The organism is Vibrio tapetis subsp. quintayensis (assembly GCF_030409945.1).
GTDB classification, from domain to species: domain Bacteria; phylum Pseudomonadota; class Gammaproteobacteria; order Enterobacterales; family Vibrionaceae; genus Vibrio; species Vibrio quintayensis.
Map to the genome: position 1 here is coordinate 57,672 of NZ_JAUFQV010000001.1, position 46,631 is coordinate 104,302.

Annotated in this window: 50 protein-coding genes and 2 pseudogenes (1 of these 52 only partly in view); 14 read left to right on the top strand and 38 right to left on the bottom strand. The window is 42.5% G+C overall.

The window, feature by feature from the left end:
* From QWZ04_RS00270 to QWZ04_RS00290, 5 genes are all read right to left on the bottom strand, one after another.
* Positions 1-110, bottom strand: partial view of a chalcone isomerase family protein gene (locus QWZ04_RS00270; protein WP_290323873.1) — the 5' portion only. It extends 472 nt beyond the left edge of the window; only the first 110 of its 582 coding nucleotides appear in the window; it begins with the start codon at positions 108-110; the stop codon falls past the left edge of the window.
* A gap of 123 nt (positions 111-233) precedes the next feature.
* On the bottom strand, positions 234-1,106 hold the full coding sequence (locus QWZ04_RS00275) for a hypothetical protein (RefSeq protein WP_290323875.1): 873 nt from the start codon (positions 1,104-1,106) through the stop codon (positions 234-236).
* Positions 1,107-1,224: 118 nt separating this feature from the next.
* Positions 1,225-2,397: a DUF5692 family protein gene (locus tag QWZ04_RS00280; RefSeq protein WP_290323877.1), complete on the bottom strand. Its 1,173-nt coding sequence runs from the start codon at positions 2,395-2,397 to the stop codon at positions 1,225-1,227.
* A gap of 62 nt (positions 2,398-2,459) precedes the next feature.
* Positions 2,460-3,353 (bottom strand): hypothetical protein, encoded by an 894-nt coding sequence (locus QWZ04_RS00285; protein WP_290323879.1) that lies wholly within the window; start codon positions 3,351-3,353, stop codon positions 2,460-2,462.
* Between the two features lie 467 nt (positions 3,354-3,820).
* A complete protein-coding gene (locus tag QWZ04_RS00290; RefSeq protein WP_290323881.1) occupies positions 3,821-4,306 on the bottom strand; it encodes a MarR family winged helix-turn-helix transcriptional regulator in 486 nt (161 codons plus the stop codon).
* Positions 4,307-4,465: 159 nt separating this feature from the next.
* On the opposite strand from QWZ04_RS00290, the gene QWZ04_RS00295 reads away from it, so the two are divergent.
* Together QWZ04_RS00295 and QWZ04_RS00300 are read left to right on the top strand one after the other, a co-directional pair.
* On the top strand, positions 4,466-5,380 hold the full coding sequence (locus tag QWZ04_RS00295; RefSeq protein ID WP_290323883.1) for a DMT family transporter: 915 nt from the start codon (positions 4,466-4,468) through the stop codon (positions 5,378-5,380).
* Between the two features lie 206 nt (positions 5,381-5,586).
* On the top strand, positions 5,587-6,864 hold the full coding sequence (locus tag QWZ04_RS00300; RefSeq protein ID WP_290323885.1) for a hydroxymethylglutaryl-CoA reductase: 1,278 nt from the start codon (positions 5,587-5,589) through the stop codon (positions 6,862-6,864).
* Positions 6,865-7,014: 150 nt separating this feature from the next.
* On the opposite strand, the gene QWZ04_RS00305 is transcribed toward QWZ04_RS00300, so the two are convergent.
* The 4 genes from QWZ04_RS00305 to narQ form a co-directional block, all read right to left on the bottom strand.
* Entirely contained in the window at positions 7,015-9,582 is a 2,568-nt protein-coding gene (locus QWZ04_RS00305; RefSeq protein ID WP_290323887.1) for a LuxQ periplasmic sensor domain-containing protein, read from the bottom strand.
* 9 nt (positions 9,583-9,591) lie between these two features.
* The gene (locus QWZ04_RS00310) at positions 9,592-10,692 is read right to left on the bottom strand and encodes an autoinducer 2-binding periplasmic protein LuxP (RefSeq protein ID WP_290323889.1); all 1,101 of its coding nucleotides are present in this window, start codon (positions 10,690-10,692) and stop codon (positions 9,592-9,594) included.
* Between the two features lie 153 nt (positions 10,693-10,845).
* Complete coding sequence (locus tag QWZ04_RS00315) at positions 10,846-11,481, bottom strand: response regulator (RefSeq protein WP_290323891.1); 636 nt, start codon at positions 11,479-11,481, stop codon at positions 10,846-10,848.
* A complete protein-coding gene (gene narQ / locus QWZ04_RS00320) occupies positions 11,468-13,192 on the bottom strand; it encodes a nitrate/nitrite two-component system sensor histidine kinase NarQ (protein ID WP_290323893.1) in 1,725 nt (574 codons plus the stop codon). The genes QWZ04_RS00315 and narQ overlap by 14 nt, the downstream gene beginning before the upstream one ends.
* A 433-nt stretch (positions 13,193-13,625) precedes the next feature.
* Here narQ and napF point away from each other — a divergent pair, with 433 nt between their 5' ends.
* The 6 genes from napF to QWZ04_RS00350 all read left to right on the top strand — a co-directional run bounded on the left by napF (position 13,626) and on the right by QWZ04_RS00350 (position 18,187).
* The gene (napF, locus tag QWZ04_RS00325; protein WP_290323895.1) at positions 13,626-14,117 is read left to right on the top strand and encodes a ferredoxin-type protein NapF; all 492 of its coding nucleotides are present in this window, start codon (positions 13,626-13,628) and stop codon (positions 14,115-14,117) included.
* A 12-nt stretch (positions 14,118-14,129) separates the two neighbouring features.
* Positions 14,130-14,384: a chaperone NapD gene (locus QWZ04_RS00330; protein WP_290323898.1), complete on the top strand. Its 255-nt coding sequence runs from the start codon at positions 14,130-14,132 to the stop codon at positions 14,382-14,384.
* Between the two features lie 33 nt (positions 14,385-14,417).
* Entirely contained in the window at positions 14,418-16,907 is a 2,490-nt protein-coding gene (napA, locus tag QWZ04_RS00335) for a periplasmic nitrate reductase subunit alpha (RefSeq protein WP_290323900.1), read from the top strand.
* Positions 16,908-16,981: 74 nt separating this feature from the next.
* Positions 16,982-17,440, top strand: coding sequence for a nitrate reductase cytochrome c-type subunit (locus QWZ04_RS00340; RefSeq protein ID WP_290323902.1), 459 nt, complete (start codon positions 16,982-16,984; stop codon positions 17,438-17,440).
* 30 nt (positions 17,441-17,470) lie between these two features.
* On the top strand, positions 17,471-18,043 hold the full coding sequence (locus QWZ04_RS00345) for a NapC/NirT family cytochrome c (protein ID WP_102524140.1): 573 nt from the start codon (positions 17,471-17,473) through the stop codon (positions 18,041-18,043).
* Between the two features lie 15 nt (positions 18,044-18,058).
* The gene (locus QWZ04_RS00350) at positions 18,059-18,187 is read left to right on the top strand and encodes a TIGR02808 family protein (RefSeq protein ID WP_102524141.1); all 129 of its coding nucleotides are present in this window, start codon (positions 18,059-18,061) and stop codon (positions 18,185-18,187) included.
* Between the two features lie 179 nt (positions 18,188-18,366).
* Here QWZ04_RS00350 and secF read toward each other — a convergent pair whose 3' ends face one another.
* The 4 genes from secF to QWZ04_RS00370 all read right to left on the bottom strand — a co-directional run bounded on the left by secF (position 18,367) and on the right by QWZ04_RS00370 (position 24,315).
* The gene (secF, locus tag QWZ04_RS00355) at positions 18,367-19,266 is read right to left on the bottom strand and encodes a protein translocase subunit SecF (protein WP_290323974.1); all 900 of its coding nucleotides are present in this window, start codon (positions 19,264-19,266) and stop codon (positions 18,367-18,369) included.
* 14 nt (positions 19,267-19,280) lie between these two features.
* Positions 19,281-21,071, bottom strand: a complete 1,791-nt coding sequence (secD, locus tag QWZ04_RS00360; RefSeq protein WP_290323976.1) for a protein translocase subunit SecD — start codon at positions 21,069-21,071, stop codon at positions 19,281-19,283.
* Between the two features lie 208 nt (positions 21,072-21,279).
* Positions 21,280-21,828, bottom strand: a complete 549-nt coding sequence (locus tag QWZ04_RS00365) for a hypothetical protein (RefSeq protein ID WP_290323910.1) — start codon at positions 21,826-21,828, stop codon at positions 21,280-21,282.
* Between the two features lie 231 nt (positions 21,829-22,059).
* Positions 22,060-24,315: a peptidase U32 family protein gene (locus QWZ04_RS00370; protein WP_290323912.1), complete on the bottom strand. Its 2,256-nt coding sequence runs from the start codon at positions 24,313-24,315 to the stop codon at positions 22,060-22,062.
* A 202-nt stretch (positions 24,316-24,517) separates the two neighbouring features.
* On the opposite strand from QWZ04_RS00370, the gene QWZ04_RS00375 reads away from it, so the two are divergent.
* Entirely contained in the window at positions 24,518-25,186 is a 669-nt protein-coding gene (locus QWZ04_RS00375) for a glutathione S-transferase (RefSeq protein WP_290323914.1), read from the top strand.
* Between the two features lie 31 nt (positions 25,187-25,217).
* Here QWZ04_RS00375 and QWZ04_RS00380 read toward each other — a convergent pair whose 3' ends face one another.
* The 4 genes from QWZ04_RS00380 to QWZ04_RS00395 form a co-directional block, all read right to left on the bottom strand.
* On the bottom strand, positions 25,218-25,622 hold the full coding sequence (locus QWZ04_RS00380; protein WP_290323915.1) for a DUF1801 domain-containing protein: 405 nt from the start codon (positions 25,620-25,622) through the stop codon (positions 25,218-25,220).
* A gap of 57 nt (positions 25,623-25,679) precedes the next feature.
* Positions 25,680-26,105 (bottom strand): N-acetyltransferase, encoded by a 426-nt coding sequence (locus tag QWZ04_RS00385; protein ID WP_290323917.1) that lies wholly within the window; start codon positions 26,103-26,105, stop codon positions 25,680-25,682.
* Between the two features lie 121 nt (positions 26,106-26,226).
* On the bottom strand, positions 26,227-26,844 hold the full coding sequence (locus QWZ04_RS00390) for a LysE family translocator (RefSeq protein ID WP_290323919.1): 618 nt from the start codon (positions 26,842-26,844) through the stop codon (positions 26,227-26,229).
* Positions 26,845-26,854: 10 nt separating this feature from the next.
* Entirely contained in the window at positions 26,855-27,667 is an 813-nt protein-coding gene (locus tag QWZ04_RS00395) for a sulfite exporter TauE/SafE family protein (RefSeq protein WP_290323921.1), read from the bottom strand.
* A gap of 359 nt (positions 27,668-28,026) precedes the next feature.
* Between QWZ04_RS00395 and QWZ04_RS00400 the strand changes: the two genes are divergently transcribed.
* Complete coding sequence (locus QWZ04_RS00400; RefSeq protein ID WP_290323923.1) at positions 28,027-29,001, top strand: DUF1852 domain-containing protein; 975 nt, start codon at positions 28,027-28,029, stop codon at positions 28,999-29,001.
* A 31-nt stretch (positions 29,002-29,032) separates the two neighbouring features.
* A complete protein-coding gene (locus tag QWZ04_RS00405) occupies positions 29,033-30,064 on the top strand; it encodes a methionine synthase (RefSeq protein ID WP_290323924.1) in 1,032 nt (343 codons plus the stop codon).
* Between the two features lie 195 nt (positions 30,065-30,259).
* Here the strand turns inward: QWZ04_RS00405 and QWZ04_RS00410 are convergent, their stop codons facing one another.
* From QWZ04_RS00410 to QWZ04_RS00450, 9 genes are all read right to left on the bottom strand, one after another.
* Complete coding sequence (locus QWZ04_RS00410) at positions 30,260-30,475, bottom strand: TIGR02450 family Trp-rich protein (protein WP_290323926.1); 216 nt, start codon at positions 30,473-30,475, stop codon at positions 30,260-30,262.
* A gap of 107 nt (positions 30,476-30,582) precedes the next feature.
* Positions 30,583-31,113, bottom strand: a complete 531-nt coding sequence (locus tag QWZ04_RS00415; RefSeq protein WP_290323928.1) for a GNAT family N-acetyltransferase — start codon at positions 31,111-31,113, stop codon at positions 30,583-30,585.
* Positions 31,114-31,184: 71 nt separating this feature from the next.
* Complete coding sequence (locus QWZ04_RS00420; RefSeq protein ID WP_290323930.1) at positions 31,185-31,766, bottom strand: MepB family protein; 582 nt, start codon at positions 31,764-31,766, stop codon at positions 31,185-31,187.
* Positions 31,767-31,777: 11 nt separating this feature from the next.
* A complete protein-coding gene (locus QWZ04_RS00425) occupies positions 31,778-32,236 on the bottom strand; it encodes a nucleotide triphosphate diphosphatase NUDT15 (RefSeq protein ID WP_290323932.1) in 459 nt (152 codons plus the stop codon).
* An 81-nt stretch (positions 32,237-32,317) separates the two neighbouring features.
* Positions 32,318-32,785 (bottom strand): OsmC family protein, encoded by a 468-nt coding sequence (locus QWZ04_RS00430; RefSeq protein ID WP_290323934.1) that lies wholly within the window; start codon positions 32,783-32,785, stop codon positions 32,318-32,320.
* A gap of 71 nt (positions 32,786-32,856) precedes the next feature.
* Positions 32,857-33,333, bottom strand: coding sequence for a GNAT family N-acetyltransferase (locus tag QWZ04_RS00435; protein ID WP_290323936.1), 477 nt, complete (start codon positions 33,331-33,333; stop codon positions 32,857-32,859).
* Positions 33,334-33,600: 267 nt separating this feature from the next.
* On the bottom strand, positions 33,601-34,245 hold the full coding sequence (locus tag QWZ04_RS00440) for a DUF4386 family protein (protein WP_290323938.1): 645 nt from the start codon (positions 34,243-34,245) through the stop codon (positions 33,601-33,603).
* 150 nt (positions 34,246-34,395) lie between these two features.
* On the bottom strand, positions 34,396-34,674 hold the full coding sequence (locus QWZ04_RS00445; protein WP_290323940.1) for a hypothetical protein: 279 nt from the start codon (positions 34,672-34,674) through the stop codon (positions 34,396-34,398).
* 96 nt (positions 34,675-34,770) lie between these two features.
* Positions 34,771-35,268, bottom strand: a complete 498-nt coding sequence (locus tag QWZ04_RS00450) for a PhzF family phenazine biosynthesis protein (protein ID WP_290323942.1) — start codon at positions 35,266-35,268, stop codon at positions 34,771-34,773.
* A 174-nt stretch (positions 35,269-35,442) separates the two neighbouring features.
* Here QWZ04_RS00450 and QWZ04_RS00455 point away from each other — a divergent pair, with 174 nt between their 5' ends.
* Positions 35,443-35,718: a 2TM domain-containing protein gene (locus QWZ04_RS00455; RefSeq protein WP_290323943.1), complete on the top strand. Its 276-nt coding sequence runs from the start codon at positions 35,443-35,445 to the stop codon at positions 35,716-35,718.
* Positions 35,719-35,779: 61 nt separating this feature from the next.
* Here the strand turns inward: QWZ04_RS00455 and QWZ04_RS00460 are convergent, their stop codons facing one another.
* The 7 genes from QWZ04_RS00460 to QWZ04_RS00490 all read right to left on the bottom strand — a co-directional run bounded on the left by QWZ04_RS00460 (position 35,780) and on the right by QWZ04_RS00490 (position 40,555).
* Complete coding sequence (locus tag QWZ04_RS00460) at positions 35,780-36,262, bottom strand: HXXEE domain-containing protein (RefSeq protein WP_290323945.1); 483 nt, start codon at positions 36,260-36,262, stop codon at positions 35,780-35,782.
* Between the two features lie 123 nt (positions 36,263-36,385).
* Complete coding sequence (locus tag QWZ04_RS00465; RefSeq protein WP_290323947.1) at positions 36,386-37,204, bottom strand: alpha/beta fold hydrolase; 819 nt, start codon at positions 37,202-37,204, stop codon at positions 36,386-36,388.
* Positions 37,205-37,516: 312 nt separating this feature from the next.
* Positions 37,517-38,158 carry a T3SS effector IpaJ family cysteine protease gene (locus QWZ04_RS00470; RefSeq protein WP_290323948.1) on the bottom strand — a complete coding sequence of 214 codons (642 nt, stop codon included), beginning with the start codon at positions 38,156-38,158 and terminating at the stop codon, positions 37,517-37,519.
* Positions 38,159-38,296: 138 nt separating this feature from the next.
* Entirely contained in the window at positions 38,297-38,767 is a 471-nt protein-coding gene (locus tag QWZ04_RS00475) for a GNAT family N-acetyltransferase (protein WP_290323950.1), read from the bottom strand.
* A 133-nt stretch (positions 38,768-38,900) separates the two neighbouring features.
* Positions 38,901-39,230: a DHCW motif cupin fold protein gene (locus QWZ04_RS00480; RefSeq protein ID WP_290323952.1), complete on the bottom strand. Its 330-nt coding sequence runs from the start codon at positions 39,228-39,230 to the stop codon at positions 38,901-38,903.
* A 393-nt stretch (positions 39,231-39,623) separates the two neighbouring features.
* On the bottom strand, positions 39,624-40,118 hold the full coding sequence (locus QWZ04_RS00485; RefSeq protein WP_290323955.1) for a hypothetical protein: 495 nt from the start codon (positions 40,116-40,118) through the stop codon (positions 39,624-39,626).
* A complete protein-coding gene (locus QWZ04_RS00490) occupies positions 40,115-40,555 on the bottom strand; it encodes a DUF5675 family protein (protein WP_290323957.1) in 441 nt (146 codons plus the stop codon). The genes QWZ04_RS00485 and QWZ04_RS00490 overlap by 4 nt, the downstream gene beginning before the upstream one ends.
* Before the next feature lie 443 nt (positions 40,556-40,998).
* On the opposite strand from QWZ04_RS00490, the pseudogene QWZ04_RS00500 reads away from it, so the two are divergent.
* A pseudogene (locus tag QWZ04_RS00500) lies at positions 40,999-41,288 on the top strand (transposase); the annotation flags it as partial.
* Between the two features lie 364 nt (positions 41,289-41,652).
* On the opposite strand, the gene QWZ04_RS00505 reads toward QWZ04_RS00500, so the two are convergent.
* The 5 genes from QWZ04_RS00505 to QWZ04_RS00530 all read right to left on the bottom strand — a co-directional run bounded on the left by QWZ04_RS00505 (position 41,653) and on the right by QWZ04_RS00530 (position 45,340).
* Positions 41,653-42,141 carry a GNAT family N-acetyltransferase gene (locus tag QWZ04_RS00505; protein ID WP_290323959.1) on the bottom strand — a complete coding sequence of 163 codons (489 nt, stop codon included), beginning with the start codon at positions 42,139-42,141 and terminating at the stop codon, positions 41,653-41,655.
* 18 nt (positions 42,142-42,159) lie between these two features.
* A complete protein-coding gene (locus QWZ04_RS00510; RefSeq protein WP_435433574.1) occupies positions 42,160-42,330 on the bottom strand; it encodes a hypothetical protein in 171 nt (56 codons plus the stop codon).
* 82 nt (positions 42,331-42,412) lie between these two features.
* A complete protein-coding gene (locus tag QWZ04_RS00515) occupies positions 42,413-42,742 on the bottom strand; it encodes a hypothetical protein (protein WP_290323961.1) in 330 nt (109 codons plus the stop codon).
* 896 nt (positions 42,743-43,638) lie between these two features.
* Entirely contained in the window at positions 43,639-44,277 is a 639-nt protein-coding gene (locus tag QWZ04_RS00525) for a hypothetical protein (RefSeq protein ID WP_290323963.1), read from the bottom strand.
* Between the two features lie 337 nt (positions 44,278-44,614).
* On the bottom strand, positions 44,615-45,340 hold the full coding sequence (locus QWZ04_RS00530) for an HNH endonuclease (protein WP_290323965.1): 726 nt from the start codon (positions 45,338-45,340) through the stop codon (positions 44,615-44,617).
* Between the two features lie 129 nt (positions 45,341-45,469).
* Here QWZ04_RS00530 and QWZ04_RS00535 point away from each other — a divergent pair.
* Positions 45,470-46,624 (top strand): annotated as a pseudogene (locus QWZ04_RS00535) (IS110 family RNA-guided transposase).
* The last annotated feature ends 7 nt before the right edge of the window (positions 46,625-46,631 follow it).

Here is a 46,631-nt window from a genome sequence, read left to right on the forward strand (position 1 = left end):
GTGTCTGGAATGCTAACGCCCGATACTTTGGTTTCAGCGATAGCAGTGGATGTCATCGCGGCAGACGCCATCAAACACATTGCACTTACGAGTAGAGTTTTCTTTTTCATCCCACTGTCCTGTCTTGTTCTTGATAATTGAAATAGGAGGTTGGCGCCAATACATTCCATCCGAGGGAGAGCAGTGGATAGGTTCAAATGCATTAGCGCCGAACACGGTATTAATGAAATATCCTAAAATGCGTAGTTGTATTCCAACCAGTAGCTATCATCCGTATCATCACTATCATCGGTTTTGTAGTTCATACGAAGATTCTGGTGGCTGTTAATTTGGTACGCGACAGAAATCTCGCCTTCAACATTCGCCATTTGCATGCCGCCTTTTAGTACATCATCACTCCAGTTTTTGCCTTGTATTGCACCGGTATAACGTGCGCTACCCAACACCCACCAGTTATCATTAATCGTATAACGTGCATACGCCATACCCGTCATGATCAAAGAGGCAACGTCAACGCCGCTACTTCTTAGCCCGAGCGCTCCCGCATTAGAACCAAGTGACGAACTTGCCAACATGTCTAAGTTGTCTTCAACAATTACGCCACCCACATACAAAACCGGGAAAATGTAGAAATTATCAGTAACCGGAATGGTCATGACCGGGCCCGCTTGAACGGCGGTCATCGTGCCGTAGAATGGGTGGTCACCAATGGATGCATCTATCGACCAACCAGTGCCGTTAGTGGTATTGATGGTACCAAAGCGTAAACGGTAAGAGCGCTCACTTTTTTCATCATTGAAAGTCGGTACTAATCCAGCAACTGGGTGGTTGACTGTGCCTGAAAACTTCGCTGACTTATCACCCTCATTGAATACATTTTTTGCTTCAAAGATGATCCCTGTTTTTTGCCCAGAATCTCCCTTTGTTTCAGACAACATTAATTGCCCTTTTAAGTTCATTCCTTCATTGCCATAAGAAACACCAACTGACGTATATACATCAGTAGGGTTTGACATATCGATATCGCTTTTCTTTTCTTCTGCTGCATTAACAAGTGCAGGAGCCATAGACAAAGTAATTGCCATTGCAAGAGTGCTATTTTTCATATTACTACCTATTTAATTCGTTAAAATTTGGACTAAAAATATTGTTATTAGCATTGATACTGAAGTTGATTTTTAAATTATATTTATTGCCGAATTGAATTGTTCGGATTATTCAATACTAAGCAGGTGATTTAATTCTGCTCATTTTCCATTTACCACTGAAGAATACATATGCGTAGGCCGCGTTAATAATAAAGCTCGCAAGACCTGCCAATAACATTAATTCATCATTACGAGGCATCATCACGACATTACTTTCGTACATAAACGGACAGCTGAAGTAATACATAAACGAACCAGCCAGAGTAAATGCTCGTGCTTGTAGCCATGTGCCTTTCTTAATAAACATTGCAGGTAGCGTTGCTGCAATTAACACCATCATTTGCGCGGTTGCTGACCCTGGAAAGTTAAGGTAAACAAAAACGATATTCCAAACATCGTAAGCGATGATCCAGAAAGCCGTCATTGCGGGCCACACCATGTCACGCTCTTTACTCTTATCTGCTGCGATTTTCGCCCATCCAGTTAAGGTTATGATGGATAACACCCCACCAATTGCGTTCAATATGTTAGCCATATTGCCCATGCTGAAATCTTGCATAACAGCTTCAGAAATATTAATGGCTAGGAAGGCCGCTGCACCGAACTTAGCCCATTTCATATCCCCGACTTTGGTAAATCGTATAAGGGTAAATAACGCAGCAGCACCAACAACTGAGTATAACTTTATCCATTTAAACCAGTATGTTACTCCATAGCTTGACCACAGTGGAATCAACACGATAGGCAACACGAACCAGAACAGATAGTTAAGGTTTTTATTGCGACGACACACTTCGTTCAATAACATCAGACCAAACAACACAAACAATACGTGCATGATTGCACGGTATTGATACCACTTGTGAATATTGAACCCATCGTCTTCAAGAGTGAAACGAAATTGCTCTGAATCCAGTACTTTGATTGTGGCACCATCAAAGTCCGTAATTTCATCTCCCGGAATACTTGAGATGGTGATCACGTCACCTTGTTGCGCCCAACGTTGGGTCTCGGTTTTATTAAAACCGCCAGATTGCTTGGTGACCAACACACTGTCATCCACACCAAACTCTAAGCGATAAAACAAGCTACCTTCGCCTGGTTTTCCATCCCGTGTTCCTTGCCAAATTTCTCCGGCAGGGGTGATTGCACTGGATTGTTCATTGGCAGAAACACTGCCAACAAAACCCACGCACATAAGCACAACGGCCATCAGCATGCTTACGAATTTTTGATTTATGAGCTTCATAATCGATACTCTCGTTGGTTATCTATGGGTGCCCAATTAAAGAGCACCACTAATTTTCGCTTCTATGCGTTAACCGGTTTGGCTAAGTGCATAGGACTTTGATCGGTTTCTGGTGGTGCATTTTTGCCAAATGGTGGCTCGCCGGTTTCGCTTTTTTGTTTCTTGTAGAAATACCAAATAACAAACGGAACGTGCATAGCTAAGTTCGCCACACCCCAGTAATAAAGGACGTTGTCATTTGCCCAACTTGAGGAATCCATTATTGGCGTAAAGATATCGCCATTTGCGCGAATTAATATATGGAAAGCCAGTGTATAAACTCGTGCTATTACGTATAGCTCTGGTCTTCCTTTAATTAGTGGGTAAAGTTCCGCAGCCATTAGAATACAGAATGAAGATGCGAAGTAACCAGGGTTCTCTCCAAATACGAATGCCAAATTCCATGTGGTGTATAGGAAGTTCCATGCCGCTGTTGAGTAGAACAATAAGTCATGTGGTGAATCTTTACTTATTATCCAGTAATTTCTTTTCCCATTTTTATATCTAGGGAACGGAATGGTAATACACAAAATAACACCGCAAATTGCATTCATATAATTTGCTGTGGCGAAATCTTTTGCCGTCGCTTCGGCAATATTCAAGAACAATACAGCGTAAAGTACTTTTAGAACCCAATCGCCTCTAAAAAACTTTAACACTCTATTTGGGTTATCGTGATAGAGCCACGCTAACCTCGCTCCCCCAACCACAATTGCAGTTGGAATTAAAACACTGACCGTTTTGACCCAACGGAACCAACCATCCAAATGTTCAGCCCACATCGGTGCGGTAAGTAGTGAAAGTAACCAAAAGGCTGCGGTCAGCCTCGGCGTTCGTCGCATTGCTTCAACCAAAACGAGTAGAATTAAAATGTAACCACTCATCGAAACAACATATTGCATCATGGGAATTTCCATAGCCCCTCCAAAGTTTATCAACATGTAAAATTCGTTTATCTCCGCTATCGCAGAGTTAGAGTAATAACTTTAAATTAGACCAATTACTCTAAACTAGAGCTATTACTCTAGATCTGAACTGTGATCTTTTATGTGCTCCAGCTCATAAAACAATCCCATTAAAATTGTGGGTATTGGTTTTGTTTATAAATCGTGAACTTTGTCTCATTACGGTGGGCATAGCGGTCAGATAAACCACATTTTGTAATACTTAATGCTTATCTGATTGAATCTGACATGATGTTAGGCTAATTATTGACGTTTATTTAGGTAAATAGACTTAACAACTAACTATGCTGTGATTAGCGTAAGGCTATAGAATCGAGATGAAGTCGCACTTCACGAAGCGGAATAAGTGAAGTGCTGAGGCATGGGGTAAAAAGTGACACTACGGGAAGTTAAGAGATCCCCGTCAATGTATTTGTTGATTACTTTTCAAATTGGTTTAGCCATAGCTTTAAATATTGATCTAGTTCCCTAGACGATTCTAAAGACAAATCGGACACCAACTCTTGCTGAATTTGAACATAGTTCTTCATCATATCATCGATCAATTCGTATCCATCTTTCGATAATTCAACCGAGACACTACGGCGATCTTCTTTGCTGTGACTGCGAATGATCAACCCTTTAGATTCTAGTTTGTCTAAGCGATTGGTCATGGCACCAGAGGTTAGCATCATAGTATTCATTAAGGCTGATGGTGTTAAGCGGTAAGGAGACCCACTTCTTCTCAGTGTTGCCAATACATCGAACTCACCCATTTTTAAATCATAACTTTTATGAAATTCGCTCAACTTCGTTTCAATGTGTTTGGACAGACGAAGTAAACGCCCAATTAACGCCATCGGTTTTGTTTCAAGCTCTGGTTTTTCAATTGCCCATTGCCCAATAATTTTATCTACTGCATCCATGAGTTTTGACCTAGAAGTTAGTGCTTTCTTATTAGTACTTTAGCATAAACTCACTTCAGATAAAGTGTATTAACCAAAAGTATCTCGACATAAAGATACTTTACTTGTGTTTTTTTTAAGCGTACAGTTCAGACATAACTTCACGTAAAGATAATTAATATGAATATACTGCTCGCGATGATCCCGGCCTTTTTTTGGGGCACGACTTATTCTGTCACACAATATACGTTACATGATTGGCCTCCTTTATTGCTCGGGGCACTGCGCGCTCTGCCCGCTGGTCTTATATTGTTAGTCATAAAACCATCACTACCAAATAGACAGTACCTACCTACGCTTGCAAAACTTGGTCTCGTTAATATAGCCTTATTTTTTAGTCTCATTTTTGTCATGGCACTGACGTTACCATCGGCTATTTCTGGTGTTGGTATGATTTCAGTGCCAGTCTTTGCCATGTTGTACCTATGGATAGTCAAGAAAATAAGACCCAACCTAATTCAAGCTGTATGCGGCTTTGGCATCATTAGCCTAGCATGGCTGCTATTCGATCCTAGTTCTATTTCACTTGATCCCATAGGCCTAATTGCCATGCTGTTAGCCATAATGTGCATTGTTGTAGGCAGCAGCATCACGAAGTCTCTCGGCACCAAAATCCATTGGTGGACGGTACTGACATGGCAACTAATTTTAGGTGGCATCTTTTTAAGCATCGCGGCCCTGGTTCACAGCCTCTTCGCACCTGATTCCTATCGCGAAGCCCTCAGTTCGTTTGATAGTCGAAACTTCATCGGCCTACTCTGGGTTATTGGGTTCAATACTGCCCTTGGCTATGGTATGTACGTATGGCTGCTACAACGTATGTCCGTTGTGGATTTTACGTTTGGCGGCATCGCTAACCCAATAGCCGGTATTCTTGGTGGCATGTTACTGATGGGGAATGCATTTTCAGTGTCGCAGTACGCATTAATGTTGGGAATGATTTTGCTATCGCTTGCCCCACAAAGCATCATGATTATCCGAAAGCGTTATATAGCTTCTTCACGCAACCTAAAAAGCGAACCCAGTAAAACGTAATATCATGATTAGAGTATCAACCAGAAAGTACATTGATAACCATGTTAAACACATAACGAAAACGAATGATAAGTGATTGAAGCGGAGCCAACTCAATCACTTACACCATAAGCTCCTCGGATTAGTGTAACGGTGTTTGTCTAGCGCTTGTTTTCTGTAGGCTGAACGGTAAAATCGAGCACCCTGATCTCCTTATATATGACGTTATGCCTAAACTGAACCTTAACTTGAGCCATCAACCCTCTGAGCTCACCTGTGAGCAATCATCAAGTACGCTTGAACAAAAGCTCGCGCCGGTTCATGAATCTGTAGCAAACAAACTACCGCGGTCTCCATTTCTCAGCGCCAAAACGGTAGAAAAACGCTGGCAAATCCTTGGTAACATCAGCGTTCAGGATACCAATAACGCTAAGTCGGAGCTATTAGACGCTCATACGCTAAACAATATGGATGTGTTTAGTAAGAACATCGAGAACTTCATCGGAACAGTTAAATTGCCGGTTGGCGTTGCTGGCCCTTTACGAGTGAATGGATTGCACGCTAGAGGCGATTATCACATTCCCCTTGCGACAACCGAAGCAGCGCTTGTCGCCTCGTACCATAGAGGATCACAACTAATTACAGCCGCTGGTGGTGCTAGCGCTATGCTACTAAACGAAGGGGTAACCCGAACACCTGGGTTTGCTTTCAATGGCCTCGCCCAAGCAGGGCAATTTGTGGCATGGGTTGTCACTCAATACGACACGTTTAAGCAACTCGCTGAATCCACCACCCGTCATGGCAAGCTCAAAGACATCAACGTCAACATTGAGGGCAATTACGTTTATCTGGTATTTGAATACACCACTGGCGACGCGAGTGGTCAAAATATGGTGACCATAGCAACCAGCACAGTGTTTGAGTTCATTTTAGAACACAGCCCGATCGACCCAGTATTCGCGGTATTAGACGGTAACTTATCTGGCGATAAAAAAGCCAATGCCCACACTATGCGCGGTGTAAGAGGAAAAAAGGTCTCAGCCGAAGTCACTTTGTCTGCTGAGCTAGTGAAAAAGTACTTACACACAACCCCAGAAGAAATGGTTCGATTTGGCAAGATGACAACTTCTGGTGGGTTGTTAAGTGGGACCATCGGCATCAATGCGCATTATGCCAATGCATTGGCCGCTTTCTATATCGCCACAGGTCAAGATGCCGCATGCGTGGCTGAGTCTGCCATTGGCTTAACACGTATGGAATTAACACCCCAAAACGAATTGTATACCAGCGTCACCATGCCAAACCTGATGGTTGGAACCGTCGGCGGCGGTACTGGTTTACCAAGCCAAAAAGCAAGTTTGGATTTAATGGGGCTATCAGGTTCTGGGAAATCTCAAGCGCTGGCTGAGGTGTGTGCTGCTATCTGTCTAGCTGGAGAGCTGTCGATTGTAGGGGCTTTTTGTGCGGGTCATTTTTCTAAGGCGCATCACAAGCTAGCTCGATAATGCCCTCGTTCGGTAATGCAATAACTCGATGCAACACTAATTCGATAAAGCTCAAGTTCGATAAAGCTTTAGTTCGATAAAGTAATAGCATCAAGCTTGTCACTTTAGTTAGCTATACAACTGTAATAGCTAACTAATTCATCACGCTAGCTACTTTGGCAAGAATTTCGATTTGTAGAAACTCAACGCCTCGAATAACGGCTGCTCTTTTATCGGCTTAACAATAATGTAGTTTGCCCCTGCATCCATGAACGCTTGTTTAGTGGATTCAAATGCATCCGCTGTACAGGCGAATATCGGCGTTGCAATACCCAACTCGCGACGAATGATCCGAGTGGCCTCCACCCCATCCATATTCGGCATTTGATTATCCATTAAAATCAAATCATACGAAACAGTCTTTAGCTTCTCGATAGCCGCCACGCCATCTTCAACCCAATCCGTCTCCATATTGTATTTACTGCAAAACGCTTGAGCGATATAGGCATTACTCTTGTTGTCTTCAACCAAGAGAACTCGCTGCGACTGAACAAACAAATCGTAATTGTGTTTCGTTTCTTCTTTGACTGCATCTAACATTGCGTTCTTCGAGACAGTAACGGGAATGGTCATCGTAAACTCGGAGCCCTGTCCTAATGCACTTTCTACTTGAATATCGCCGCCCATCATATCAAGTAGGTTTTTAACAATCGCAAGCCCTAAACCACTGCCACCAAACTCTCTTGTAGTGGTTCTTTCCGCTTGAGTAAACGGTTCGAACATCGACTGAATACTCTCGCCTGTTAACCCAATACCGGTGTCTTGTACGACAACACACAGCGATTGAACATTGTTTCTCGTTACCTTATCAGTGTTTGGTTCTGCAAAATAAAAATGAAGTTTGATGCTTCCCAAACTAGTGAATTTAATGGCATTACTCAACAAATTTAGGATAACCTGATTAAGTCGTACTTGATCGGCACAAATGACAGTGTTCAGTGGAATATCATTGATCACACTGAATTCCAATTGTTTATTGATGCATAACTGTTGGTGGATGTTGACCAAAGGCTGAACAAAGCGAGAGAAAACAAAGTCGCTGGTTTCGATGTGCAATTTTCCTTGCTCAATTTTAGAAAAATCCAACACATCATTTAGTACAGTCAATAAGTGTTCGCCACTTCGATAAAGTAAATCAACTTGTTCTTTATTTTTGGTATGGGTCAACGAGTGCTTAAGCAGTTGCGACACCCCCAAAATAGCATTGAGTGGCGTACGAATTTCATGACTCATCTTGGCAAGAAAATCAGCACGTGCATTGGCCGAACTTTCCGCCTCTAAGCGAGCCAAATTACTTTGTTTTTCAGCCTCGATTAACGCCGTAATGTCTTGACCTTGTCCAATGATAGAGTCGATTCCAGAGTCCATTTCTATTGACGACAAATTCCAACGGAAGATCTTATTTTCAATCGGTATATTCACACCCATTGCGGTCTCGCCGTTCATCACCAGTGTAAGATATAAGGATACTTTTCGTTGGAATGCCTCTAATGCACCATCGGATTCTTCAAGCATCAATGCTTTATGAGCCGCAGGGTTCATTTTCATGATTTGGCCATCGATTCCCCACACGATGATGGGCGACAAAGAAAAGTTAAACAAATCTTGGAATGACTTATCTTTTTCTTTTATTGCGCTAAATGCTCCTTCAAGCGCCGTACCGACGTGTTCAAATTCGTAGATACTTGACCCTTGAAACTTCAAGTCATGATGGTGGTCACTGGCACTGCGAGCATACTCCATCAAACTGCTCAGCTCAGTATTGATGATGCGTTGAATGATCTGACGGATCACCAAGGCTAAACAAAGCATGATGACCAAAGAAATACTAAGACCTACCTTATAGCTTTCTTCCAAGGATTGAACCGTCGAATTGTTTTGTACAATCGCCACACTTAACGGCGTAGTCACCTCGTGGATCTTGATATCGGTGATATTAAATAGGTAGTTTTTAAAATGAACGTCAACGTTACCGTCTTTGGCCTGCAAGACCCACTCATAAAGCGGATCATCTTCATAGATAGAAGAGGCAACCGCATTGTTACCCGAAAGAAGAATAATGCCGTCACTATTTGACGCTTCTTTCATCTGCTCTATCAAAGAAAAATTATTGTTCAGTACCATTGCCACGTGCAAGTACCCTAAAAGCTGCCCGTTTTTGGTACTGATGATTGGCGAACGACGCAGCAAAATATCACGCATTCCCATAATGCTTGATTCATGTTTAAAAAACCAAAAGCTGTTCGTATTAGTGCTCTTGGCAAATTCAATCAAGCTATCGTCGGTGAGGCCATAGAAATAACTGTTGCCGTCACTCCAGCGGATGTCGCCATTTAACTCGGTGACGAACCTAAAGTCGGGAGAATTGACGGGATCACTTTGTTCCACATCTAAAAAGAAGAAATCGAGCTCGCGCTCGGCACCGTTTTCTAATAAATTTTGTAGCGTTAAACTCATGGCATTGCTGTCTTGGTGAGACTGCATCGTCATAAGTTTGTAGTCGAACAAGTGCTGAATTAGGCTAGATGCTTGAGAAGAAGTCCGTTCAACTTCTTGCTGGATAATTTTCGATGACCACTGATAGCTAAACAGCACAACGCCCATCATCAATATCCCAAAAATCAAGATAATAAAACGAATCAATAAGGTGGCAAGTTTATGTTTCTTCTTAAAGTGCATTAATTCAGCTTATCTATCAGAATATCTAAAGGCTTTAAGTTTCAAGCCGTATAGTTTCGTGGCGCTTTCACTGCTCGTCAAGACTTCGAATTCACCTGAATACACCGTAGGGACGGGCTTTCCTTCAATATCAAGTTTGATCGCTTCAGCCATTGCTACACCGGTGTCATCGTTCATCCGCATGACCGTTAAGTCTAGATCACCCTCCACCAGCGCATCAAGTTCAGCCGAACCTCCTCCCCAGCCATTAATGGAAATATCGGTACGGCCTAGTTCAGTTAATGCGTCACTTGCACCTAACGCGACATCAGTAGAGCAAACGTAAATAAATTGAAGGTCTTGGTTGGCTTTAACGGCGGCAATCGCAGCATCATAACCACTTTGTCGTGTTGCCTTAGTATAGTATGAAGACTTTAAATTGTACTTAATGTCGGCGTTGTCCATTGCAGAGATAAAGGTATCTCCGCGCATCTCACTGATGTAGCCCTGAGAAAAATACAACACAGAATAATTGCTTTCCTGATCGTATTGCTGACGAAACTGCTTCGCCAACTCTCTGCTGCCTGTCGCATGATCAAAACCCACATATAAAAATGGTTGGTTATTCTGCCATGCTTTCACCGGGGTGGTTATGTTTTGCAAAATCAGTTTAGTGTCTCGATTAGCCAACACATGTTCAATGAACTTACGGTGACGCGTAGTATCAAGAGTAAAGATGAGATAGTCACTTTTCTTATGCAGCGCTTCCATCAAAGAGACACTTTGCTGGCGAATATCGATCGTTGGACGGGTAAATACTTGATCTATTTTGTATTCAATGCCCAATTCATCCATCCGTAGACTGAACGCCTTAATATTTCTTCGCCAGTAGTCGGAAATCTGCTCTCCCGGGTATACAACAGAAATGGTGATAGGCTTTTTTTGTTTGTTTTCAAGCGGAATTGCATCATGACGAACAGCACGGGCCAACTGTTGCGTTAGCACTTGCTCATCGGGAAACTCGGATAAAAATTCCTGATACTCCCAGAAGCCAGAAAGTAACTGGCTACTGGAGGCAATCGTTGGCATTAGCAACGCCAACACGCCTAAGAGCTTTCCTTGCCATTTCATAAAATTTTTACCCGTAAAAAGGTGATATGTTATTAATATAGTTGATAATAAGAGAAAGATGTAGCATAAAATCACACAGCTCGTTTAACTGCTCAGCGTTACACCAATATTCGCCAATAATCCAGTCAACGACATCTTACAACCATATTAACCTTACTTCATATCGCTACCAAAATGTTCTAAATAAATAATCGTAGCTGCTGTTCGAGATGGTACTTCTAATTTTTTCAGCAGACTTTTCATGTGAACTTTAACGGTTGATTCAGAAATAAATAATCGTTCTGCTATTTGTTTATTACGAAAACCTTTAGCAACTTCCGTTAAAATTTGCATCTCTCGTTCAGTGAGTAATTCAGAAAGCGATGGTTTGTCGTCTCGGGTTTCCAAATACTTCTTTACTAATTCGCTATAGCTTTCATGCCCATCTAGTGCACTTTTAATCAGACCAATCAACTCATCAGGTTCTGTATCTTTCAATAGGTACCCATCTGCACCAGCTTTAACTAGAGCGTCGATATCCGATGGGTTATCCGATACCGTGAGGATAACAATCATTCCTTCTACTGACTCGTTTCTCATCGCTTTAAGCGTATCGAGCCCCGACATGCCCTTCATGTTCAGGTCGAGTAAGATTAAGTCGGGCTCCAACTTATTGGCCAATGCCAGTGCATCGGCCCCATTACTTGCCTCCGCCACGACTTCAAATTCTGGCTCAAAATTTAGTAACTGCGTAATGCCTCTCCTCATTAATGGATGATCATCAACGACTAACACTCTATGCTGCGCCATTTTCTGCCTCTTGTCGGTTAGTAAATACTAAATGAATTTTGCATCCAGAACCGATTTCACTCTGGATGGATAACTTACCGCCTAAGCGTGACGCCCTTTCATGCATAATGCTTAAGCCGTAATGATTAAGTTTGTTGCTGCTTGTATCAAACCCTTTGCCATCATCGACGATTTTGACATGGATTTCTTGCTGGTGATTAACACACTCCACACAAATAGAATTGGCATCGGCGTGTTTTACCGCATTCAACACGGCTTCACGAATCAATTGAAGAAGATGTACTTGATGATTCGATCTCAGTTGGATCGAAGACAAGTGATTCTTGATACGGATTGCAGCGGGCGTTTGTTCTTCTAACGGAACCAACAATTGCGTCAACGCTTCGCCAAAGTCTGCTTCTTTAATCGTTAAGCGGAACGTGCTTAATAACTCGCGCAGTTGCGTATAAGCCGTAGAAAGCCCTAGGTCGATGTCACCAATTGCTTGTCTCGCCCCATTACAGTCATCAGTTTTGCAATCCGTAGCAACTTGCCTTTTAAGCAAGGCCACCTGAATTTTTAGATAAGAAAGAGACTGAGCAATCGAGTCGTGCAATTCACGGGCAATAGTCGCCCTTTCTTCCATCAGCAACAATTGCTCTGTTTGTTTCTGCGCTCGGTTATAATAAATGCCTCTTGCCAAAATTTGGGCAACATTGTTGATCAACGCTTGATCTGGGCAAGGTAACTCAGCCTGCCATTCCAGTGAGCCAAGCCACTCGCCATCTAAAGACAAAGCCATCTGATGCCAGGTGTCATGACTGAGTTCACCTGATGACAAATTAAATTCACCACCATTGCTCTTCCCCACCGTTAATCGTACCGCCTTAATACCCTCCAAACTCGATAGGTAATTAAGAATCGATTGAAAATGTTCAGTGGATAAATGGCTGACACTCAATTGCTGCGAACAGTCGTATAGTACTTTAAGAGATTGATTTGCATGTTGTAAGCGATGGGTTTTTTCATCAACGGCCTTTTCTAACCCACGATACAGATTGCCTAAATCCGCTGTCATTGCGTTAAATGTTTTGGCTAGCATGCTCAATTCGGTATGGCCATCGATGCCAATTTCTATATCAAAATTCCGATTTTTAATTTGTTCACTGGCTTTGGCAAACAGACGTAACGGCCTCACGATTTCTTTGCGGACGAAGTGCACCACAAACAAAGAAACAATAAGAATGCCACCTAACCCTAAGCCTGCCACCCAACCCAATACGATCAGCTTTTTTTCAGAATGACGCTGCAACTCCAAAACGAATCGATCGATTTGTTCGACAAAGTCAGCCACTTGCAAAATGTAGTGTTCTCGGTCAGATCCTTTCAACAACTCAGACAGCACCTCCCACCGTTTGATCAGCGCCAAATAGTGATACGTGATCTCATCCGGTACATCCCACTCCAACAAATCTTTCATCGTTGGCGAGTACAGCGAGTGATCAAATTGTTCAATATGATGCTCATATAACGCAGACTCACCTTGGATGTCGTATGCAAGACGATAGCTTTGCATTCTCATAGAACCAGAGACATTGACCGCTTCAGCATCACTCAAGCTGGATGCAAGAGTAAAAAGTGCGAAACCAGTTGTGATAACAGACAAAAGTAGAATCAAAAACATGGCACGAGCAACAGTACTCGTCACCGGTCTACGTGGATTAATGCGCACAAACGAGCCTTATTGAAACGGATTTATGACAGTGTACTGCCTAGCAACCTCAGTCCAAGCTAATTCGCGCAAAAACTGTGAAGCAACCAGCGGCAAGGAGCTTTTACGGTCAGTATCTGAGCAACAGATAGCAAGTGAGAATATTATTTTATTAAGCTTAGAAAAGAGGAATATAAGACAAGTCGTATATCCAAACAATTTATGAAACATTGTAAAAAAATTAGCGGTAAATAGTTGATTAATATGTGAGCCATATCTGCCGTATAAATTGATCTAGCGCAAGTATCACATTTATTTACCTCTTTAGGGGTATTTATTAGCGAATACCAAAAATTAAACTAGAGTTATACAGAATATATTTAATTATTAACAACGTACGACACATAAAGATAATAACAATCATTATCAATTAGTTGTTAATTTGGGGTTTAAATTGGTAGATATTGCGCGTCGTCGATTATTCAGCCGAAGTCCTAAAGCAAACATCGATACCTCAGCACCATTACGGATGCCATGGTTGAAAACAGAATCTGCTTTTTTGGATGGTTGCACACGCTGTGGGAAATGCCTAGAAGTTTGCGAAACCAATATCATTGTGAAAGGTGAAGGCGGTTACCCAGAGGTAGACTTTCATGTAGACGAATGCACCTTTTGTGGAAAATGTGCCGATGTTTGCCCCGAAAATCTATTTTTAGCTCAAACCGAAAAGCCTTGGCAATACCGCGCTGAAATCGATAACAAATGTTTGTCTTTAAATGGCATCGACTGCAGAACATGCGGTGAGCAATGTGAAGTAGCAGCAATTAAATTTCAGCTCAATGTGGGTAGCGTAGCAAAGCCGATGTTGAGCCAAGATGAATGTACTGGTTGCGGAGCATGTGTAGCAGTATGCCCAACACGCAGTATCAAAATAAACAATAAATAAAAAGAGAAAACTATGGGACTAAATGAAGTCCACATTTCCAGTTTGATAGTCCACGTAAAACCGGACCATCTCGCTGAAACTAAATCTAAAATTGTCTCTTATCCGGGCGCTGAGATTTATGGGGAAAGTGAAGAAGGCAAACTTATCGTGGTAATGGAAACAGAAAATCAAGGTTATGTGACCGATACCATAGACAAAATTAATAACCTAGAACATGTACTAAGCACCGCTTTGGTTTACCACCAAATTGAAACGGACTTAGATTAAAAAACACTGGAAAATGTAACCCGAGGGTGATGTATGAAAATGACGAGAAGAGCGTTTGTTAAAGCAAACGCGGCTGCATCAGCAGCAGCAGTTGCGGGGATCACCTTACCCGCGAAGGCAACCAATCTTATCGCGAGCTCAGACGAAACAAAAATCAAATGGGACAAGGCCGCTTGTCGCTTTTGTGGTACTGGCTGTTCAGTTTTAATTGGAACTCAAGATGGTCGCGTAGTCGCGACTCAAGGCGATCCAAAAGCACCAGTAAATAAAGGCCTAAACTGTATTAAAGGCTACTTCCTTTCTAAAATCATGTACGGTAAAGATCGTCTAGAGACGCCTCTCCTTCGTATGACTGACGGCAAATACGACAAAAATGGTGATTTTGCTCCTGTTTCTTGGGACACCGCTTTTGATGTTATGGCTGAAAAATGGAAAGAAGCTCTAAAGAAAAACGGCCCTTCTGGTGTAGGTATGTTTGGTTCAGGCCAATGGACAGTAATGGAAGGCTACGCAGCATCTAAATTGATGAAAGCAGGTTTCCGTTCAAACAACATCGACCCTAACGCACGTCACTGTATGGCTTCTGCTGTAGGTGGATTCATGCGTACCTTTGGTATCGATGAGCCAATGGGCTGTTACGACGATTTTGAACACGCAGACGTATTTGTGCTTTGGGGCTCAAACATGGCTGAGATGCACCCAGTGTTATGGACTCGCATTACTGACCGTCGCTTAAGTCACCCACATGTTAAAGTAAACGTTCTTTCGACTTATCAGCATCGTTCTTTTGAACTTGCAGACGAAGGTTATATCTTCGAACCGCAAAGTGACCTTGCCATTGCAAACTTCATTGCAAACTACATCATTCAAAACGATGCAGTAAACTGGGACTTCGTTAACAAGCACACCAACTTCAAGCAAACCGCTACCGATATCGGTTACGGCCTACGTGACGAGCACCCTCTTCAAGTCGCAGCGAAAAATGCCAACTCAGGTAAAATGACTGGCATTACTTTTGAAGAATACAAAGCCTCTGTAGCGCCATACACAGCTGAAAAAGCATCTGAAATTTCAGGTGTCCCAGTAGAGAAGCTGATTACCCTTGCTAAGCAGTACGCAGATCCAAATACGAAAGTAATGTCACTGTGGACTATGGGCATGAACCAACACACTCGTGGTGTTTGGATGAACAGCCTTGTTTACAACATCCACTTGCTATTGGGCAAAATCGCAACTCCGGGTAACAGCCCGTTCTCTCTAACTGGCCAACCGTCAGCGTGTGGTACTGCTCGTGAAGTAGGTACATTCTCACACCGTCTACCAGCAGACATGGTTGTAGCGAATCCTAAGCACCGTAAACTTGCTGAAAGTATTTGGAAATTGCCAGAAGGCACTATTCCACCGAAGCCAGGTTACCACGCAGTACTTCAAGACCGTATGTTGAAAGACGGCAAAATGAATGCTTACTGGATCCAATGTAACAACAACATGCAAGCTGGCCCGAACATCAACGGCGAACGTCTTCCTGGTTACCGTAATCCAGAAAACTTCATCGTTTGTTCTGACCCATACCCAACAGCAACCGCGCAAGCGTCTGACCTTATCTTACCAACAGCAATGTGGGTAGAAAAAGAAGGTGCGTACGGTAACGCTGAACGTCGTACTCAAGCTTGGTACCAGCAAGTGAAAACCGTTGGTGACGCTAAGTCAGATTTATGGCAGCTAATGGAGTTCTCTAAACGCTTCAAAATTGAAGAAGTTTGGACAGAAGAGCTACTCGCTAAAATGCCTGAGTACCGTGGCAAAACCATGTACGACGTATTGTACGCTAACGGCCAAGTAGACAAATTCCCTGTTTCAGAAGTACAAGAACTGAACGATGAATCTCACCACTTTGGTTACTACGTACAAAAAGGTCTATTCGAAGAATACGCAACGTTTGGTCGTGACCATGGTCACGATTTAGCTCCTTACGATGTTTATCACACAGTTCGTGGTCTACGTTGGCCTGTTATCGATGGTAAAGAAACACTATGGCGTTTTGCTGAAGGTTCTGACCCATACGTTAAGAAAGGCGCTGGCTTTGAGTTCTACGGTAAGCCAGACGGTAAAGCTCTTATTATTTCAGCGCCATACGAAGCGCCACCAGAAGTGCCAAATGAAGAATTTGATCTCTGGTTATGTACTGGCCGTGTTCTTGAGCACTGGCATACAGGCACCATGACACGTCGTGTACCTGAGCTGTATAAAGCCGTTCCTGATGCATTGTGTTATCTCCACCCAGAAGACGCTAAATCTCGTGGCTTACGCCGTGGTGACGAAGTCTTGATGGCAAACAAACGTGGCGAAGTACGCGTTCGAGTTGAAACTCGTGGCCGTAACCGTCCACCAAAAGGACTGGTGTTTGTTCCATTCTTTGATGCGCGCATCTTGATTAACAAACTCATTTTGGATGCAACAGATCCGCTTTCTAAGCAGACCGACTTTAAGAAATGTCCGGTTAAGATCACTAAGATTGCATAACTGTTAGTCAGATGATCGGGCTATCAAACTTGATGGCCCGTGAGAAGAATTAGCCATAAGGCGGAGATTTAAACATGAAAAAATTCCTTATCGCCCTTTTGTCTGTCGGTAGTTTACTAGCAGGCAGTGCATACGCCGAGCTTGATAACCCTGGTGGCATTGGTGGTGTTGAATCATTACGTGGTGTGAGTGAACTTGAAACAACACGCGCAGCAGACGATTTTAAACGTTACCCTAAAGACAACGCGACACTGGAAAGTGATTACGTGTACCAACCACCATTGGTACCTCACTCAATTCGCAACTACGAAGTTTCATTAAACGCAAACAAATGTCTAGCGTGTCACAGCTGGAAGAACGCGAAAGAAATGGGCGCAACTAAGATCAGCGTAACTCACTACATGAACCGCGAAGATCAAGTGTTGTCTGACGTTTCACCTCGCCGCTACTTCTGTTTGCAGTGTCACGTACCTCAAGCAGATGCCAAACCATTGGTTGAAAATGAGTTTGAGCGTGTTGACTCGTTGCGCTAGCAATAGCCAAATTATCAAGAGAGGCTATTTATGAAACTATTAAAAGCGTTCTGGACTCGATTGAAGTCACCAAGTAAAGCCGCCGTTGGTGTTGTGCTTTTCATGGGGTTCGCCGGTGGTCTTCTATTCTGGGGTGCCTTTAACACCGGTATGGAAGCAACCAACAGCGAAGAATTCTGTTCAGGTTGTCACGCGCCAATTGTTAAAGAAATCCAAGAAACGATTCACTACTCGAACCGTTCTGGTGTGAGAGCAATTTGTTCGGATTGTCACGTTCCACATAACTGGACAGACAAAATCATCCGTAAGGTCCAAGCTTCAAAAGAGCTGGTTGCATTCGCTATGGGTACAATCAGCACGGAAGAGAAGTTCCAAGAAAGACGTGCCTATCTTGCAAACCGAGAATGGCATCGAATGAAAGGCAACGACTCGCAAGAATGTCGTAATTGTCATGAATTCGACTTTATGGATTTCTCAGAGCAAGGGCCACGTAGTGTTAAGCAACACTCAACCGCACTCGCGTCTGGCGACAAGACGTGTGTAGATTGTCATAAAGGCATCGCACACAAACTGCCTGACATGAAAGGCGTTGAAGGCTGGTAATTAAGGAGCAAAAAGATGAGCACATTAGAGTCGGTTATCTGGCATGTTCTTGGTTATTCAGCAATGCCTGTCATCATTCTGGCTGGATTTGCCGGAGTTGCGGCTGTCTCGATTTGGTTACTGTCGTTAGGTAAAGACAGCTAATTGGTAACCAAACCAGCGCTAGACCAAGACAAACTTGAAGTCTGAGTAAGACGGATACCTCAAAAGAAAACGCCACCTAGCAATAGGTGGCGTTTTTATTTTATATATCAGTGAGTTGGACCAGCCTCCACTAGTCTGCTTCATCGTTAGCTGACCCGAAAAATCATTAGCTTACCCCGTTAAGGCGCATCATCTATTGGTACCGCCATGTAGTGCTTTGAATCCAGCTTCAACCACTCTGGTAACACCGTACCAATAGATATAGAAGACCAAGTTCCCGATAAAATACCAATGAACATCGCCGTAGCAAACGCCGATAACGCATCGCCTCCAAGTAACCAAAGTGACCCAACCGTTATCAGAGTCGTGCCAGATGTCACCATCGTACGAGAGAACGTCGCGAGCACCGCGTTGTCATTGTTCACTTCAATGCTTGTGTTGGGCTTTGAGACCAATAGCTCACGGATTCTATCGGCAATGATGATTGAATCATTCAGTGAGTAGCCCAGTATCGCCAATATCGCAGCGAACACTGTTAGGTTGAATTCCATTTGAGTGGCCGCAAAAAATCCCAACACCAGTACCACATCATGGAGCAATGCCACTAGCGAACCGCACGCTAATCGCCATTCAAAGCGGATACACAAATAACCCAAAATGCACAGCATGCAAATAAGCATCGCAAGACCACCTTGGTCAATTAAATCCTGCCCTACTTGCGCACCTACAATGCTATTACTGATGACCTTTACATCCGATGACACCACTTGAAGTTGCTGCTCAATTTGTTGTGGTTGCACATCGCTAGATGTTGGATAACGTAAGATCCAACGTCCGTCTTGCCCGCCCTTAGTCACGGTGACAGAATGTTCCGAAATCGTATTCAGTTGTTCACTGATTTGATTGCTGCTTATCGTTGAATTTAGTTGAACCTCTGTCACCACACCGCCAGTAAAATCCAAGCCTAAGTTGATGCCACGCAGCCCAATAAACACAACCGATGCAAGCATCAAGGCCAGTGAAAGCCAGCTGGTAATGTAGCGAATTTTACGGATGTTATTTTTCATTGCACTTTTAATTGAAGTCATAGCAGTTACACCCTTACGTCGCGACGGGCATCTCTACCCCAAATTAGATTGATGATGGATCGAGAAGCGAAAATGCCCGTGAACATGCTGGTTAACAAACCAAGCCCTAACGTCAACGCAAACCCTTGTATGGGGCCATTCCCCATTGAATACAGAACAACGGCCGTTATCATGGTTGTTATATTTGCATCCATAATGGTACTCAATGCACTGTCAAAGCCAGAGTCGATAGACTGGGCAAAGCTGCGCCCTTCTGCCATTTTGTCTTTTATCCGCTCAAAAATAAGCACGTTAGTGTCTACCGCCATACCAACGGTCAACACTAACCCTGCAATGCCAGGTAACGTCAACACCGCTCCTGGTACTAAAGCAATCAACCCAAGTAGGCATAACATGTTGGCAAGTAACGCAATGTTTGCAACCCAGCCTAAACGGCGATACCAAAACGCCATAAAGGTTAAAGTAAGGCCCAAACCCAACGCCAATGCCGCAAAGCCATTACTGATGTTTTCAGCACCCAGTGACGCACCAATCGTACGCTCTTCTACGATAGTCACCGGAGCCGTTAATGACCCAGCCCTTAGCAATAGTGCCAATTGTTGAGACTCTTCAACGGAACCTGAACCCGTAATTCTAAACTGCGTGCCCAGTTGAGACTGAATGGTCGCAACACTGATCACTTTATCAAAGCGAGCGCTACCGCCTTTCGCATCCACTTTGTATTCTCGGTACACGGTCGCCATTGGCTTACCGATGTGTTTACCCGAAAAGTCACTCATGATTTTGCCACCAGCATGATCCAGTGAAATATTCACCTGCCCTCTGCCCATTTCATCTCGGCTGGCTCGCGCATCCACAATGTGCTCACCGGTTATGACTGGGGTTTTATTTAGCTTCACAGGAAGGCCATTGCCATCTAACACGGTAATGTCACGAATAGAACGAGGGTCAGATTCAGACTTCGCTTCATGGAACGCCAAGCTCGCCGTAGCGCCAATTACTTGTTTCGCTTGTGCTGGGTCTTGAACGCCCGGTAGTTCAATACGAATACTGTGTTCACCTTGTCTTTGAACCAATGCTTCTGTAATGCCTAACTCTTCAATACGATCACGCATGATTTTCAGGTTTTGTTGAAGCGTTAGCAGGGTAAACTCTTGAACTTCTTTCGGATCGGGGGTCACCGACAAAGACGAGCCGCTGTGCTTTATTACCCAGTTTGGGTAACTCGTGCTAATGAATTTACGTAAACCACTTAAGTTGCTGCTATCACGCGTATCCACTTGAATGCCATCGTTACCAGAGGCCTTAACCACAACACCACGTAATCGGTCATATCTCACTTGCTGTTTAAGCTCGTCGACAATACTGTCGCGCTTTTCAGAAAATGCTTGGTTGATATCCACATCCAAAAGAAATTGCACACCGCCACGTAAGTCCAACCCAAGTTTTATCGGTTCAAAGCCCATGTTTTGCATCCAGCTTGGTGCGACAGACACATAAGAAAAGGTGATTTGATCGTCCTTTTCTAAAGAGTCCGATAACAAGCCGCGAGCAACACTTTGATCGTTCTCAGATTCAAAAACAATGGTCGAATTTTCTCCTGCCGTAGTAATGCTGGTTGGCTCGATATCATGTGCTTTTAGAAGCGCTGCTGTTTGTTTAACGGTTGGTACAGTTTGGTCGTAACGGATCTGAATCGCAGGTTTATCACCATACCAAGTTGGAATCGCACTTAGCGTAAGTAACACAATAGTGACAAGCAAAACGGCGTATTTCCACGGAGCAAAGTAATTCATTCTTTTCACACCGGTGCCATTGCGGCCCAGCGTTTTAGAGACACGAGATTGAGACCTGCTTTTTGAAGCTTTTCTTTCTTTAGACTGCTTTATTGAAGACTGTTTTTTCGAAGACATAGTAACCCCTCTCGACTTAATGGAAGCCAAGATAAATCGCGCATAACTGCGCACTAATTCAAATTAAATAGATTTTTAAGCGGGATGTTGTCTAGGGGTGAGCGTTAAGGTGGACATAAAGCGCGTTGCTTTCTTTCCAACCAGACAAGCGGTAGCGTGATGAGATGCTCGCTTGATAATTAAATGGGTTAATCTGAGGCGTGATGTAAAAACTAGCGGCCACAGTGGCAACCGGCGCAGAGAAATCATCAACCACTTCAAAATTAGGCTCATGATTGTACAAACATTCAAATTCCGTTGCGCCTAGCTGACCACGGAAAATCGCAGCTAGCCGAGTTGGCGATTCAGTCTGTTGAGTCTGATTGTTTAACGGGCCATTTTTTGACTGTGTATTAAGGAGACCTACTTGGCACTGCCCCGTAAAGTCATCAGGAAACTCCCCTACGAGGATATTCTGTGTGGCATGCTCGTTGTCAAAGTCATCAACAACTGAATGTACAGAAGCAAGCTCTGCCTCATTCACTGCTAGTCCATAGCTTGAAATGCTCGCATACGAATTACTTGCAGGTACCGCAAAAACACTCACACTAAATAGCGCAAGAGTTAACAGCAGAGTCCTAACAAAATACGAACGAAACATACAAACCACATAAAGGGTTAAACAGGCTTGAATAATATTCCTGCGTTATCCATTGCACAACTAAAAAGATATAAAAACTAACAATCGGCGTTGAGCCAAACGGTTGCCAAAACGATTCATACACAAAACAATAAAACTCGTCTGTCAATAGACGAAAAAAGCTGACTTAATAAAGTCAGCTTTCGTATTGGTATTGAGTGCTAGATGCCCACAATGTAGGCCTAACAGGTGTTACAAGCCTTGGACGTACTGGGCGTTTGTGCGCACCGCGACTAGGCTATCAAGTTGTTGTTGCGATCCTTCAACACCATTAACTAAGCCCTCAAAGTGCTTAATCAATTCAACTTTGTCTTGTACTTCTTTCGAGCCTGCACCGATGTTCGTCAGATCAATAAAGAACTCATCAAACAAACCAGAGAAGTCACTCACTGCATCATGGTTCAAGAATTGCTCATGGTTATAAATGCTTGGGTAGCCGCCCTTTTGTTTGTCTACCGCGAAAGAAATGCCTTTCACATTAGTAATCGTGGTCGCTTTCTCACACTTCAACATACAACCGGCTTCGATACTTGGCTTGTTACAACCCACGGTTCTTTGGAAGAAACATTGACGACTGGTCATCATTAAAATTGGGTGGTAAATACTGTAGAACAGTTTGAAGTTCTCAGGTCGGCGAATGTGGCGAATTTGCCCTTTGTTGATTTCATTAGAAATAAACGCACCCGCACAATTCAGCTCTTCTTTTAATGTAACTAACGCATGAGAGTTAGTGGTGTTCATGAATGGCCCAGCAACCCATTCGATACCCATCTCAAACGCTTTGTATGCAATACCGGTGTTATTAGTCACGATGCGCGTAGGCTTCACTTCTTCTAATACACGAACCGCTTCATCGTAATCCTTACCAATTAATACCGCTGGGAACCAAGGAATAAGGCGCGGGTTTTCGTTAAGAATATCGATGTACTTATTACAGCGCTTCTTAAAGCTTTCAGGTAACTTGAAGTACACATCGGCCTTTGTTACATCACACAGGTGCAGATCTTCCACATCAGCAATCAACATAGAAAGCGTTGGGGTTTCATTCACTTTAGGGTGCTGAGGTAATGCCGGTACTTCTGCGTGCTTAATGACTTGTACTGAGCCATTCAAGATGAATTCGATTTCGTCTTTTAGTGCCGAAACTTCTTTTAATGGGATAGCAAGCCCTGCATCCAGCGGCTCAAAATCGTATCCTTTCAATTCATGAACGGCACTCTTAATTGACTTAAAGCGCTTTTCCAACAACTCTTGCGTAATCGCTTTCTCGCCAGCTACCGACAAAATTGACGGAGACTGAACCGTGAAGGTTTTCGCATCCGAAATAACAGACACGACAAATGGCTGGCCAAGTTTGGCACTAAACGACAACGTGATCGGTGTTTTACGGATATCAAGGAATTCGATCTTATCGCGCATTTCCGCGCCTATCTCATTCTTAGACGTGTATAGGTTGTCTGTCACTTCTTGGATTTGAACCACAGAAATCGATTGATTTTCAGATGCAGCTTTATCTACTGCGTAGTTCACACTGTTATCGCGAGGGTTATCAATGAACATGTCTTTCGTTAAATTACCTTTAAGGAAAGAGTTCGTGAAATCTCGGTTAAACACCTTGTGCAGGTTGGAATCATCTTCGATCAACAAGCCACTTTCAACAAAGCTGTCGATCTGCTTACGCCACGTATCGACCACGGTATAAACGTAGTGCGCGCCTTTAATACGACCTTCTACCTTTAACGAGTCTACTTTGGCGTCGACCAATTCTGGTAAATCGTAATACGCAGAATTATCTTTTAGGTTCAGTGGGTACTTGTTACCGGCATCTGTGATTTCATATTCATCACGACATGCTTGGCTACAACGGCCACGGTTTCCTGAATTACCCACACTCACTGAACTTGAGTAACATTGTCCAGAAAACGCAATACACAACGCACCATGCACAAACACTTCCGTTAATACATCGTGATCGTGTGCGACTTCTGTCAGCATTTTGATTTCTGGTAAATTCAGCTCACGAGACAAGTTAACACGCGTTGCGCCAATCTTAGATAAGAACTTAATCTGGCCTTCATTGTGCGTCGTAAGTTGCGTAGAAGCGTGCACGTCCAGTGATGGGAAATGCTTTCTAACTAGGTCAAACAAACCCAGATCTTGAACAATAATGCCATCAAGCTTGGTGTTAACCAGTTGGTTTAACAACTTAGTGATGCTTTTAATTTCGTGCTCAAGCAGAACCACGTTTAAGGTTAAGAACACTTCACAACCGTATTCATGAGCAAGACGGATCACACCATTCAATTCATCCAACGTTAAATTGGACGCTCTGTTACGAGCATTGAACGTGTTTAACCCACAATAAATCGCATTTGCACCTGCAACGATCGCCGCTTTAATGGCTTCTACATCGCCGCCTGGGGCCAATAACTCTATTTTTCTGCTCATGTTGAAACCGCTCACTTACTAGACTTATAATTTTTTTGAGCGCGTATTCTAACGACATCGTCTATCCATTACCACACATCTAGCTTTTATTGACCTGAATCAATTTAACAATCACCAAAATAGAGTTTGAAATTAGAGGCGTAGCGTTAAAATTTAGTTAAAATGAATACATCTCAACATCGCCAACTCAAAAAGAGAGCCCATGTCGCTACCCACTTTGTATTCTTTACGCCGCTGTCCTTATGCGATGCGAGCGCGAATGGGGCTAATTTTAGCTAACCAACCTGTTATGTTGCGCGACATCGTTACGCGTAATAAGCCACCAGAGCTCATCGAAGCGAATCCAAAAGGCACAGTGCCGATTATCGTGCTAGATCACTCAACGTCCACCGAGACAGACCCAACCGTCATCGCGGAAAGCTTGGACATTATGCTTTGGGCCCTTAAGCAAAATGACCCACATGATGTACTAGGCAATAGCCAAGTGGATCTTGCAAAGGAAATTTTAGAGCTAATAAAGCTAAACGACACTCAGTTCATCCCAATGCTAGAACAATACCGAGCGTCTTATCGCTACCATAATGACGATCTAGAGGATCGGCGCTTACAGTGTTTAACCTTAGTTGCCCCTTTAGAAGCAAGGTTGACGAAACATAAGTTTTTGTTCGGAGATAATCCAAGTCTAGCGGACTATGCACTTATGCCTTTTATTAGCCAATTTGCCCGAGTAGAAAAGAAATGGTTTGTTCAGTCTGAATACGTCAACATCGCACAATGGCTAAAGGCGCATTACGAAAGCGCCCTATACACCAAAATTATGAGGCAATATCCGCAATGGATTGAAAGCGGAGAAGAGTTTTTATTTGACTAGCTGCATTTAAGAAACAGTATTACTGAGACCTTTAAGCACCTAACAATGGCAAATCTTTCACTTTTTGATACGTTAAGCCGAGTGTAATGCAGTGCTTGATGGCTTGCTCCGGTAGCGGTTCAGACAAGTGCAACACAATGGCTCTGTTACCTTGAAACTCCAGTTCATCAGCATGCAGTTCACGGAACGTATCGACCAATGTCGTCTTGCAATTAAAAAACAGATAATAGTTGCTTGGCGACTTAAGCTTCCAATCAATACGGATCGGGCTGCCGGATTTCACGCTGTAGCTGGGCTCGCCCCACTTCAGGGTTTCTTCCACTTCGCCGAGTTCAAGCTCAGAAGCAATGTTCAGAATCAAGGCTCTAAGATCCGACAATTTCTTTCGTACTTCTTCTGGGTATTCGTTAAAGCAACTCGCCACGGTTGGATTCATTCAACACTCCTTTTCATTACTCCGTTTCAACAAAGCGCATCGGTCAGATACACATTGTTACGGCCTAAAGGTCATAGTGTACTCCTGGTGACCGGTATGATCATCCGCTTGCTCACTTACCACACTAAAGCCCTGTGACAGGTAGAACTGAAAACTCGCGTTGTTTGCTTGATAAACATTTAAAGAAAGCGGTGAACACTGACTTTTTGCATGACTCAAAAGGAGCTTACCAATTCCTTTACCTTGATTTTCTGGCAACACAAAAATCGCCGCTAAGGTATTTTCGTAGATAGCGTAAAAACCTACTACCTGTGAATTCAGTTCATATACATAAGTTGTCGAAGCTGGAATGTAAATATCACGCATGTTATCCACTTGCGCTTCCCAGAACTCAGCCTCGACAAAATCATGCGCCTTAATGGATGCACGTAGCCAAATATCTAACACCAAGGAAATGTCGTTTTCGTTGTATTCTCGAATCATTTTGTTATCACTGATTAAAATTGAAGACCTATTATGGCTAACAACATTACCCATTAATTGAATATTTGCGACAAAATTCTAACTCTACGTAATGGCCATGATTCTAAGCTTCTATATGAGTTTACTGCTGACGGCTCAATAGCAGATTCGCGCCAGATATCGCTAGAAAGGCAGCGCACGCTCTATTAAAACGTTTTGCCATTTGTGGTTTAGAGAACCACTGTCTCAAATATATTCCAAAGACAGCATAGATAGAGATGGCTGCCATTTCCAACATTAAAAACGTAATGCCTAATAGGAAGAACTGCTCATTTATATTTGCAGTAACGTCTACAAATTGCGGAAGAAAGGCGGTAAATATCAAGATGGCTTTAGGATTGCCAGCCGCTAATACAAACTCCTGTTTAGCTAATGTAAGCCTGTTTTTCGTGGCACTCATTTCGGAGACAGGACTCACATCCGAGCGCCATAGGTTAAAAGCAATCCACAGTAAATAGGCAGCGCCGACTAACTTAATGGTGAAAAACAGGGTTTCGGATGCGTATAGTACAACGGCCAACCCTGAAGCCGCCAAAGTAATCATCATCGAGAATGCGGCAATTCGCCCTAAGCCCGCAATGAAAGCCGATTTAAACCCATAGCAACGAGCATTATTCATCGACAGAAGGTTATTGGGTCCAGGCGTCATATTTAGAGCAAAACATGCAGGTACAAAGATAAGCAACGCCCAGATTTCCATAACATTTCCTTTAGGTCGTAATCATATTGGTGGCCATAACAAACAATAACACAGCGAATATTCTTTTTATTGTTGAGACAGGCAAATGTTGGGTCGATTTAGCTCCCAAGGGCGCGGTGAACCACGAAGTACACACTATACCTAATAGAGCCGGTAAATAGACAAAGCCTGCAAATCCATCTTCTAAAGCAAAGTGACTGCTCCCAGAACTGATGTAGCCTATCGACCCAAATAATGCGATAACAATACCGCACGCCGACGCACACCCTATTGCTTTTTTCATATCTAGAGAGAAAAATGTTAACAAAGGCACCAATAGCGCACCACCACCAATACCGATCATGGCAGACAACCCGCCAGTAATTGTCGTAAAAATGGTCAACAGGCCTTTATTCGGCATTTTACGATCATTTGAGGCTCCTTTCATGAAACTGCTATAAAGCATCTTGCACGCAATAAGCACCACACTCACAGCAAACACTATTCGAACCACTTTTTCTGGTAGTAGCGCAGCCATAAAGCCACTGATGAGAGCGCCAAAGGCAACACCAGTCATGATCCACGGAGCTAAATCCCAAGGCACATTGCCATTTTTATGATGAGCGATTGCTGAAGATGTTGAGGTGAACAAAATCGATGCTAATGACGTTGCAATTGCAGCGACCACGACTTGATCCGCAGGCAGCACATCAAAATGAAGTAGTATACCGCTCAGCACTGGAACGATAACTAAGCCTCCTCCAATACCGAGCAACCCAGCCAAAAAACCTACGCCACTGCCAAGTAACGCACAGTATAGAACCAACAGCATCCATTCACTCATTCTTTATATATCCTTAATATAATTACGTCTATTTGCTGCTTCGATGCAGTCATCTTGAAATCAAGCGAAATAATATAACTGACACACACCTAAACATACAAACAGAAAAGACCATGAATATTTCTCATGTTGAATGTGAAACAAAACCATTTTAAATAATGCACTGAAGCACGTATAAAAACACTATACCTTTAAGAAGAAGCAGTATTTAAACAGATTATTTATTATACGTAGATAATTATAAATAAAGACACGAACAATAATCTGAAAATGAAACAGCAACAAATGGAATTGGAATACCTGAAAAATATAAAAAATACATTCAGGATCAGTCTCAACAAATTGGATACCAAATTACTATGAATAACGAATTTACTTTCAGCGTTAAAAGCATCCGTCTCGATGAAAACTATCACCCATCAGACAGCACCCGTATTACGACCAACTTTGCTAACTTGGCTAGGGGTGACAGCCGCAAGTCTAACCTGCGTAACGCTTTGAATATGATTGATAACAGCTTCAACGCTTTGGCTAATTGGGACAACCCAAATGGCGATCGCTACGCTGTCGAACTTGAGATCATTTCCGTTGATATGGGCATACAAAGTGGAGAGCAAGCGTTTCCATCAATCGAAGTATTAAAGACCAATATTATTGACACTAAAACCAACGAACGCATTGAAGGTATTGTAGGTAATAATTTTTCTTCATACGTTCGGGATTACGATTTTAGTGTTCGATTATTAGACCACAATAAAAACCAACCAACATTCAGTGTCCCTAGTGACTTTGGTGATTTACATGGCAAACTATTTCAGTATTTTGTAAATTCTAACACTTATAAGCAGAACTTTAATAAGTTGCCGGTTATATGCTTAAGTGTCTCTGATAATAAAACCTACCACAGAACTGAAAACCAGCACCCTATATTAGGGGTGGAATATCAGCCGAATGACACATCTCTAACTGAACAGTATTTCAAAAAAATGGGCTTACAAGTTCGCTACTTTATGCCAAGTAATAGTGTTGCACCATTGGCGTTCTATTTCTTTGGTGATTTGCTTAATGACTACACCAATCTTGAACTGATCAGCACCATTAGCACGATGGAAACGTTTCAAAAGATTTACCGACCTGAAATTTATAATGCGAATGCTGTTGCCGGAAAATGCTACCAGCCAAACTTGAAAAGCTTAGATCATTCACTAACCCAAATTGTTTATGATCGAGAAGAACGCAGTCAGTTGGCGATTGAGCAAGGAAAGTTTGCTGAAGAGTACTTCATCAAGCCATACAAATCGGTTCTTGAACATTGGTCTACGAATTACGCTTAATCAGTCATCCAAATATACGGCAGCATTTATTATGAAAACACTATTACCTACTTCGACTTCAGGCAGTCTTCCCAAACCGGCTTGGCTTGCCGAGCCTGAGACACTTTGGTCTCCTTGGAAACTACAAGGTGATGAACTAACCGAAGGTAAACACGATGCCTTACGTGTGTCATTGCAACAACAACAACTCGCTAATATTGATATTGTTAGTGATGGTGAACAAACTCGCCAACACTTCGTAACGACATTTATCGAACACCTTAATGGCGTTGACTTTGAAAAACGAAAAACTGTTAAAATTCGCGACCGTTATGATGCGAGCGTACCGACAGTTGTTGGCCCCGTGTCTCGTCAAAAATCTGTTTTTGTTGAAGACGCCAAGTTTTTACGTAAACAAACCAAACAACCAATTAAATGGGCACTTCCTGGCCCAATGACAATGATCGATACACTTTATGATGACCATTACAAAAGCCGTGAGAAACTGGCCTGGGAATTTGCCATCATACTGAATCAAGAAGCTAAAGAATTAGAAGCGGCTGGAGTTGATATCATTCAATTCGACGAGCCCGCATTTAATGTGTTTTTTGACGAAGTCAACGATTGGGGAATTGCTTGTTTAGAAAGAGCTATCGAAGGACTTAAATGTGAGACGGCGGTTCATATTTGTTACGGCTATGGTATCAAAGCCAACACGGATTGGAAAAAGACGTTAGGGTCTGAATGGAGACAATATGAAGAGGTGTTTCCAAAACTACAAAAATCCGACATCGACATCATTTCGCTAGAATGCCACAACTCACATGTTCCCATCGAGTTGCTAGAACTTATCCGCGGTAAAAAAGTAATGGTGGGAGCGATCGATGTCGCATCCGATGACATTGAAACACCAGAAGAAGTAGCCAACACCTTAAGAAAAGCGCTTGAATTTGTAGACGCAGACAAACTCTACCCTTGTACTAACTGTGGTATGGCTCCCCTGTCTCGCTCTGTTTCAACCGCCAAACTGAACGCCTTAAGCGCCGGCGCTGAAATCGTACGACAAGAACTCGCTAATACCTAATACAAACGGGGCCAATGCGCCCCTCTCTCCATCGGACACACACTTAAACCCAGCCTGGTTTTTACATTAAGCCCAACATCATTCTATCTACTGTATTTCCGAATGATAAATCATTGCTATTACAGGTTTCGATAATCAGGCTCACTTTGAATCATTAACGATTTAAGACAGTAGTAAAGAGAACTGGCTATGCCACTATTTCCAACCCTGTGACCACTGCCTTTCATTTTTCAGATCGCGCCAGTCTATCGAATAAGTGTTTTTCGACAGGACAGCTTCTAACAAACATGATGTTACCAAGCCTTCTTCATCAAACGTCATTTCTGATATCAAAAAGTGTTTTTCACGATTCGCTGGCTTAATCGCCGTCCATTTACTATTGAGCAGCTTCGCTGGGTTAATCCTATTCATATTGGTTCCTTTAACATTAAATACAGTGCCTGTCCCTATATAAACGAAAAAGGTAACGAATAAGATCAACACTAAGTGACATTTATTCGTACAGCCGGCCAAGATGTTTAACCAACCCTGTTTTGCCATTCACAGCGCAGCATTCCGTATTTCACCGAATCGTAATATTTGCCTTGATGGTAACGCACCTTACGCAGCCGAGCTTCTTGCTTAAAACCCAGTTTTTCTGCACACGCCATCATGCGCGGGTTTCCAGACCAAGTGGTTAACCCCACTCGTTCAATTTCCAATCGAGCAAACAAGTGATCAATCCACAACGGAAAGGCTTCAGATGCCAGTCCTTGCCCCCAATAATCAGCATCATAAATAATGACGCCCATTTCGAGCCACCGGGTAGACTCACACTCCCAATAAAAACTCACCGTTCCGACCGGTTTATCATTAACGGTAATCAACTGAATATCAGTACCATCGCGTAAACGTGGAAATGTCGTCTTAGAAAATATCTCTAGCGATGGCGTGGTGTAGGGAAAGTAAGGCCCATTAAATTGAGTCCATTCGTCGTTGCTCGTCACTAAGCGGTAAATCGCATCAAGTTCGTTGGATTTTGCTTGGCGAATCGCTATATTTCTTTGCATTCTCGTTTTTCCTCACTCACAAACGAATTACCTATTTTCGAGAGCCACTGATGATAATGGCCAAATCAAACTTAGCTTAAAAGTTGGCGTAACTTACTTTGATCAAGCTTTCCCGCTTCGTCTCTCGCCACAAAATAAGGCAATTGCCAACGTTGGGTTCGTTTACCTGATTCAGAAAACACCTTCGTCCCATCTAGGCCTCTATCTGCGCTCCAAGGCGGGAACACGCGAAAGCCCGTTTTCCCTTTGCGCTTACTGGAAGAAACAATGCCTTTTGCCACCAGCACATCAACCGGAAAAACGAACAAGCCCTGTGTCGGCTCAATATCGCTTTGAGGCGAAAGGCTCACGTGGCTTTGAACCTCAACAAACAGAAAATCGAGATCCGATTGTTCTAGAGGAATGGGTTTTGTCTCTAAAGACGGTAATGACGGACGTTGCCATATGGCTAAAAACGCACCCGGCCTATCCTCGGTGACCTTGCCTCTACGATACGAAATTCTCTGATGGTTGAGAGCAAAATTCACCGCCTGATACTTTGCGCTCTCGGGAACAGGATCGAGTCCGACAGGCGTGGTTAACTCATATCCGTTTGCCACAAACTCTTGGTTTAACCAAGTCATGATCGCAGCGCTGTAGTCAGTTCCTTTCACAATTTTCCTTATCACCCGTTTTTATGGTTCACTTTATGGTCGGTCAATGACCCACTATTGAAGTTAATACCAAGCGAAGGGTTTTCTTTAATTAAGTTAACCAATGGCAAGAATAACGGACTGGGCAGAGCGTCCAACGCACACCATTTCCATTGTTTGCATTTACCGGGTTCCGTGACTTTCGGCTCTCCATCGTCACATTCCCCTAATACAAATAGCGTCACGTAGTGTTTTTGTTCGTTTTCAAAGATGTCATTGGTAAAACCGATCTTTGTCACCTTTTCCACAACAAGCCCCGTCTCTTCAAAGGCTTCACGACGAGCGCATTGTTCAATGCTCTCTCCCAATTCTAAGTGCCCGCCCGGTGTCGCCCACGTGTTTGCCCCGTGAGATCCCATACGCTCACCTAACAATATGTGGCCGTCTCGAACGATGACCGTTGCAACACCTACTCTTACCTTATTACTCACGCGATGCCTCTCAAAACCCTATTAAAACAACACGATATTATCAATCGCACCTTCAGAAAACACTCTAAACTGCCGACTTAATTAGGCAATAATTTCAGTGACGACCTCTGTTTTCACTGAATTCGCGATAAAACAGTTTTCGTGAGACAGATGATGCATTTTTTCAAGTTGTTTGGTGGTGGGAATATGCTCGCCAGAAAATACAACATTCGGCCTCAAGGTCACTTTTGTTACCGAAGTTTTGCCACGGCTGTCTTCTTCCATGGTCCCCACGGCATCGTCTGTATAGCTATCGATGATGTATCGGCGTTTTGCTGCAATCGACAAAAACACCAACATATGACAACTTGATAGCGATGCGATAAAGGCTTCTTCAGGATCAACATTCGCCTCGACTGAATAAGGCAATGGAACAACACTAGGGGAAGAAGAAGCCGGTACGGTAACCCCTCCATCAAACTCCCACGTATGGCCGCGACTGTATTGATTGTCACTAAAGATCTCATCATTACCTCGAGACCAACGAATGGTGGCCGTATATTCAGACATCCTTTTCTCCTTATTCTATGGTGTAATGGCAACTATGCACGTTAAGCTCTATTAATGTTGTCGCAGCGTCTCTAACTGCTTTGGGTTTCCCACCGAAAGTACGGACGTTCGCCATCAAAGCGTTCAATGTTTGCACCGATTGTTTTGTAAAACTCATGAACTCGCACGTTTTGCGGGCTCGCAGTCCAAGAAATGTGAGCAGCAGAAACCTGTTGAGCCTGCGCCATTAGCGCTCTCATCAGCGTAGCGCCACAGCCTCTAGATCTTTCTTTTCCAAGAACCAAAAGATCATCGAGCCAAATCGAAGCTTCTCCAGAGAATGAAGAGTATCTAAAATGATAAAGTGCAAAGCCAATCGCTTTACTCTCGGATTCTAAAAGCAACGCGTGGGCAAATGGGGATTGACCAAACAGAGTACGTTCGATCTTGTCAATATTGGTGGTAATTTCGCCTTGAAAGCCTTTCATGCTTCGGTCAAATTCCGCCTTAAGCGCAATAAAACCTAACAATGTTTTTGCGTCTTGAATTTCCGCTAATCTGACCTTCATTGAATCACTCCTTGATCAATCATAACCTCATTTCTTAATTCTAAAATGGGTGGCGTTTGAATAATATACACTAAAGTCGGTAGAGGGTTGTTTTAGTATTTGATGTTTTCTAAAGAATGGCTAGCGGGACGTGAAGAGGCAATTATCGGTATCTTTGTTTGGTGCATGTCCGTTAGTATCGCACTTAATTAGCGAGCCCTAAACCGTGGTATCAACTTTCTACGAAACAAAAATACCACGCGCTTAAGGCTACTGTTGATCGCCTTGTTAACTTTTACGGCTCCTCAGCATCACTACGCCGAGCCAAGAAAACCATACTATTTGGCTGATACCAAAAATTTCAGTTAGCACATCAGCGGGATAAATAGTAAAAATACCGACGGTACCAACGAACAGGCCAAGATAGTTAAGTGTTTTGGGAAGTTCATGACCTTTTAAAGCCGCAAAACTTAACAATAGAACCCACAAGCCTCCAACGACCTCGTTTCCACCACCTAAACCCTCGACTACCGCGTAGATAGCTCGCCAGGCTGTCATCGCTTGCTCTGGATCAGTCGTTGACAACTCCAAGGCCGCAGCCAAACCTATATTTGCAATCATTCCACTAGCGATGACTAAGCCTACCCAAACAACCCCAAACACCGAAGCGATTTGTGAGAGTGTTGGCGCATTTATCTTCAAGCGTTCATAAAGTGCCACAACTAATACTGCTAAAAGGATCCCAAAAAGCACATACATTATGAAGTTTACAGTGGACAAGAGGCCCTGATTTTCAGCCAGAAAAGAAAACTTTTGCACTGAGCTAGCATCCTTCGGGAAATCCCAGAATGCGCCAAAAAAAATGAATGCTGATACGTAAATGGCTGCTTCTAGGAGTGCTGTAACCCCACCTGCTTTTTGCAAATTACTCATTATTCAACCCTTGACCAAAAGCAAAAAATCAACATAACACGACAATCATTAACAATATACGAATGTTCGACGGAGAAAGCGTCCGCTTAAGCTATGATCAACGCAACCGGACGTCGTGCATACCACTGTCTACACCCGTTAGAAGCATCTTTATGACATATTTCTACGACGCGCTTCCTTCTTATAGCTAGACTCGCGATAAAACCAGAGCGCCCCATTCGCAAAAAATATCAAACCAGTGAACAACGCATAGTTCAAAAGCTGGCTCTGAAAAAATGCGAAACCGCCCAACTCGCTAAAAGAGGAATATTGGAAAGCGACATTAAACACTATATAGAATACAACGGCCCCTAACGTACTCTTATAAAACCATGAAAAGAAGCCTTGCTCTCGCTTCTTTTGCCAAATTTCAAACACTTTATCGTTCATTTTTACCTATCTTAATTATCCATTTATACATATTTCGATTTTTTCACGCAGGTAGTATCGCATTGTGTTAACCGCTGAACACCACAACCACATTACCTATTCCACCGCGTCGTAAACTCTAAGCTCAACCCAAAGTACAAAATACCTTGAGACAAAGTCTAACTCAACACTAACTGAACACGCGGTGATCAAAACACCACGCCCGTTAATTTGCTTCAACGCCTCAAAATTTGGCCGAAGATTACGTAATGTCTTTTCGCAATCAACTTCGATAAATACTTTTGAGTCAAAGTAACCAAAGGAAATCACGTTGCTTGTTGTTATTCCTAGATGTTCCAACAAGTCTGAGGACGGGGAAACACCAAACTCAATGGCTGGCGATGGGAAATCCAGTGCGACTGTTGAGTCGTTTATTAATGCCTTTAAGATCCCAGATAACGTTTCAAAGTCAACTTTGTCGCCAGCCTTTACTTGCCCACGTTCTTTAAGGACATGAGCAACCGCAAGCGTTCCGTGCCTTAAAGGGCTGCAACCGCTGACTTTACCGCTTATAACAGGCTCCAAGCCGAACGTACCGAGCGTTGATAAGTCCACTTAAGAAAGTTGCTAGCATTACTTAGTCGTCGGCACTTCACTCTGGTTATAGACACTTCGCTCCCCCATTACCGCATTTCGTCGCAAACAAGCCATTAACCCCATAACTTCATTTAGTATTTACCTCATCAAACAATTACGTTAAAGATGAAGGGCAATCAAATGGATCACGCAATGCACACAACTACTCAGCAAGAACACGTAGTGGCTCAAGTAAAAAAAGTTAAAGCATTTTACGCTCACTTAATTAACTACTTATCGGTAATATGCTTATTATTTGTCATTAATTTTGTGACGGGCACTGAGGAAATTTGGGCAATTTACCCTGCCTTAGGTTGGGGGATCTTTGTCGTTTCACATATGATTAAGGCATTTGAGTTGTTCAATTTTTTAGGAAATGACTGGGAGAAAAAAGAAGTAGAAAAGCGTTTGGCTAAGCTACGTAAATAAGCCGTCATTAAAAACTATGCACTACGCAGGTAAAATTTTCGGAGTCCGCTGGGTTGGTTTGTTAACTTGTTACCGCTCGCCATAGTGCGAACAACAACGGCACGCTAAGCATCATACCTAAAACAACAATAGGCCCAGCGACATAAAACTTGGCTCTGTCAACAAACCCGCCCGTAATCGATGTATACAACACCAATGATGAGGTCGGTAGCACCAACAAAAGGGCTGTTCCCGTACCTGGAGCATATTCTTGCACCAAGATCGAGGTCAGTAAGTGGGGAAAGAAAACGTTCAAGAACATCGCCAAAGCATATCCCGTATAAAAGTATGCCCACCTTCCCCTTCTACCATCTCGAATGGCTAAACAAGCAGAAACGTAGGCAAGTACGGTTAGCACCACAACAGCAAACGTAAATTCAGAAGACGAGATATCAAGCCCGACTGGGTTTGCCCACGAGGGCAGAAAAAGAGCCTCCTCAATATTGTGTAATGTTATTGCAGCTACAAATAACAACGCACAAGTTTTAATGCTAAACCTTGACATGCCGACCATCCTTTCGGGGCTAACGTATCATCTAAAGGACACACACCAAGTTGTATCGTGTGCTTCTGCTTAAATCCTGTAGCGTGAAACCTAGCCTAAGTCATCATAAACCGCTTGTTGTATTCAGTTTTTGAAAAACAAACAAATCTCTCGCACCAGTATTTCAGGACGCTCTTCAATAACCAAATGGCCCGAATCGGGAACGGTAACCAACTTAGAACCTTTAATCTCGCGGTTGAGAACGTGAGCTTGTTCAACAGGAATCCAAGTGTCTTCTTCTCCCCACAGGATTAATGTTGGTACATCAAAGTTGGAAAACTTATCTTGAAATTCATCTGTGTACTTTGAATCAGCTTGAGCTATTTGCCGATAAAAGGCTTTCTTTCCTTCTTCTCCCGACCAAGGAGCAAGAATACCGTCAATGGTTTCTCGAGATAATGACTGATATGACGCTGTTTTTATATAAGCTTCAACAATGGCTAAGTGGATAAAATCAGGCACTCCGGCAAAGGCTTCTTCATGCATTTCAATATGTTTAAAGAATGGAGATCCCCAGGGGGACAACGCAACCGGGTCAATTAGGGCTATCTTTTTGTACTTTCGTTGGTCCAGTAAGTAATTCCTTAGCACTGTTGTGCCACCAAAATCATGACCCACTATATAAGGTAATTCCAACTGCCAATGATCAATTAAAGAATCTAATAGCTGATTTTGTATCTTTAAAGATACATCTGCCTCTCCCTTCTCTGATTCACCATAGCCCAGCAAATCAAAATAGTAGACGGTATACTGACTCGACAAAGCTTGAATCAAATGCCTAAGATTGAATGATGACCAAGGCGTACCATGCACCAAAACCAAAGGTTCTCCTTCCCCTTCAATCCCATATTTCACCTCTCTACCTTCAAACTCATACGTATGAGGCAAACTCCAAAGTTCCATTGTTTCTCCTTGAATATAACGAATGAGATGGATTCACGCGTTCGTGGGCGGCCCTATTTAAGTGAGCACTCGTCAATCTGATTCTAAAGCTAACTAGCTGAACACCTTAGCAAAGTTTCCGTCGGTGCGTATAGGGTTAGAAATGTGTAGTGACGCTAGTTTTTAGGCAAGAAGGTTACATAATTTACAGCATGGTCAATGGTGATATGCTCGAAATTCAGCAGAAAAACCAAACCAGATGATAGAATTTGCGAGAATTAATAAGTCAAAGCAAACGATGAATCATCGCCTACTTGAGCAATATATCTCCGCTCAATACTCAACTCGTATGGATACACCTAGCCATGATGCTCCCGCACGTTTATTCGCTGTAGACTCCCAGTTCTCAATGAAGTCCCATGTAGCACTGCTACCGGAAATATCTGAGTCGAACCAATTGCCTAGGGCATTATTGAGAATGTAGTGTAACGACCCATTAACCGATATGACTGAAATTAACATTGTTCCATCCGGAGTAGATTTGCCCTTCGATAAAGTGTTGATTGGAATATCTAACCGATCAATAAGTTCAAATTCAGTTGGGAAAGCCTGGCGTAAGTACTTATAGATTTCATCATCACGAATAACAACCGAGCATTTCAAACCAAATTGGCGAAGAACATAAAGCATCGCTCCTAATGAATTATAACCAGAGTGTTCTATATAATCAGGATTCTCACCGGGCGTAATTATCCCTGTTATTTTATAGAGTTCTAAGGCTAGATCGATTAATCCTTGTGAACCATTAACTTGAATGAAATTGCCAGTGAATGCTGCCGTTTTTGAATCGAACTTTTGTAGTTCAAGAGAAGAGGTAAGAGGCAGCCTCTCCAGAGCATGTAAACATGCTACAACACAATAAGGCCCACAATACAGGCTTCCTTCTGGCTGCCTTATCTTTGGAAATATATTCATCACATCCTCGAAAATTCAAATAGACACATCGCCCGATCTAGCGTTGAACAACGGAACCCAGCGTTACCGCATTGCACCTTATACTTCAAACCAATTTGAGCCCATATACTCTCGTTACAAATTAGCATGAATTACTTTCTATGTGGCTGAGCACCAAACCATAATTGTCGTTTCTACACTATGATGTTTAGCTTGATGCAACGCCTTAAAGTCATGATTTTCATACAAACCAACATTGAAGCTTTCGCACTGCAGGTACAGCTTGTTGATATTGAGTTCAAGCGCTAAGCACTTAGCTTGATTTAGAAGTTGGCTCGCAACACCCTCACCTCGATGATTTGGGCTAGTAAACACACCACCAACCCAATTCTCATACTCAGGATAATTTTTGTTTTCACGCAATTTCAGCTCTAAGACACCGACAAGCTCTTCGTTTTTATGGGCGACGATAGACAATGGTACTTGCATTCGATTAACAGATTTTTCAATAACTTTTTCAAGCACCATATCTTCTGTTACATTTGGCGCAATTCGTGCCCACTCATCGTAGTACCATTTCGCTATTTGGGGTGCGTCGGATGGATGATCCGCTAACAATGAGATTTCCATATTTCTCCCTTGCCACATAACGAATGACATGAATTTCTGCGTTGATTCGACAAATAAAGTGAGTTGCTACAACTCTATTTCTTGATTTAATTGATTAACCAGCATAGCAAACTTAAACGTCAGAGTCCGAAGCTTAGTCTACGACAAACAGCTTAGCGCCAATTACCGTAGACGAACGATGAGCCTCTGCGTTGTCAGCAACTTGATAACTCATACCGGGTTTTAGAACGAATTCTCGACCATCCTCTAACTCGGTAGTTAATTCCCCCGAAAGACAAAGCAATATATGCCCTTTCGAACACCAATGATCTGCCAGATAGTTTTCCGAATACTCAACCATACGGACTCGAAGCTGGCCAAATTTCTTAGTTCGCCAATATGCCATACCCGTTTCACCAGTATGCTCGGTAACCTCAACTTCACTCCAGTCTGTGATTCCGAAAGGTAGATTTTCAATATCCATATTAATTTCCTCCATAATTTCACTTCGCTATTAACGCATAGCACCTGCAATAAAATGTGCCCCACAGAATTAGTGAGGCACATTGACACACTCACCACTACTCAATTGGGACACACCAAAAATCGGAAGTCTACGTCCACTTAGCCAAAATAATTCGTGTGTCCGTTTAAGTCTTTGTCATCAACTATCCGCTTTTCACTTCTAATCTCAAGCCTAAACGGTAACTAGCGCGCTTCCAATACCCAAGAATCCAACACATACACCAAAACCGAAAGTCCACTTTCACTTAGCCAAAATATTCATGTGGGTTCTGTTGATGTTTTATTTTTAAACTCTTAATTGTTCAGAATTAACTGCGAAGGTCGAAAGACCAATTCGCTATTTAGCATTCTCTTAATCTATCACTCTCACTCTTATCACTTCTAACCTTTCAATTAGTGCGTCAGCCATCAATGTCAATTTATCCGGCTGTTGTCTAGAATAAGTTTTCAGTGTTGCTAATACATCACGTCTTAACTTTTCTAATTGCTCTCTCTCATCGCCGGTATGATCTGTGAACACCATGCCTTCCAACTCATTCAACCATTTGTTAAAAGACCCTGGAGTTTGAGAGAGCAAAAGTAAAGTATTGTGAGGCTCAACTTTTAACGCAACCAATAACAAAGGCGAAACCTCTCCGGAAATAGCTCCGTCTCTACGCTTCCAAATCTCCACTAAAGAAAAAAGTGTAGGAACTATTTCCGAAGCTTCTTTTTTTTCAAGATTTGATTCTATAGACTGATAGTTTTCTACCATCCAATTATGCAAAATATTGGTTTCTGGGGTTTTAGCATACACTTGTAGCGAACAAAAAACAGACATCGTAAGAATTATTAGAATCCTTATCATTGTTGCTCCTCCAGTTGATTGGATATAACTATGGTGATTTTTTTATAGTTTACAATTTCAGAAAATATTTCTTTCAAAGCCGACTTACTATTACCAACATAATATTGAGATTTGGCAACACTCCTCCATATTTTACCAGGCATTAGACAGCCAAGAGTGTCTTTGTGATAATTTCCAGCATGGATAAGAATGAATGTCCTACCTGGCACATTTTGTAATTCATATACGTTGGGATACTTCGGTGAGCTATAAGGTAATAAACGATATGAGCCTGCTTTGATTCTTTTGTCAGAATTCTCGGTTATAGAGTCTGGTCCTGCGGGTTCCAGTACAAACCAACTTTTACTTACTCCTTCAATAGTCAACTTGCCTAACGTCGTCTCTCCCATTTGTTTTGTACGGCTTAGATTTAATTTAACTTCATCTAGTGTGTTCATTGCTCTTGTCCTTGCTATCAAATCAATGAAGTTAACAGAACAGTGCTATTACAGCAGATTCGCTTCATTGTAAATAGAGGCATCGCTAACTTACATGAAATTGATTATTCTATTTTTTACACCAGTTTTAGTTAACTGATATATAAAGCATCTACAGTGCCTGACCGATCTAATTTTCCCTCACTACAGCTAGCAAATTGTGCTTCAAGAAATGGTCATGACCATCAATGAGAGAATGCAAAATAGCAACTAATCGTCATGAACTTCCCCACCAAGTAATAAATTGGCGCTATTATCCTGTGGTGAAAGTTGTCAAAGTGCATAACCTAACATCGACACACACCAAATAGCAGAACTAAAGCTGATGAACTACTGATTCCTATCTCTAATAGTAACTTTTTTTTAGGAGCGTTATTTCGTGTGTGTCCCGTTTAAACGGAGACTTCTCTGCCTGGTTAGGCTTGGTCCCAAAACAATATTCTACAGGGGTAAAAACCGGCTAGGGAGAATTACCAAGCAGGGTGATAAATACCTGCGAACGCTTTTGGTTCACGGTGCACGAACGGTTATTGCCAACCTCGGAGACAAACAAGATAGGTTGAGTCAATGGTGTCGAGGGGTACTGGAGCGAAGGGGAATGAATCGAGCGATAGTGGCACTGGCCGCAAAGAATGCTCGAATAATTTGGTCGCTTTTACACAATCAAACAGAATATGAGAATTACGCTGCTTAAGTAAGTATCTAGGCAACACAAAGAGTTAACCCAACCGGGTCATTGCAGACGCTAATGATGGAGATAGGTTAAGACCACTTGCGGAGAGCCTGTTAAGCGGGCGGACATTTAATGTCATCTAACGAATAAGGCACCGCAGTCGCGCAAAGTCATCAGGGCCACGACGTATGCGAATCGTCGATAAGTAGGCCGAATGTAGAGCGGCAGTCCAAAACCCATCAACATAAGTTTAGCGGATGTTTGACAGCCGGGGGAATCCATGTAACTTGCTGCCAACTGCACCACACTCAAACAGACCGCCGTAATCACAAAAGCCAAACCAAAGTAAAAATGCCATAGGTTGGCAGTCAGGTTGAAGCGAATGTTATGTTCGGTTTAATGTAAACCTGAGCAGTTCGTCACTACCATTCACAAGCACAGCATCGAAGCTAGCGCCTGATTTCTCGATAACTTTTTGAGACGCTATATTTGACCTATCACAGATCAAATATGCGGTAAAATCTAGAACATTAGAGGCTATAAAGCTAAGCATCTTATGCGCGACACCCTTGCCTCTAGATTGAGGCTTAGTTTCGTATCCAATGTGACCGATAACGTTATCGATAAAATCGTTTGCCCCATGCCTAATGCGAATACTTCCAAGTATTTCACCATTGGCAATACAAAAGTAAGTCGAGCAAGGAACCCAGCTTTCGGGTAGATCTATGCCTTCAGCATTCTTTACTAGTTGGCCAAGAAAGGCCTTTGGGTCATCAATTGCCAAGTCATAGTAATCAAGACTAGCTTCATGACACGTCTTTACATAGCTTTCGTATTCATCCTCATACGATATATCAGCCTGTACTACTTTCACGTCCTTCTCCTTAGAACATCAAAATATTTCGTGTGTGTCCCGTTTAAACAAAGAAGGGCTAAGTTTTGCCAAGTACTCACTAAATTGGCTCGGTGTCATTTCTTGATTAGAGTGCACCTTTTTGTTTGCGTACACGCAAACTTGAATCTCTTTTGTTGCTAGATCAACGCCAATAATAAGGTTTTTCATAATTAGACTCCCTTAAACACTTCACTGTTCAGAATAGACTGGGTAGGTGGGGAGTCCAATTATCTTGTTATGTTCACATTGCTCAAATAGTATGCCCACATTTTTGGCATTCGATTTTTCTATCTTTTAATGATTGCGCAAAGTTTGATTTCCCACAGTTGCCGCAAAACTTAGCGCCACGTATGTTCATAAAAGTTATTAGAGAAACAATGGGAACAATTACAATCCAGAATTGATGATTAACAAAGCCCATCAAGTTAGCAATGAACAAAAATAAAGCCCCCGTCACGACAGAGAATATTGGATAATATTTCCTCTTAAACTGTGCGTTTTTATTCACATAGAACAACACAAAGCCGAGGAGTGAAACACCTCCCCAAACACCAAAAGCTATTAGTACTTTCTCATCCATTTTTACTATCCACCTTGTGAACATAACGCTTTGCTCTTGCGAATCCCCTCATAATTAACCATAAAAACAATGAGGTAGACGCGCACCGCCGCCTTTGATCTAATGAATATCGCCAAACACACATTTTGATCAAATGGGCTCACGATGCGCGATATTCAGATTCTACAGCAAACCTTACAAAACCAATGCCCCTCGATTCACAAAAAACGGCTTAATTCTCTGATACTTGCCACAAAGAGCGTGCTTGACGGTTCTGATTTAAATCAACGTGGACACACATAAAAAATCGGAAGTCTACTTCTACTTAGCCAACATATTTCGTGTGTGTCCCAACATATTTCGCTGTTCACTCAGCGTTATTACGTGTGTGTCCCGTTAGCAACTAACTTTAAGTACATTTAACTTCATTAAGGAATCGATATATACAATCAACATGGATACACTTCAAAAGTCGGAAGTCTATGTCCACTTACCAAAACATTTGGTGTGTGTCCCGTTAATAGCTCTAGGCGTCGATATCTCAAATTCATAGCCTGAGTTTTTAAGATGCAACATCGGTACTCGAGTTTCAATAGTATGGTGCCTATTGAAAACAGCTTTTCATTTCCATATTCTTTTGCTCAGTCGCTAAAACTAAGATTTTTCGTTTTGAGTCACCAATAGGGCTGTATACAATTTCTTTGAGGACTCCATTTCGTGTGTGTCCCGTTAGTAGCTTGGGAAGAGAAGTGCGGAATCATCGGCGATACAAAATTAACGAGTCTCAATACCAATGAGGTATGTTCGAATATCAAAGGCTGACGCACAACTCAGGACTGAGGGAATTATGAGGGGATCCGTCAGCGTCGCATTAAGCGGACTAAAATTTTGGGTTATACTGTGGAGCGAAGCGGAACTTAACCCACTGTTTTAGTTCCGTTTAAATACCTTGTTATGCGTTTTTCTCGTGATTTTACATACCCCCAAATTAGTGAGTCTAGAATTTTCTGATCAGAGAATCCACTTGGGGAAAACCTCTGTTTAAAGTAACGGATGGACTCATTTATTTCGTTTGAGGTATTCGCTTCTCTCTGCTCAAAACGTAGGTAACCTACTAAGGCTATTGAAGCCTCTTTTTTCTCATCATAAGTTGCGCTATTTTCAGGAATAAAATAGAAATCACGAACTTTAGAGTCATATATTGGACAAGCACCATCAATCATATGCATAAGTTTTGTTATAAATGAAAATTGAAAAGAAGACTTCTCACCGCCTCTATCAGTAGTTGCACCATCAAAATGGTTGCAAGCTTCAGCAAAGGTTAACGCGCTATTATTTTTATTCTTCTCTAAAAACTCAAAGTATTTTTTATTGAACTCAGACTCCGGAGAAATATATCTCATAACCCAAAATTTACGGTACTTTTTTTGATATTCAATATCTTCAGCAACATTTATAGAGTTAAGACTAGTCATTAGATAATCGTAGTCATTGACATGATCTTGCCCAATTTCTTGTAAAACACTTTCGATTTCATTTCGGATAGCACGATACATTTAAATAAACCTTTTACGCATAACGCCGCGTTCTTGCGAATCCCCTCATAATTAACCCTAAAAACAATGAGATAGACGCGCACCGCTGCCTTTGATCTAATGAATATCGCCAAACACACATTTTAATCAAATGAGCTCACGATGCGCGACATTCAGATTCTACAGCAAGCCTTAAAAAACCAATGCCCCTCGATTCACAAAAAACGGCTTAATTCTCTGATACTTGCCACAAAGATCGAGCTTGACGATTCTGATTTGAATCAACGTGGACACACATCAAAAATCGGAAGTCTACTTCTACTTAGCCAACATATTTCGTGTGTGTCCCGTTAGTAGATCATGTGAATCTTGGGGCAGAGTTTTGCTTTACAATATGATGAAGTGAACCAGCAGCATTGCTACACAAAGACTCCACATTGAAATATAGCTCCCAAAACTCATCACGGCGATAGGAAGTTTCTGGATCCATTTCGTTATAAAACATCACCCTATATTTGAATTCATATGGTCCGCATTGAAATTCAACGCCCTCTTTTTCAAAAACTTGATTCAATGTAACAATTGCATCTTTAAGGATAGAAACATAATTGTTCATGTTCGCAGGAACAATAGTTGTTTCAATATTTTTTTGTAATTGCGAAAGGTTATTCAAATCTGAGTCAGATAATTGGATTTGTATTCCACAGCATGCATTTGAAAGAATAGATGCGATTCTTGCAGTTGAAAGACCAAAAAACAATGCTTTAAAATAGTTGAACTGTCCATTATTAAAAGTTTCACGTACATTTTGATGCCTTAATTTAATATGGTGCAAGTCGGCTACTGGATATTGATCTGGATATTTATCAATTTTTTCTCGATGACAACTGACACACAGATAAATTAAATTATCTGGTGAGTTTCTTTCTATTAACGTTAAATTACTTTTACCCCTAGGCCCATCTGGAGTCTCAGCGACAATATGAGCAGCTTCACCATCCGCCCCAATGTTCTTATTACAAAGGGCACATACACCTAGTGACTCAGCTAAAATAATATTTCTTACTCTCGATGATACTGACATAAAACTCCTGATAATATGCTATTCACATAGACATAATGACCCCCACGAGGTGCTAGCCTCCAATATCGTGGGTTAGCTTGACGCCAGAGCCATAATTAGTGTGCAAACAACTAAATTTTGGAGGCTAGCATGAACAACGATACCATAATTTTCATTGGGTTAGATACTCACAAATCCTTTATACAGGTCGCAGTTCTACAAGGTCATCGTGGAGCAAAACCTGACCATTTAGGCCGAATTAAGTCCAATAAATCAGCGTTAATTAAACTCGCACAACAATTGCAATCGAAATACCCAAAAGCCACACTCCATTTCGTTTATGAGGCGGGGCCATGTGGTTACTGGACATACCGCTTACTGACCAGCCTTGGACACTGTTGCTACGTTATCGCCCCTTCACTTATTCCCAAGAAATCAGGCGACCGCGTAAAAACGGACAAACGTGATGCAGCAAAACTAGCCCAGCTTTTTAAGGCCGAAGAGCTGACTTCTATCTACGTCCCTGAAGCGGAAGATGAAGCCATTCGAGATCTTTCCCGAGCAAGAGAAACGGCAATGAAGGACTTAAAAGACGCGAAGTTCCAACTAAAAGGCTTCCTCCTTCGCAATAACATTCAAGCAACAGTAAACGATAACTGGTCTAAAAAGCATCTACGGTGGCTAACAGACCTCATTTTGCCTCACCACAGCCAGCAAATTGTGCTTCAAGAAATGGTCATCACCATCAGTGAGCGAATGCAACGATTACAACGGATGGACAATGAACTTCTTCACCAAGTAAAAAACTGGCACTATTATCCCGTGGTGAAAGCTGTCCAAGCGATGCGGGGCGTGCGACTGCTCGTTGCTCTGGGCACGATTGCTGAACTGGGCGATTTACGTCGTTTCGACCACCCCAGAAAACTCATGGCTTACCTCGGGTTAGTCCCAACCGAAAGCTCCAGCGGCGGGAAAACCAGGTGCGGCAGTTTAACCAAGTGTGGTAATAGTCGAGCGAGGCGATTACTCATCGAGGGCGCACACACCTATAAACACAAAGCAAACATCTCTGTTGAATTGCAACGAAGACAAGAAGGTCTACCGAAAGAGATTGTCGATATTGCTTGGCACGCGCAACAAAGGTTATGCCGTCGTTACTAGCGTTTACTGCAAAACGGTAAACACAGAAATGTCGTCGTCGCTGCGATAGCAAGAGAGATGATCGCTTACATCTGGGCAATCGCAAGAGAAGTAGTCGTAAGCGAAGCCGATCCAAAAGCTCGAATAGCAAGGCTACCGGCATGAGAAAAGA

Bases quoted from the DNA above. Each gene is read 5' to 3' on its own strand.
- QWZ04_RS00480 (WP_290323952.1), bottom strand. From the start codon at position 39,230: ATGGATATTGAAAATCTACCTTTCGGAATCACAGACTGGAGTGAAGTT.
- QWZ04_RS00455 (WP_290323943.1), top strand. From the start codon at position 35,443: ATGCACACAACTACTCAGCAAGAACACGTAGTGGCTCAAGTAAAAAAA.
- QWZ04_RS00525 (WP_290323963.1), bottom strand. From the start codon at position 44,277: ATGTATCGTGCTATCCGAAATGAAATCGAAAGTGTTTTACAAGAAATT.
- QWZ04_RS00415 (WP_290323928.1), bottom strand. From the start codon at position 31,113: ATGCAAAGAAATATAGCGATTCGCCAAGCAAAATCCAACGAACTTGAT.
- QWZ04_RS00405 (WP_290323924.1), top strand. From the start codon at position 29,033: ATGAAAACACTATTACCTACTTCGACTTCAGGCAGTCTTCCCAAACCG.
- QWZ04_RS00370 (WP_290323912.1), bottom strand. From the start codon at position 24,315: ATGAGCAGAAAAATAGAGTTATTGGCCCCAGGCGGCGATGTAGAAGCC.
- QWZ04_RS00445 (WP_290323940.1), bottom strand. From the start codon at position 34,674: ATGAACGATAAAGTGTTTGAAATTTGGCAAAAGAAGCGAGAGCAAGGC.
- QWZ04_RS00295 (WP_290323883.1), top strand. From the start codon at position 4,466: ATGAATATACTGCTCGCGATGATCCCGGCCTTTTTTTGGGGCACGACT.
- QWZ04_RS00515 (WP_290323961.1), bottom strand. From the start codon at position 42,742: ATGGATGAGAAAGTACTAATAGCTTTTGGTGTTTGGGGAGGTGTTTCA.
- QWZ04_RS00470 (WP_290323948.1), bottom strand. From the start codon at position 38,158: ATGAATATATTTCCAAAGATAAGGCAGCCAGAAGGAAGCCTGTATTGT.
- QWZ04_RS00330 (WP_290323898.1), top strand. From the start codon at position 14,130: ATGGGACTAAATGAAGTCCACATTTCCAGTTTGATAGTCCACGTAAAA.
- QWZ04_RS00510 (WP_435433574.1), bottom strand. From the start codon at position 42,330: ATGAAAAACCTTATTATTGGCGTTGATCTAGCAACAAAAGAGATTCAA.
- QWZ04_RS00315 (WP_290323891.1), bottom strand. From the start codon at position 11,481: ATGGCGCAGCATAGAGTGTTAGTCGTTGATGATCATCCATTAATGAGG.
- QWZ04_RS00380 (WP_290323915.1), bottom strand. From the start codon at position 25,622: ATGAATCCAACCGTGGCGAGTTGCTTTAACGAATACCCAGAAGAAGTA.
- QWZ04_RS00490 (WP_290323957.1), bottom strand. From the start codon at position 40,555: ATGAACACACTAGATGAAGTTAAATTAAATCTAAGCCGTACAAAACAA.
- napA (WP_290323900.1), top strand. From the start codon at position 14,418: ATGAAAATGACGAGAAGAGCGTTTGTTAAAGCAAACGCGGCTGCATCA.
- QWZ04_RS00485 (WP_290323955.1), bottom strand. From the start codon at position 40,118: ATGATAAGGATTCTAATAATTCTTACGATGTCTGTTTTTTGTTCGCTA.
- QWZ04_RS00530 (WP_290323965.1), bottom strand. From the start codon at position 45,340: ATGTCAGTATCATCGAGAGTAAGAAATATTATTTTAGCTGAGTCACTA.
- QWZ04_RS00345 (WP_102524140.1), top strand. From the start codon at position 17,471: ATGAAACTATTAAAAGCGTTCTGGACTCGATTGAAGTCACCAAGTAAA.
- QWZ04_RS00305 (WP_290323887.1), bottom strand. From the start codon at position 9,582: ATGCACTTTAAGAAGAAACATAAACTTGCCACCTTATTGATTCGTTTT.
- secD (WP_290323976.1), bottom strand. From the start codon at position 21,071: ATGAATTACTTTGCTCCGTGGAAATACGCCGTTTTGCTTGTCACTATT.
- QWZ04_RS00435 (WP_290323936.1), bottom strand. From the start codon at position 33,333: ATGAAGGTCAGATTAGCGGAAATTCAAGACGCAAAAACATTGTTAGGT.
- QWZ04_RS00400 (WP_290323923.1), top strand. From the start codon at position 28,027: ATGAATAACGAATTTACTTTCAGCGTTAAAAGCATCCGTCTCGATGAA.
- QWZ04_RS00395 (WP_290323921.1), bottom strand. From the start codon at position 27,667: ATGAGTGAATGGATGCTGTTGGTTCTATACTGTGCGTTACTTGGCAGT.
- QWZ04_RS00290 (WP_290323881.1), bottom strand. From the start codon at position 4,306: ATGGATGCAGTAGATAAAATTATTGGGCAATGGGCAATTGAAAAACCA.
- QWZ04_RS00460 (WP_290323945.1), bottom strand. From the start codon at position 36,262: ATGTCAAGGTTTAGCATTAAAACTTGTGCGTTGTTATTTGTAGCTGCA.
- QWZ04_RS00280 (WP_290323877.1), bottom strand. From the start codon at position 2,397: ATGAAGCTCATAAATCAAAAATTCGTAAGCATGCTGATGGCCGTTGTG.
- QWZ04_RS00475 (WP_290323950.1), bottom strand. From the start codon at position 38,767: ATGGAAATCTCATTGTTAGCGGATCATCCATCCGACGCACCCCAAATA.
- QWZ04_RS00350 (WP_102524141.1), top strand. From the start codon at position 18,059: ATGAGCACATTAGAGTCGGTTATCTGGCATGTTCTTGGTTATTCAGCA.
- QWZ04_RS00285 (WP_290323879.1), bottom strand. From the start codon at position 3,353: ATGGAAATTCCCATGATGCAATATGTTGTTTCGATGAGTGGTTACATT.
- QWZ04_RS00430 (WP_290323934.1), bottom strand. From the start codon at position 32,785: ATGTCTGAATATACGGCCACCATTCGTTGGTCTCGAGGTAATGATGAG.
- QWZ04_RS00375 (WP_290323914.1), top strand. From the start codon at position 24,518: ATGTCGCTACCCACTTTGTATTCTTTACGCCGCTGTCCTTATGCGATG.
- QWZ04_RS00275 (WP_290323875.1), bottom strand. From the start codon at position 1,106: ATGAAAAATAGCACTCTTGCAATGGCAATTACTTTGTCTATGGCTCCT.
- QWZ04_RS00410 (WP_290323926.1), bottom strand. From the start codon at position 30,475: ATGAATAGGATTAACCCAGCGAAGCTGCTCAATAGTAAATGGACGGCG.
- QWZ04_RS00365 (WP_290323910.1), bottom strand. From the start codon at position 21,828: ATGTTTCGTTCGTATTTTGTTAGGACTCTGCTGTTAACTCTTGCGCTA.
- QWZ04_RS00385 (WP_290323917.1), bottom strand. From the start codon at position 26,105: ATGATTCGAGAATACAACGAAAACGACATTTCCTTGGTGTTAGATATT.
- QWZ04_RS00300 (WP_290323885.1), top strand. From the start codon at position 5,587: ATGCCTAAACTGAACCTTAACTTGAGCCATCAACCCTCTGAGCTCACC.
- QWZ04_RS00390 (WP_290323919.1), bottom strand. From the start codon at position 26,844: ATGGAAATCTGGGCGTTGCTTATCTTTGTACCTGCATGTTTTGCTCTA.
- QWZ04_RS00310 (WP_290323889.1), bottom strand. From the start codon at position 10,692: ATGAAATGGCAAGGAAAGCTCTTAGGCGTGTTGGCGTTGCTAATGCCA.
- QWZ04_RS00440 (WP_290323938.1), bottom strand. From the start codon at position 34,245: ATGAGTAATTTGCAAAAAGCAGGTGGGGTTACAGCACTCCTAGAAGCA.
- QWZ04_RS00465 (WP_290323947.1), bottom strand. From the start codon at position 37,204: ATGGAACTTTGGAGTTTGCCTCATACGTATGAGTTTGAAGGTAGAGAG.
- QWZ04_RS00340 (WP_290323902.1), top strand. From the start codon at position 16,982: ATGAAAAAATTCCTTATCGCCCTTTTGTCTGTCGGTAGTTTACTAGCA.